The following is a 52,159-nucleotide window of genomic DNA, read 5'->3' on the forward strand; positions in this document are numbered from 1 at the left end:
CGCGACCTCGGGGTGCGCTCGGTACGGCTGATGTCCAACAACCCGCGCAAGCGGGAGGCGCTGGTCCGGCACGGCGTCCAGGTCGCCGAGCAGGTGCCCCTGCTGATCGAGCCGTGCGAGAGCAACATCACGTATCTGCGGACCAAGCGGGAGCGGATGGACCACCACCTGCCCCATCTGGACGCCGTCGCCCACGGTTCCTAGACACGCCCGGTTTCCGGTTCGACGGGCGGCGGTCCGGAAAGGATCAGGCGACGGACGTGCGGCGCGGTGAAGGAGGCGGCGGGTGAACCTTCGGGCCGAGGTGGTCATCGTCGGCGGCGGGGTGATGGGCACGAGCATCGCCTGGCACCTGGCGCGCGCCGGAGTGCGGGACGTCGTCCTCGTCGAACGGGACGAACTCGCCGTCGGCTCCACCTCGAAGGCCGCCGGGGGAGTGCGGGCGCAGTTCTCGGACGAGCTGAACATCCAGCTCGGGGCGCGCAGCCTGGAGGCGTTCGGCCGGTTCGAGGAGGAGGTCGGGCAGGACATCGGGCTGCACCGGGTCGGCTATCTGTTCCTGCTCTCCACGCCCGAGCAGGTGGCCTCCTTCGAGGCGGGCGTGCGGCTTCAGAACTCCCTCGGAGTGCCCAGCCGCCTGCTCACCCCCGAGGAGGCCCGCCGCCTCTCCCCGCTGATCAGCACCGACGGCCTGCTGGCCGCCGCGTACTCCCCGGACGACGGCCACTGCACCCCGGAGGCCGTCGTCCACGGCTACGCGACCGCCGCCCGCGCCCACGGCGCCCGCATCCTGCGCCACACCGAGGTCACCGGGATCGAGCTGCGCGGCGACACCATCACGGCGGTCAGTACGACCCTCGGCCGGATCGAGACCGGCACGGTGATCTGCGCGGCCGGGGCCTGGTCGCGGGCGGTCGGCGCCCTGGTGGGCGTGGAGCTGCCGGTACGGCCGCTGCGCCGGCAGATCGCCGTGACCGGACCGGACCGGTGCCGGGCCTGCCGCCCACACTGCCCATGACCATCGACTTCACCACCAGCCTCTACTTCCACCGCGAGGGCCCCGGCCTGCTGCTCGGCATGTCCGACCCGGACGAGCGGCCCGGCTTCGCCACCGACACCCACGACCGGTGGATCCCGCGACTGGCCGAGGCGATGCGGCAGCGGGCCCCCGCCCTGCTCGACCTGCCCCGCACCGGCGGCTGGGCGGGCCTGTACGAGAACACCCCCGACCACAACGCCCTGATCGGCGAGGCACCGAAAGTGTCCCGGTTCCTGTACGCGACCGGCTTCTCCGGACACGGCTTCCTCCAAGGGCCGGCCGTCGGCGAGGTGATCCGCGACCTGTACCTCGGCCGCGTACCCTTCCTGGACATCAGCCCCCTGAGCGCCGGCCGGTTCGCGGCCGACGCCCCGCGTCCGGAGGCCAACCTGGTATGACCGAGCTGCACCTGTGGCTGCGCCACGAGCCCCGTACGACCGAACGGCGCACGCCGGTCGTCCCCGCCGACGCCCGCCGCCTGGTCGACAGCGGGGTGACGCTGACCGTCGAGGAGTCCCCGCAGCGGATCTTCCCGATCGAGGAGTACGAGGCGGCCGGCTGCCGCCGCGCCCCGGCGGGCTCCTGGGCGGCGGCCCCCCGCGACGCCGTGATCCTCGGGCTGAAGGAACTCCCCGACGAACCAGCCGAGTTGATCCACCGTCACATCTTCTTCGGACACGCCTACAAGCAGCAGCCGGGCGCCGTCGAGCTGCTGCGCCGGTTCACGGCCGGCGGCGGGGCGCTGCTGGACCTGGAGTACCTGGTGGACGACGAGGGCCGCCGGCTCGCCGCCTTCGGCTTCTGGGCGGGCTATCTGGGCGCCGCGCTCGCCGTGCTCCAGCACCGGGGCCGGCTGACGGCACCGCTCACGCCCACGACGAAGGACGACCTGGACGCCGTCCTGCGGCCGACGGCCGGGGACGCGGAGTTCGGGGCGCTGGTGATCGGCGCCCTCGGGCGCAGCGGGCGGGGCGCGTGGACGGCCTTCCGCACGGCCGGCGTCGAGGCGACCCGCTGGGACCTGGCGGAGACCCGCGACCTGGACCGGCGGGCCCTGCTCGGGCACGACGTGATGGTGAACGCGGTCCTCGCCACCACCCTGGTGCCGCCGTTCCTGCGCGAGGAGGATCTCGACTCCCCGGCCCGCCGACTGCGCACCCTGTGCGACGTCACCTGCGACGTCGGCTCCCCGTTCAACGTCCTGCCGGTCTACGACCGCACGACGGACTGGACCGAGCCCGTGCGCCGGCTGCGCAAGGAGCCGCCGCTGGACCTGATCGCCATCGACAACCTGCCGTCGCTGCTGCCCCGGGAGTCCAGCGTCGACTTCTCGGCGGCCCTGCTGCCGCAACTGCTCGCCTTCGGCCCGGGCGGCGCCTGGGGCCGCTGTCTCGACCGGTTCCACCAGGCCTGCCGTGAACTCGGCATCGCAGGAGGGGAGTCGAACTCATGACTGACCGTGTCCCGGCGAGCGGGACCGTTCACTGGGTCGGCGCCGGACTGTCCACCGGCAGCGGGCTGGCCGCCCTGTGCCGTACGGCGGGCCGGGTCCTGCTGTGGCACCGCACCGAGGACCGCGCGGCAGGGGCGCTGGCCCGCCTGGGCCTGACGGGACGCGCCGAGCCCCGCGCCCTCACCCCGGCCGCCCTCGCCGCCGCGCTGGAGCCCGGCGATGTCGTGGTGTCGATGCTGCCGGCGCCGGAGCACGCGGAGCTGCTGGCCGTCTGTGTGCGGGCCGGGGCGCACTTCGCCTGCTCCAGCTATGTGTCGCCGGAGCTGCTGGCGCACGCGGAGGCGGCGCGGGCGGCGGGCGTGGTGGTGCTCACCGAGGCGGGCCTGGACCCGGGCATCGACCACCTCTTCGCGCACAGCCTCATCGGCCGGGCCCGGGCGCGCGTCGGCGAGCACACCCCGGCCTCCTACCGGCTCACCTCCTACTGCGGCGGTGTCCCGGCCGTGCCGAACGACTTCCGCTACCGCTTCAGCTGGGCGCCGCTCGGCGTGCTGGGCGCCCTTCGTTCGCCCGCGCGTCATCTGGAGGACGGCGTCGAGACGACGGCCGACCGGCCCTGGGAGGCGACCCGGCCGCTCGTCCTGGACGGCGAGACCTTCGAGGCCTACCCCAACCGCGACAGCATCCCCTTCATCGCCCAGTACGGCCTGCCCGCCGCCTGGACGCCGCGCACCTTCGTCCGGGGCACGCTGCGGCTGGACGGCTGGCTGAAGGCGTGGGAGCCGGTCTTCGAGGAGCTGACGACGGGCGACGACGAGCGGATCGCCGCGCTGGCGCGGCAGCTGGCGGCGACCCACCCGGCCACGGACGCCGACCGCGACCGGGTGGTGCTCTCCGTCTCCCTGGACGTCGACGCGGGGGAGGGGCGGCACTGGACCGGCGCCTACCTGCTCGACCTGACCGGTGACGCCGAGGAGTCCTCGATGGCCCGCTGCGTCTCCCGTCCGCTCGCCCTCGGCGTCCGTCACATCCTGGACGACAGCCTGCGGGCCGGCCTGCACCGGGCGGCGGAGACCGCCCAGCGCGCGGACCGGTGGCTGGCCGAACTCGCCGACGACGGCCTGGAGTTCACACTGACCCTGGATCAATAGCCGGCCGGCGGTCAGTCCCTCACCGCTTCGTGCACCAGCCGCCGCAGCTCCGGGAAGACCTTCAGCTTCTTCGGGCGCACCTGGCTCATGAACTGCACGGTCAGATCGTGGGCCGGGTCGACCCAGAACGCGGTGGTGGCCACCCCCGTCCAGCCGTACGTGCCGAGGTGGGAGGGGGCCAGGGTGCGGGCGGGGTCGGTGACGACGGAGACGTTGAAGCCGAAGCCGAGGCCGTCCATGCCGGGTTCCTGGTGGACCGGGGCGCCGAAGGAGCGGATCGTGGCCCCGCCCGGCAACTGGTTGCGGGTCATCAGGGCGAGCGTCTCCGGGGCCAGCAGCCGTACGCCGTCCAGCTCACCGCCCCGGCGGAGCAGCTCCATGAACCGGTGGAAGTCGTGCGCGGAGGAGACCAGGCCGCCGCTGCCGGACAGGAACCGCGGCCGGTCGCGCACCGGCAGACCCGGCACCGGCTCGATCCCGCCCTCGTCCGTCTCGCCGTACAACTCGGCCAGCCGGTCCGCCTGTCCGGGGGCGATGTGGAAGCCCGTGTCGGTCATGCCGAGCGGGCCGAGGATCCGCTCGGCGAAGAACGCGTCCAGCGGCTGCCCGGAGACCACCTCGATCACCCGGCCCAGCACGTTGGAGGCGACCGAGTAGTTCCACTGCGTACCCGGGTCGAACTGCAACGGCATGCGCGCGTAGAGGTCGACGGTCTCCGCGAGGTCCTTGCCCGGCGGCACGGAGTACTCCAGGCCCGCCTCGCGGTAGAGCGCGTCCACGGGGTGGCGGTAGTAGAAGCCGAAGGTCAGGCCCGCGGTGTGGGTGAGCAGATGCCGGATCAGGATCGGGCCGGCGGCCGGGCGGGTACGGACGTCGGTGCCCGAACCCTCCACATGGACCCGGGGGTCGGCGAAGGCGGGCAGATGGCGGTCGAGCGGGTCGTCCAGCGACAGCCGGCCCTCCTGCACCAGCATCAGCACCGCGACCGCGGTGACCGGCTTGGTCATCGAGTAGATCCGCCACAGCGTGTCCGGCTCGACCGGCAGCCCGGCCGCCACGTCCCGCAGGCCGTACGTGGTCAGATGCGCGACCCGGCCGCCGCGGGCCACGGCCACCAGGTAGCCGGGCAGGCGTCCCGCGTCGACGTGCTGGGCGAAGCGCCGGTCCAGGCGGTCCAGCGCCCCGGCGTCCAGCCCCGCCTCCGCCGGCTCCACATCCTGTCGCAGCTGTCCCATCGCTCTCCTCCGGTCGCGTCGTCCCGATGCGTCCCGCCTGCCGAGCGGGCCCGCAACCGCTCCTCATCGTCGCGCAGAACCGCTGGCCGGGAGGGGGTCATCCGGGGTGTGTGTGATCGATTCGACGCCGGTGGGGGGGTGGGGAGCGCGACGGGAACGGAGCGCGAAGGTGGCTGCCGCCGGTGGGGCGGGGAGCGGGGGCCGTGAGTCGCGTCGGCCATGGTGTGTCTCGGCTTGCCGTGGGGCCTTTCTCAGAGTCGCGGAGAGGCGCTGGCCGGGAGGGGGTCATCCGGGGGGTGTGTGATCGATTCGATGTCGGTGGGGGGTGGGGAGCGGGGATGTGGTCGCCGTCGGTGGGGCGGGGAGTGTGCGGCCGGGCAGGGCGCGGGTCGCCGGCAGGGCGAGGGTGGTCAGGGCCGCCAGGGCGAGCAGGGTCGGCGCGGTGCCCGTGCTCAGCAGCGCGGTCGCCCCGGCCACGCCCACGGCGGGGCCGACGTTCAGCGCGGTCTGCTGCAAGCCGCCCGCGACCCCGGCCACCGTCACCTCCGCCCGCCGCACGATCACCTGGGTGGCCGCCACCATCACCGTGCCGAACCCGGCGCCCAGCAGCGCGAACCCGCACCCGAGCGCGGGTGTGCCGGTGGCCCCGGACAGGACGAGGACGCCGAGCGCGAGCACCGCCGTCGCCCCCGCCGTCGTCACCCGCGCACCGCACCGGCGCAGCAGGGCGGGGCACAGCGACGCCGACACCACCATGAGCACGGCGAGCGGCAGGCTGCGCAGGGCGCTGTGGAACGGGTCCAGGCCCAGGTGGCGCTGGAGGACGTACGTACTGACGAACAGGGTGCCGAACAGGGACGCGGAGACGGCGACCAGGATGCCGAGCGCCGCGCCGACCGCACGCGAGCCGATCACCTCGGGCGGCAGCAGCGGGCTCGCCGTCCGCCGCTCGTGCCGGACGAGGACGACGGCCGTCACCACGGACAGGGCGAGGCCCGCACCGGAGACCGGCCGGGCCGTGACCGCGTACACCAGGCCGGCCAGTGTCACCGCGAGCAGGACGGCCCCGGGCAGGTCCAGCGGGGTCCGGGCGGGTGCCGGGCGCCGTTCGGGGCGGAGCAGGGCCGGCAGGCCGAAGGCGAGGGCGGGCAGCACGTTGACGAAGAACACCGCCCGCCAGCCGAGACCGGTCACCAGCGCCCCGCCCACCAGAGGTCCCGCTGCCGCCGCCAGCCCGATCGCGGCGGTCCGCACGGCCAGGGGCGACGCGAGCCGGTCCGGCGGGTACGCGGCCCGCAGCATGCCCAGCGTGGCCGGTTGCAACAGTGCCCCGAAAACGCCCTGCACGGCCCGCAGTGCGATCACCCATCCGACCCCGGGCGCGAGGCCGATACCGACCGAGGCGGCGCCGAAGCCCAGCATGCCGAGCCCGAACACCCGCCGCTGCCCGTACCGGTCGCCGAGCCGCCCCGCGAACACCAGCAGGCTCGCGACCGCGACGAGATAGGCGGTGCTGGTCCACTGGACCTCGGCGAACGACGCGTGCAGCTCCCTTTGCAGGCTGGGCTGCGCGACCGTGAGGACCGTACCGTCCAGCACGACGACCACCGCGCCCGCCACGCTGCTCGCCAGCGTCCAGGGCCGGTTCACCGGCCGCCCCCGGGACCGCCCAGGTGCGCTGCCAGAACCGTGTCGAGCAGCGGGCCGAAGTCCTCCTCGCCCAGCGCGAGTTGGAGGCTGCGCCAGCGCCACAGCTGGGCCGTTCCGTGCAGGTTCGCCCACAGGGCGCCCGCCACCCGGCGGGCGTCGGCCTCGGGGGCCGCGTCGCCGATCAGCTCCGTCAGCAGGGTGAACAGCGGAAGGCTGGTGTCCCGCAGGCCCAGGTGACCGCTCTCCAGCAGATCATGACGGAACATCAGCTCGTACATGCCGGGCCGCTCCAGCGCGAACTCCAGGTACGTCCGCGCCAGCGCCGCCACTTGGGCGCGCGGTCCTCCGGTCTCCTGTTCCAGTGCCGCGTGCGCCCGCTCGGCCAGCTCGGTGAAGCCGCGCCGGGCGATGGCGGAGAGCAGTTCCAGGTGGGTGGGGAAGTAGCGGCGCGGCGCCCCGTGCGAGACGCCCGCGCGCCGGGCGATCTCCCGCAGGGTCAGCGCCTGCGGGCCCTCGGCGGCCAGCAGCTCCACGCCCACGTCGACCAGCCGGGCCCGCAGGCCCACGTCGGAGTCAGTCATGGACAGTGTCTACCAGGTGCGCGTAGACAGTGTCTACCGATCGTCGTCGGCGGGGAATGTACGGCACGCCTCCACGAGTTGACCCCGATATGACTCAGGACTCCACGCAGGACGCGCTGCTCGGCCTCCTCTCCGCGGGACACGCCGGCGTACTGGTCACCCTCAGGCGCGACGGCCGCCCCCAGCTGTCCAACGTCAGCCACGCCTACTACCCCGACGAGCGGATCATCCGGATCTCGGTCACCGACGACCGCGCCAAGACCCGCAACCTCCGCCGGGACCCGCGTGCCTCGTACCACGTCACCAGCGACGACCGCTGGGCGTACACCGTCGCCGAGGGCACCGCCGAGCTGACCCCGGTCGCCGCCGACCCGCACGACGAGACCGTCGAGGAGCTGATCAGGCTCTACCGGGACGTCCTCGGTGAGCACCCGGACTGGGACGACTACCGGGCCGCGATGGTCCGCGACCGCCGCCTGGTGGTGCGGCTGCACGTCGAGCGGGCGTACGGCGTCCCGAAGAGCTGACCCCCGGCCGGCCGCCCGTTCACGGCGCCTGGAAGAGCCGACCACCGGCGGGTCGCCGGCGTCTCGAAAAACCGACGCGCGCCCGGCCGCCCGCTCACGGCGCCTCCGCGGTCCGTGCCTCGATCGCCCGCAGGACGGCGACCATGTCCTCGCCGCCGTACCCCCGTGCCACCGTCTCCTCGAACAGGGTGTGACAGACGTCGAGGAGCGGGGAGGCGAGGTGGGCCTTGCGGGCCGCCTCGGCGATCAGCCGGTTGTTCTTGAGTACGTCCAGCGCCGCCGCCTGCACCGCGAAGTCACGCTCGCGCAGCTTTGGCGCCTTCATCCGGGACACCGCGCTGGCCATCGGGCCCGCGTCCAGGACGTCCAGGAACAGCCGGCGGTCCAGGCCCTGCCGCTCGGCGAAGTGGAACGCCTCGGTCAGCCCGGTCACCTGGGTGATCAGGAAGATGTTCACCGCCAGCTTCATCAACAGTGCGCCCGGCACCGCACCGCACACGAACGCCTCCCGGCACATCGGCGCGAGCAGCGGCCGTACGGCGGCCACGGCGGCCTCCTCCCCGGCCAGCATGGCCACCAACTTCCCCTGCTCCGCCGGTACCCGGGAGCCGGAGACGGGCGCCTCGACGTACCGGCCGCCGGCGGCGCGGATCTCGGTCTCCAGGGCGTGGGAGTACTCCGGTGAGGTCGTGCCCATGTGGACGACGGTCCGGCCCGCGACCCGCGCGGCCAGTCCGGGGGTGCCCCGGCCGAGGACCGCGTCGATCGCCACCTCGTCGGCGAGCATCAGCAGCACCACCTCCGCCCGCGCGAACACCTCGCAGGCGTCCGCTGCGACCTCGGCGCCGGCGGCGCGGAGCGGCTCCGCGCGCTCCGGGGTCCGGTTCCAGACCACCAGGGGGGTGCCGGCCGCCGCCAGGCGCAGGGCCATGGGCCGTCCCATCACTCCGAGACCGATGAATCCGACGTGCATGGCAGGCCGCCTCCGCGCCACGGGTGGACTATGACACCGGTCATAGTAGCCGCCGCTATGACGGCGGTCATAGAGTGGCGGCGAAGGAACGGAGGTCGACGATGACGCAGGCGCGGCGCGGACCGCGGGAGCGGATGGTGTTCAGCGCGGCCCAGCTCATCCGGCGGCACGGGGTCACCGCGACCGGCATGCGCGAGGTCGCCGCGCACGCGGAGGCACCGCGCGGCTCCCTCCAGCACTACTTCCCGGACGGCAAGGAACAGCTGGTCAACGAGGCGGTCGCATGGGCCGGCCGGTACGCGGGCAAGCGTGTCGCCCGCTTCCTCGCGGGACTTGACCGGCCCACGCCGAGCGGCCTGTTCGCGGCGATGGCCCAGCAGTGGACCGACGAGTACGCGGCGGACGGCTTCGCGGCGGGATGCCCGGTCGCCGCCGCCACGGTCGACTGCGCCACCTCCGGCGACTCGACCCGGGAGGCGGCGGCCACCGCGTTCGCGACCTGGCGGGGCCCGGTCGCCGAGGCGCTGACAGACATGGGCGTCCCCGCGTCCCGGGCCGAGTCCCTGGCCACCCTGATGATCAGCTCCCTGGAGGGGGCGATCCTGATGGCACGCGCGGAGCGGGACATACGGCCCCTCACGACCGTCGTCCGAGAACTCGGCCCCCTGCTCGACGCCGCCACAGGCCCCTGATCACCCCGGTCTGCGACCGATGGGCCTCTGGCCACCCCGGCGTGCGGCCGTAGGTCCCTGGTCAGCCGGCCTGGCGCCGTACACGATGGCCGAGCGATCGCCGTGCTCGGTGAGGCCGAGGAGGCCCGGCGGCGGGCGGTCGCAGACCTGGTCCGCGCGCAGGTACGGGAGTACTCCGCGCGGGGCCGGGTGGCGTCGGCCCGGACGGAGCCACTGACGAGCGGCCGACCCAGGCGCGCGGGTGCGGTCGGCCGGGTGCCGTGGCCGGGCGGCACCGTCGGCTGTCGGGGTCGGGGTCGCTGTGGGGTGTCGGTGGACCGGCGCCGCTGCCCGGTTGCCGTGGACCGGTACCGCCGCCGGGCGTCGCGGCCGAGCGGGGCGCCCAGCGGCGCGGTCAGGCGGCACCCTCCGGTGTCAGGCCGCTGCCTTCCGGTGTCAGGCCGGCATCCTCGGGTGTCAGGCCGCTGCCTTCCGGTGCCAGGCCGGCAGCCACCCCGTGTCGGCCGGCAGCCACCCCGTGTCGGACGGCAGCCACCCCGTGTCGGCCGGCAGCCACCCCGTGTCGGCCGGCAGCCACCCCGTGTCGGACGGCAGCCACGCCGTGTCGGACGGCAGCCACGCCGTGTCGGACGGCAGCCACCCGTGTCAGACCGGCACCCACCCCGTGTCGGACGGCAGCCACCCCGTGTCAGACCGGCACCCACCCCGTGTCAGGCCGGCACCCGCTCCCGGCGGGATGCCTTCCGCGTGGGCCGTTCGCCGAGCAGTTCCGTCGGGACCCGGTGCGTCTCGCGGGCGGTGAGCGCGGCGAGCGTCGGCGGGACGCACAGCGCCGCCGTGAACAGGGCCACCGCCGCCCAGTCGTCGCCGCCCGGACCGGCGATCTCGGCGGCGAAGGTGACCGCGAACCCGGCCACCGCGAAACCGGTCTGCGTGCCGATCGCCAGGCCGGACAGCCGGACCCGGGTCGCGAACATCTCGCCGTAGAAGGCGGGCCACACGCCGTTCGCCGCGCTGTAGACGATGCCGAAGGCGACGACGCCGAGCAGCAGCGTCAGCGGATAGGAGCCGGTGGAGATCGCCCACAGGTAGCCGGTCATCGCCACCGCGCTGCCGACCGCGCCGATCAGGTACACCGGCCGGCGCCCGATCCGGTCCGACAGGGTCGCCCACAGCGGGATCGCGCCGAGCGCCACCAGGTTGGCCAGCGCGCCCACCCACAGCATCGCGGTACGGGACATGCCGACCGCGTCGCTCGTGGCGTACGCCAGCGCCCACACCGTGAACACCGTGCTCACCGACGCGATCAGCGCGCCCGCGATCACCCGCAGCACGTCCGCCCAGTGCTCGCGCAGCAGCACCGCGAGCGGCAGCCGGGCCACGCCCCCGTCCGCCGCCTGCCGGGCGAAGGCCGGGGTCTCGTGCAGCCGGCGCCGGATGACCCAGCCGACGACGGCGACGGCCACGCTCAGCCAGAACGGCACCCGCCAGCCCCACGACAGCAACTGGTCCTCGGGCAGCTGGGCGACCGGGATGAAGACGAGGGTGGCGATGAGCTGGCCGCCCTGGGTGCCGCTGAGCGTGAAGCTGGTGAAGAAGCCGCGCCGGTCCGGCGGCGCGTGCTCCAGGCTCATCGAGCCGGCGCTCGCCTGTTCGCCGGCCGCCGAGACGCCCTGGAGGACGCGGCACAGCACCAGCAGGACGGGCGCCAGGGTGCCGACCTGCGCGCGGGTGGGCAGACAGCCGATCAGGAACGTCGACAGGCCCATCAGCATCAGCGTGAACACCATGATCTTCTTGCGGCCGAGCCGGTCGCCGACGTGCCCGAGGACCAGCGCGCCGAGCGGCCGGGCCGCGTAGGCGACCCCGAAGGTGGCGAGCGAGAGCAGGGTCGCCGTCGCCGGGTCGGAGGCGTCGAAGAACACCTTCGGGAAGATCAGGGCGGCGGCGCTGCCGTAGAGGAAGAAGTCGTAGTACTCCAGAGCGCTGCCGATCCAGGCGGCGGTGGCCGCCTTCCACGGCTGACCGGGCGGGGCGTCGGGGTCCGGGGCGGGAGCGGGGGCGGGGACGGACACGGCGGTGCTCCTTCGGGGAGAACTCCACCCTGCGGAGGAGAGGGGGAGTGAGCGGCGGGGCGAGGGCCGGATCGCGGCTGCTAATTAACCCACTGGGTAGTTAGTAGGGGTGGGTGGGATGTTGCGCCCGCGTTTCCCCGGTGTCAAGAGCCCGTGCGCGAAGCCGTCAGCCGGCCGCCCGCTCCGCCGTCAGATAGGCGATCACCATGTCCCCGAGCATGGTCCGGTAGTGCTCCCGCTGTGCCGGGTCCACCAGGTCCCGGCCGAACAGGGCGCCGAACGTGTGCCGGTTGGCGACCCGGAAGAAGCAGAACGAGCTGATCATCGCGTGCAGGTCGACCGCGTCCACGTCGGCCGTGAACAGCCCGGACTCCTGCCCCGCGGCGAGGATGCGGCGGATCACGTCCAGCGCCGGGGAGCCGATCCGGCCCAGCTTCTCGGAGGCCGCGATGTGCTCGGCGCCGTGGATGTTCTCGATGCTGACCAGCCGGATGAAGTCCGGGTGCCGCTCGTGGTGGTCGAAGGTCAGCTCGGCCAGCCGCCGGATCGCGGCCACCGGGTCCAGGTGTTCGACGTCCAGCTCTTGCTCGGCGTCCCGGATCACCCCGTAGGCCCGCTCCAGCACGGCCGTGAACAGCTGTTCCTTGCCGCCGAAGTAGTAGTAGATCATCCGCTTCGTGGTGCGGGTGCGGGCCGCGATCTCGTCCACGCGGGCGCCGTCGTACCCGGCCCGGGCGAACTCCTGCGTGGCCACGTCGAGGATCTCGGCCTTGGTGCGGGCGGCGTCGCGCACCCGCCCGCCGGGTCGTACCGGTTCGTCGACGCTGGTCATCGCTGTCCTTCGGGCCGTGAGGCGCCGGGGCGGCGCGCTCGTTCGCGTGCCGGTGATTGTAGAAGCAGGGCTCCGGCGCGCGGCGGGGGTCTTCCCGATGATCCGCGCGGCTGATATAGCTAACGTACTGGTTCGTACATTAGCTCCGCCTCGGGAGGTCCCGCGTGGCCAAGGACTCGTATCTCGTCGGGCTGATCGGGGCCGGGATCGGCCCCTCGCTCAGCCCGGCCCTGCACCACCGGGAGGCGGACCGCCAGGGCCTGCGCTATCTGTACCGGCTGCTGGACACCGACGTCCTCGGCGTGCCGCCGGAGGCGGTCGGCGACCTGGTCCGCGCCGCCCGCGACCTCGGCTTCGACGGGCTCAACATCACCCACCCGTGCAAGCAGCTCGTCCTGCCGCACCTGGACGCGCTCGACCCGCGGGCCGAGGCGCTCGGCGCGGTCAACACCGTCGTCTTCGACGGCGGCCGGGCCGTCGGCCACAACACCGACGTCACCGGCTTCGCCGCCTCCTTCGCCCGCGGCCTCCCGGACGCCCCCATGGAACGGGTCGTCCAGCTCGGCGCGGGCGGCGCCGGCGCGGCCGTCGCGCACGCCGTCCTCACCCTCGGCGCCGGCCGGGTCACCGTCGTGGACGCCCTGCCCGACCGGGCCGCCGCCCTGGTGGGGTCCCTCCAGCGGCACTTCGGCCCTGGCCGGGCGGTGGCGGCGACGGTGGACCGGCTGGGGGCGTTGCTGGCCGAGGCCGACGGTACCGGCGGGTTGGTCCACGCCACGCCCACGGGTATGGCCGCCCATCCCGGTCTGCCGATGCCGGCGGAGCTGCTGAGGCCCGGGCTGTGGGTCGCCGAAGTGGTGTACCGGCCGCTGGAGACGGAGTTGGTACGGGCCGCCCGGGCGGTCGGCTGCGCCGTGCTGGGCGGGGGCGGGATGGCCGTTTTCCAGGCCGCGGACGCGTTTCGGCTGTTCACCGGGCGGGAGCCGGACAGTACGCGGATGCTGGCCGACATCGAGGAGCTGGGCGGGGTGGAGCGCTCGCGGAGTACCGCCGGTTGACGGCTGCGGGCCGTTCGCGGCTGGTCGCGCCCACGCGGCGGAGCCACACAGCGAACACAGCCCCGAGCCCCATGACGGGCGCATCGGCACCCTCGTTTTCAAGGAGCCCCCATGCACACCTCCATCGCCACCGTCTCCCTCAGCGGACCCCTCACCGAGAAGCTCACCGCCGCCTCCCGTGCCGGGTTCGACGGGGTGGAGATCTTCGAGAACGATCTCCTCGCCAGCCCCCTCACGCCCGAGGAGATCCGCGCCCGCTGTGCCGACCTCGGTCTGGCCGTCGATCTCTATCAGCCGATGCGGGACATCGAGGCCGTGCCCGACGAGGTCTTCGCGCGCAACCTCCGGCGCGCCCGGCACAAGTTCGAGCTGATGCGGCGGCTCGGCGCCGACACCGTGCTCGTCTGCTCCAGCGTCTCGCCGGACGCCCTGGACGACGACGCCCTCGCCGCCGAGCAGCTGAGCCGACTCGCCGACCTGGCAAGCGAGTCCGGCATCCGGGTGGCGTACGAGGCGCTCGCCTGGGGGCGGCACGTCAGTACGTACGACCACGCCTGGCGCATCGTCGAGGCCGCCGGGCACCCGGCCCTCGGCACCTGCCTGGACAGCTTCCACATCCTGTCCCGGGGCAGCGACCCCAAGGGCATCGAGGACATCCCCGGCGAGAAGATCTTCTTTCTCCAGCTGGCGGACGCCCCGCTGCTCGCCATGGACGTCCTCCAGTGGAGCCGCCACTACCGCTGCTTCCCCGGCCAGGGCGGCTTCGACCTCGCGGGCCTCCTCACCCACGTCCTGCGCACCGGCTACTCCGGCCCGCTCTCCCTGGAGGTCTTCAACGACGTCTTCCGGCAGGCCGACGCCGGCCCCACCGCCGTCGACGCCCACCGCTCCCTGCTGCTCCTCCAGGAGACGGTCGGCGTGGCCGAGTTGCCCGCACCCGTCGTCCCGACCGGTGTCGCCTTCGCCGAACTCCTCACCCCGGACGCCGAACCCGTCACCGCCCTCCTCGGCGCCCTCGGCTTCACCCGGGCCGCCCGGCACCGCGGCAAACCCGTCGACCTGTGGCAGCGCGGCGCGGCCCGCGTCCTGGTCAACACCGGCCCGGCCGCGCGCCGCGCCGGCACCCGGCTCGCCGCGATCGGCCTGGAGTCCCCGGACCCGGCCGGCGCGGCCCGCCGCGCGGAGGCCCTGCTGGCCCCGGTGCTGCCCCGGCGCCGCGCCCCCGAGGACGTCCCGCTCGACGCGGTGGCCGCGCCCGACGGCACGGAACTCTTCTTCTGCGCCACCGGTCACCCCGAACTCCCCGACTGGCGCGCCGACTTCGAGAACCTCACGGACCTCCCCGGGCCGGCCGCCCGCATCGACCATCTCGCGCTCGCCCAGCCCTGGCACCACTTCGACGAGGCGACGCTCTTCCACCGCAGCGTCCTCGGCCTGCACGCCCAGGAGAGCGTCGACCTCGCCGACCCCTACGGGCTCCTGCGCAGCCGCGCCGTCACCAACGCCGACGGCAGCGTCCGGATCGCCCTCGCGGTCGGGGCGGCACCCGGCGACGACACCGTGCACGCGGCGCACATCGCGCTCGCCGTGGACGACGTGGTGGCCGCCGCGCGCGCCTTCCGCGCGGCGGGCGGACGGCTCCTGCCGGTACCGGCCAACTACCACGACGACCTCGCCGCCCGGTACGAGTTCGCCGACGGGGAGCTGGAGACGTACCGCGACCTCGGCATCCTCTACGACCGCGAGGCGGGCGGCGTCTTCCGGCACTGCTACACCGAGACCGTCGGCCGGGTCTTCTTCGAGCTGGTCCAGCGTGACCCGGGCTACCAGGGGTACGGCGCCGTGAACGCGCCGGTGCGGCTGGCGGCCCAGCACGCGGCGCGCGGCTTCACTGGCGGCTGACCGTGCGGGTGACGCCGGCGATCACCGTCGTCGCCAGAATCCAGCCGGTGAGGACGAGGACGTAGGCGAGCACCTGATAGCCGTCGCGTGGCGCGAACGCGGAGTCCTGCCCGAACGAGATCACCGGCAGCAGCAGGTCGAGCGTGTAGAACACCGGGTGGAACGGCGGTGCCTCGCCCGCCTTCAGCGGCTGTGGGTGGTGCAGCGCGAAGGCGACGGAGCCGAGCGCGAGCAGCGACAGCAGCCAGCCGGCGGCGCGCAGCGGCCGGAAGCCGTAGCCGACGGTGACGTCCTGGACCAGGCCCCACAGCCGGCCGTACCAGGGGAGGGTGCGGCGGTGCCGGCGCTGTTTGGCGAGCTGTACCAGCCGGGCCGCGTGGTCGTCGCCGACGCGCCGGTAGGCGGCGGTCAACTGCTCGTAGCCGTGCGGGATGTAGCCGTCGCGGTCCCGCTCCAGCATGGGCAGGCGGCGCTCGGCGGGTTCGTGCGGGACCAGGGAGGTGTACGACAGGTGGTTGAGGAGCACTTCGCCGGGCGCCGACTCCGGCTCCAGGAACAGGACGTCGATCTGCGCGCGGCGCAGGTTCAGGACGCCTTCCATGGGCGGCCCCTTGCGCAGCCACAGCTCGCCGATGGTCGTGCTGCTGGCCCGCAGCGCCGAACTCCCGGGATGCGCGAGGACGGTGTACGACAGGTCGAGCCGCCCGGCGATGCGGGCGCCGCGCAGACCCAGCGAGCCGCGCACCTGCGCGTACCGGACCAGCATGTCGCCCTCGACGGCGAAGGTCTCCGCCTCGAGCGCCGCGTGCCCGGGGTTGCTCAGCCGCGCCTCGGTGAGGTTGACCGACCCGGCGACGGTCGCGCCGCTCAGCCGTGTCTGCCCGTGGGTGCGCAGCCCCGGCGCCCACAGGTCGGCGCCGACCGCGGCCTGGTTGAGCTGGAGCACCGGTTCCCCGGCGTCCGGCGCGGCCACCTCGGCGCCCTCCAGGTACAGGCTGCCGGTGATCCGGGCGCCGCCCAGCCGCACGATCCCCGTGCACCGGGCCCGGGTCAGCCGCACGATCCCGTCGACGTGCACGGCGTGGGCGACCAGTCCGGGCAGGACGGACTCGCTGAGGTTGAGTTCGCGCAGCCGGGCGGCGTGGCACCGCGGCGCCTCGTCGAAGTGGCAGTGCCGCAGCCGCACCGGGTGGTCGATCGTCGCGTACTGGAGATCCAGCCGGCCCGTGATCCGGGCGCCCGCGAGACCGAGCGCGGCTATCTCCCCGTCCTGCCGCGGCCCGTCGAGGAGCAGCGCCCGCAACACCTGGGCCCGCACGGTCCGTTCGGCGCCCCAGCTTGCCCCGTCGGCGGGGTCCTCGTCGGGTGACGCCCGGAAGTCCACGGCCTCTCCGCGCGGGAACGCCCGCCACACCCGTTCCTCGGCCGCCGTCAGATCGTCGATCTCCACCAGCGGGACTCTCACCCGAGGGGGAGGCGCCTGTCAATCCGCCCCGGCCGCCGGGGTCTTGAACGCGAACGCCCCCGGTTCGCCGCTGTCGGCGGACCGGGGGCACACGGCTGTGCGGTGCCGGCTACGGCCGGACGTTCCACTCCGCGATCACCGGGCGGTCGTGTTCCGTCGACAGACGGCTGACCGTGCCCGTGGCCAGCTGGAACAGCCGGCCCTCGGCGGGCGGCAGGCCCAGGCGGCGGGCGGTGAGGACGCGCAGGAAGTGGGCGTGGGCGACGAGGATCACGTCCCCCTCGGCCAGGGCCGGGGCCAGGCGGGCCAGGACCCGGTCGGCGCGGGCGCCGATCTCCGCCGGCGACTCGCCCGGGTGTCCCTCGGGGCCGGGCGGCACGCCGTCGGTCCACAGGTCCCAGTCGGGCCGGGCGCGGTGGATCTCGACGGTGGTGATGCCCTCGTAGCCGCCGTAGTCCCACTCGTGCAGGTCGGGGTCGGGCACGACCCCGGGTATGCCCGCCAGTTCGGCGGTGCGCAGGGCGCGGCTCAGCGGGCTGGCGAGCGCGCGGGCGTAGGTCCGGCCGGTGAGGAGCGGGGCGAGGGACTTGGCCTGTTCCTCGCCGTGCTGGGTGAGGGGCAGGTCGGTCCAGCTGGTGTGCTGTCCCGACAGGCTCCACTCCGTCTCACCGTGGCGGACCAGCAGGAGGTCCCCCACGGCCGGTCAGTCCTTCTTCTCGACCGCGTGGCCGCCGAACTGGTTGCGCAGCGCGGCGACCATCTTCATCTGCGGGGAGTCGTCCTGCCGGGAGGCGAACCGGGCGAACAGGGACGCCGTGATCGCGGGGAGCGGTACGGCGTTGTCGATGGCCGCCTCCACGGTCCAGCGGCCCTCGCCGGAGTCCTCCGCGTAGCCGCGCAGCTTGTGCAGGTGCTCGTCCTCGTCCAGGGCGTTCACCGCGAGGTCCAGCAGCCAGGAGCGGATGACCGTACCCTCCTGCCAGGAGCGGAACACCTCGCGGACGTTGTCCACCGAGTGCACCTTCTCCAGCAGCTCCCAGCCCTCGGCGTAGGCCTGCATCATGGCGTACTCGATGCCGTTGTGGACCATCTTGGAGAAGTGCCCGGCGCCGACCCGGCCCGCGTGGACGTAGCCGTACGGGCCCTCCGGCTTGAGCGCCTCGAAGATCGGCCGCAGCCGGTCCACGTTCTCCTTCTCGCCGCCGACCATGAGCGCGTAGCCGTTCTGCAAGCCCCAGACACCGCCGGAGACGCCGGCGTCCACGAAGCCGATGCCCTTGATGCCGAGGGCGGCGGCGTGCTTCTCGTCGTCCGTCCAGCGGGAGTTGCCGCCGTCGATCACCGTGTCGCCGGGCTCCAGCAGGTCGCCGAGTTCGTCGACGACCATCTGGGTGGCCGTGCCGGCCGGGACCATCACCCACACGTGGCGGGGCGCGTCGAGCTTCTCGACCAGTTCGGCGAGGCTCTTGACGTCGGAGACCTCCGGGTTGCGGTCGTAGCCGATGACGGTGTGGCCGGCGCGGCGGATCCGCTCGCGCATGTTGCCGCCCATCTTGCCGAGACCGATGAGACCGAGCTGCATGATCAGTTCTCCGATGCGTTCTTGAGAGTGCGGTAGGCGGCGACGAGGGCCGTGGTGGACGGGTCCAGACCGGGCACGTCCGCGCCTTCGGTGAGGGCCGGCTCGACGCGCTTGGCGAGGACCTTGCCCAGCTCCACGCCCCACTGGTCGAAGGAGTCGATGTTCCACACCGCGCCCTGCACGAACACCTTGTGCTCGTAGAGGGCGATCAGCTGGCCGAGCACCGACGGGGTCAGCTCGGGGCTGAGGATCGTGGTGGTGGGGTGGTCGCCGCGGAAGGTGCGGTGCGCGACCTGCTCCTCGGCCACGCCCTCCGCGCGGACCTCCTCGGCGGTCTTGCCGAAGGCGAGCGCCTGGGTCTGGGCGAAGAAGTTGGCCATCAACAGGTCGTGCTGGGCCTTCAGTTCCTCGCTCAGCTCGCCGATGGGGCGGGCGAAGCCGATGAAGTCCGCCGGGATCAGCTTGGTGCCCTGGTGGATCAACTGGTAGTAGGCGTGCTGGCCGTTGGTGCCGGGCGTGCCCCAGACGACGGGGCCGGTCTGCCACTCCACCGGGTTGCCGTCGCGCTGCACCGACTTGCCGTTGGACTCCATGTCCAACTGCTGGAGATAGGCGGTGAACTTCGACAGGTAGTGCGAGTACGGCAGCACCGCGTGGGTCTGGGCGTCGTAGAAGTTGTCGTACCAGATGCCCAGCAGGCCCAGCAGCAGCGGCGCGTTGGCCTCGGCGGGTGCGGTGCGGAAGTGGTCGTCGACGATCCGGAAGCCGTCCAGCATCTCGCGGAAGCGGTCCGGGCCGATGGCGATCATCAGGGACAGACCGATCGCGGAGTCGTACGAGTAGCGGCCGCCGACCCAGTCCCAGAACTCGAACATGTTGTCCGGGTCGATGCCGAACTCGGTGACCTTCCCGGCGTTCGTGGACAGCGCCACGAAGTGCTTGGCCACGGCCTTCTCGTCGCCGTCGAAAGCCCTCAGCAGCCACGAGCGGGCCGAGGTCGCGTTGGTGATCGTCTCGATCGTGGTGAACGTCTTGGACGCCACGATGAACAGCGTCTCGGCCGGGTCCAGGTCGCGGGTCGCCTCGTGCAGGTCGGAGCCGTCCACGTTCGACACGAACCGGAACGTCAACTCCCGTGCGGTGTACGGGCGCAGCGCCTCGTAGGCCATCGCGGGGCCGAGGTCGGAGCCGCCGATGCCGATGTTGACGACGTTGCGGATCGGCCTGCCGGTGTGACCGGTCCACTCGCCGGAGCGGACCCGCTCGGCGAAGCCGGCCATCTTGTCGAGCACGGCGTGCACCTTCGGCACGACGTTCTCGCCGTCGACCTCGATGACCGCGTCCCGGGGGGCGCGCAGCGCGGTGTGCAGCACGGCCCGCTGCTCGGTGAGGTTGATCCGCTCGCCGCGGAACATGGCGTCCCGCAGGGCGAACACGCCGGTGGCGGTGGCGAGTTCCTGGAGCAGGGCCAGAGTCTCGTCGGTGATCAGCTGCTTGCTGTAGTCGATGTGCAGGTCGCCGACCCGCACCACGTACCGCTCGGCGCGGCCGGGGTCCGCCGCGAACAGCTCGCGCAGGTGCGGCTGGCCCTGGGCGCGGTGGTCGGCGAGGGCCGTCCACTCGGGCCGGTGGGTGAGCTTCGGGTACTCGGCCATCTCAGGCGTTCTCCTCGGTGCCCTCGCCCTGGAGGGCGATGGCGTACATCTCGTCGGCGTCGAGGCGGCGCAGTTCCTCGGCGATGAGTTCGGAGGTGGCGCGGACCTTCAGGGCGAGGGTGCGCGGCGGCTGGCCCGGCAGGGTCAGCGTGGCCAGCGGGCCCGCGGGGCGGTCGACGACGATCTCGCCGTTCGCGGTGCCGAGGCGTACGGCCGTCACGAACGGGCCGGCGCTGTGCACCCGGTCCACCGGGACGCCCAGGCGGGCCTGGAGCCAGCGGGCGAGCAGCTCGGCGCTGGGGTTGTCGGCCTCGGCCTCGACGGCCGCCGAGGTCACCTTCACACGGGCCTGGTCCAGGGCGGCGGCCAGCATCGACCGCCACAGGGTCAGCCGGGTCCAGGCGAGGTCGGTGTCACCGGGGGCGTAGGTGCGGGCCCGGGTGTCCAGGACCTCCAGCGGCCGCTCGACGGCGTACAGGTCGGTGATCCGGCGCTGGGCGAGCGCGCCCAGCGGGTCCTTGGACGGCGCCTCGGGCGCGTCCACCGGCCACCACACGACGACGGGCGCGTCCGGCAGCAGCAGCGGCAGGACGACCGAGTCGGCGTGGTCGGACACCTCGCCGTAGGTGCGCAGCACGACCGTCTCGCCGGTGCCGGCCTCGGAGCCGACGCGGACCTCGGCGTCGAGCCGCGAGTGGGTGCGGTCGCGCAGGGTGCGGGCCTGCCGCCGGATGACGACCAGGGTGCGCGAGGGGTGCTCGTGCGAGGCCTCCTCGGCCGCCTTGATCGAGTCGTAGGCGTTCTCCTCGTCCGTGACGATGACCATCGTCAGGACCATGCCCACGGCGGGCGTGCCGATGGCGCGGCGGCCCTGCACCAACGCCTTGTTGATCTTGCTTGCCGTGGTGTCGGTCAGGTCGATCTTCATGGCCTGCGCCAGCTCCGTCCGTCTCGTGCGAGCATCTCGTCGGCTTCCCTCGGTCCCCAGCTGCCCGACGCGTACTGCGCCGGCCTGCCGTGCGCCGCCCAGTACTCCTCGATCGGGTCGAGGATCTTCCAGGACTCTTCCACTTCCTGGTGACGGGGGAACAGATTGGCGTCGCCGAGCAGTACGTCCAGGATGAGCCGCTCGTACGCCTCCGGGCTCGACTCGGTGAACGACTCGCCGTAGGCGAAGTCCATCGACACGTCCCGGATCTCCATCGACGTGCCCGGCACCTTCGAGCCGAACCGCACGGTCATGCCCTCGTCCGGCTGGACGCGGATGACGATCGCGTTCTGGCCCAGCTCCTCGGTGGCGGTGGAGTCGAACGGCGAGTGCGGGGCCCGCTTGAAGACGACCGCGATCTCGGTGACCCGGCGGCCGAGCCGCTTGCCGGTGCGCAGGTAGAAGGGGACGCCCGCCCAGCGGCGGTTGTCGATGCCCAGCTTGATCGCGGCGAAGGTGTCGGTCTTCGACTTGGGGTCGATCCCGTCCTCCTGGAGGTAGCCGACGACCTTCTCGCCGCCCTGCCAGCCGGCCGCGTACTGGCCGCGCACGGTGTGCCGGGCCAGGTCCTCCGGCAGCCGCACCGACTTCAGCACCTTCAGCTTCTCGGTGAGCAGCGCCTCCGCGTCGAACGCGATCGGCTCCTCCATGGCGGTCAGCGCCATCAGCTGGAGCAGGTGGTTCTGGATGACGTCCCGGGCGGCGCCGATGCCGTCGTAGTAGCCGGCCCGGCCGCCGATGCCGATGTCCTCGGCCATCGTGATCTGCACGTGGTCGACGTAGGAGCGGTTCCAGATCGGCTCGTACATCTGGTTGGCGAAGCGCAGCGCCAGGATGTTCTGGACGGTCTCCTTGCCGAGGTAGTGGTCGATGCGGAACACCTGGTCCGGCTCGAACACCTCGTGCACGATCGCGTTCAGCTCACGCGCGCTGTCCAGGTCGTGCCCGAACGGCTTCTCGATGACCGCGCGCCGCCAGGAGCCCTTCGGCGGGCTGGCCAGGCCGTGCTTCTTCAGCTGCTGCACGACCTTCGGGAAGAACTTCGGCGGCACCGAGAGATAGAAGGCGAAGTTGCCGCCGGTGCCACGGGAGCCGTCCAGCTCCTCGACGGCGTCCTTCAGCTGCTTGAAGGCGGTGTCGTCGTCGAAGTCGCCGGGGATGAACCGCATGCCCTCGGCGAGCTGCTGCCACACCTCCTCGCGGAACGGGGTGCGGGCGTGCTCCTTCACGGCGTCGTGCACGACCTCGGCGAAGTCCTGGTCGGCCCAGTCCCGGCGGGCGAACCCGACGAGGGAGAAGCCCGGCGGCAGCAGACCGCGGTTGGCCAGGTCGTACACGGCCGGCATCAGCTTCTTGCGGGACAGGTCACCGGTCACCCCGAAGATGACCAGGCCCGACGGCCCGGCGATGCGGGGGAGCCGGCGGTCGCGGGCGTCCCGCAGCGGGTTCGCCCAGTCGGTGGCCGGGGCGACCGGCACGCGCACCTCCTCGGGTGCCTGGGCGGCGGGGGCGTTCTCGGTCATCAGGCGTCAACTCCCTTGCTCTTCAGGGACGTGGCGACGGCGTCCAGCAGGTCCTGCCAGGCCGTCTCGAACTTGGCGACGCCCTCGTCCTCCAGCTGCTGGACGACCTCGTCGTAGGAGATGCCGAGCCGCTCGACGGCGGCCAGGTCGGCGCGGGCCTGCGCATAGCCGCCGGTCACGGTGTCACCGGTGATCTCGCCATGGTCGGCGACCGCGTTCAGCGTGGCCTCCGGCATGGTGTTGACGGTGCCCGGTGCGACCAGCTCGTCCACGTACAGGGTGTCCTTGTACGCGGGGTCCTTCACACCGGTGGACGCCCACAGCGGGCGCTGCTTGTTCGCCTTGTCCCCGGCGAGCGCCAGCCAGCGACCGGACGCGAAGACCTCCTCGTACGCCTCGTAGGCGAGGCGGGCGTTGGCGAGGGCCGCGCGGCCCTTGAGCGCGAGGGCCTCGTCGGTGCCGAGGGCGGTCAGCCGCTTGTCGATCTCGCTGTCCACGCGGGAGACGAAGAAGGACGCCACCGAGTGGACGGTGGCGAGGTCGACGCCCCGCTCGCGGGCCTGCTCCAGGCCGGCCAGGTAGGCGGCCATGACCTCGCGGTAGCGCTCCAGGGAGAAGATCAGGGTCACGTTGACGCTGATGCCGAGGCCGATGACCTCGGTGATCGCCGGCAGGCCCGCCTTCGTCGCCGGTATCTTGATCATCACGTTGGGCCGGTCGACCAGCCAGGCCAGCTGCTTGGCCTCGGCGACCGTGGCCTTCGTGTCGTGGGCGAGGCGGGGGTCGACCTCGATGGAGACCCGGCCGTCCCGGCCGCCCGAGGCGTCGTACACGGGACGCAGGATGTCGGCGGCGTCCCGCACGTCGGCGGTCGTCATCATCCGTACGGCCTCGTCGACCGTCACACCCCGTACGGCGAGGTCCGTCAGCTGCTCCTCGTAGCCCTCACCGGAGCCGATGGCGGCCTGGAAGATGGACGGGTTGGTGGTGACACCGACGGCGCTTCCGCTCGCCACCAGCTCGGCGAGGCTGCCCGAGGTGATCCGCTTGCGGGACAGGTCGTCCAGCCAGATCGACACGCCCTCGTCGGCGAGGCGCTTGAGGGCTCCCGGGGTCGGGATTGCTTCGGTCACTGTGCTCATCTCTCTTTTTCTGCGTCTTCTGTGCGTCGGTGTGCTTGGTGTGCGTCGGTGTCAGGCGCGCGCCGCGGCGAGCGACTCACGGGCCGCCGCGGCGACGTTCTCGGGGGTGAAGCCGAACTCGGCGAACAGGGTCTTGGCGTCGGCGGAGGCACCGAAGTGTTCGAGCGAGACGATGCGTCCGGCGTCACCGGTGAACCGGTACCAGGTCAGGCCGATGCCGGCCTCTACGGCGACCCGGGCCTTCACGGCCGGCGGCAGCACCCGCTCGCGGTACTCGCGCGGCTGCTCCTCGAACCACTCCACGGACGGCATGGACACCACCCGCGTGCCGATCCCCTCGGCCTCCAGCCGCTCCCGCGCGGCCACGGCCAGCTGCACCTCGGAGCCCGTCGCGATGATGATCACCTCCGGGACCTCCGTCGAGGACTCGCGCAGCACGTAGCCGCCCTTGGCCGCGTCCTCGTTCGGCGCGTACACCGGCACGCCCTGGCGGGTGAGCGCGAGCCCGTGCGGGGCGGGGTGCGTGGCGTGCCTCTTCAGGATCTCGGCCCAGACGATCGCGGTCTCGTTGGCGTCCGCCGGGCGGACTACGTTCAGGCCGGGGATCGCGCGCAGCGAGGCCAGGTGCTCGACCGGCTGGTGGGTGGGGCCGTCCTCGCCGAGGCCGATGGAGTCGTGCGTCCACACGTAGGTCACCGGCAGCTGCATCAGCGCCGACATGCGGACGGCGTTGCGCATGTAGTCGGAGAAGACGAGGAAGGTGCCGCCGTAGATCCGGGTGTTGCCGTGCAGGGCGATGCCGTTCATCTCCGCGGCCATGGAGAACTCGCGGATGCCGAAGTGCACGGTACGGCCGTACGGGTCGGCCTCGGGCAGCGGGTTGCCCTTCGGCAGGAAGGAGCTGTCCTTGTCGATGGTGGTGTTGTTGGAGCCGGCCAGGTCGGCGGAGCCGCCCCACAGCTCGGGGAGGACCGGGCCGAGCGCCTGGAGCACCTTGCCCGAGGCGGCGCGGGTGGCGACCGACCTGCCCTCCTCGAAGACCGGGATGCTCTCCTCCCAGCCCTGGGGCAGCTCGCCCTTGCTGACGCGGTCGAACAGCTCGGCCCGCTGGGGGTTGGCGGCACGCCATTCGGCGATCCGCTTGTCCCAGGCCGCGTGCGCCTCGGCACCCCGGTCCAGGGCCCGCCGGGTGTGCTTCAGGACCTCGTCGGCCACCTCGAAGGTCTGCTCCGGGTCGAAGCCGAGGAGGCGCTTGGTGGCGGCGATCTCCTCCTCGCCGAGCGCGGAGCCGTGCGAGGCCTCGGTGTTCCGCGCGTTCGGGGCCGGCCAGGCGATGATCGTGCGCATCGCGATGATCGAGGGCCGCTCGGTCTCGGCCTGGGCGGCCATCAGCGCGGCGTGGAGGGCGGGGACGTCGATGTCACCGTCGGCGGTGGGCTCGACGCGCTGGGTGTGCCAGCCGTAGGCCTCGTACCGCTTCAGCACGTCCTCGGAGAAGGCGGTCGCGGTGTCGCCCTCGATGGAGATGTGGTTGTCGTCGTAGAGGAAGACCAGGTTGCCGAGCTTCTGGTGACCGGCGAGCGAGGAGGCCTCGGCGGAGACGCCCTCCTCCAGGTCGCCGTCGGAGACGATGGCCCAGACGGTGTGGTCGAAGGGGGAGGTGCCCTCGGGGGCCTCGGGGTCGAACAGGCCGCGCTCGTAGCGGGCGGCCATCGCCATGCCGACGGCGTTGGCGACGCCCTGGCCGAGCGGGCCGGTGGTGGTCTCCACGCCCGCGGTGTGCCCGTACTCGGGGTGGCCCGGCGTCTTCGAGCCGTGCGTCCGGAAGGCCTTGAGGTCGTCCAGCTCCAGCTCGTAGCCGGCGAGGAACAGCTGCGTGTAGAGGGTCAGCGAGGTGTGGCCGGGGGAGAGGACGAACCGGTCACGGCCGGTCCACTCCGGGTCGGCCGGGTCGTGTCGCATCACCCTTTGAAAGATCGTGTACGCGGCAGGCGCCAGGCTCATCGCGGTGCCGGGGTGTCCGTTGCCCACCTTCTGCACCGCGTCGGCCGCCAGAAGCCGGGTGGTGTCCACGGCACGCCGGTCGAGGTCGGTCCACTCGAAGCTCTCGGAACTCTGCGTAGTCATCTTCAAGAAGTCCTCGTTCAGTGCGGGGTGGCTGGCCGGACGCGTTCAAACTTAAAAGTCTGACTTTTTCGAGGAAAGGTCGGGGTGTGTCAGCCTGTGGTGAATCTGGGACAGTGATCACGCGACAGAGATGGGACGAGCCGGGCATGACGGGCATAAGACACCAAGTAGAGGGTGACGGGATCAGAACGTTCCCCTTCCCGGCCGACCTGGCCGTAGGCGGCGTCGGCATGCAGATCGGCCCCATGGGCACCGACCACCGCTGGCACGTCGAAGCCCCCCTGCACCGCGTCCACCGTATCGACTTCCACGTCGTCATGCTCTTCACCGACGGCCCGGTACGGCACATGATCGACTTCGCCGAGTACGAGGCCACGGCCGGCGACCTCCTGTGGATCCGCCCCGGACAGGTCCACCGGTTCTCCCGCGAATCCGTGTACCGCGGAACCGTCCTGACCATGCAGCCGGGCTTCCTGCCGCGCGCCACCGTCGAGGCCGCCGGCCTGTACCGCTACGACCTGCCGCCGCTGCTGCACCCCGGCCCCGCGCCGCTCGCCGCGCTCCAGGCGGCCCTCGACCAGCTGCGCCGCGAGTACGAGGACACCGCGACGCTCCCGCTCAGCCTGCACACGGCCGTCCTGCGGCACAGCCTGACCGCGTGCCTGCTGCGCCTCGCCCATCTCGCCGCGAGTTCCGCCGAGACCTCCCGGCAGCACACCGACAGCACCTTCACCCGCTTCCGGGACGCCGTCGAGCAGGGCTTTCCCGCCAACCACAGCGTCAGCGCCTACGCCGACGCCCTCGGTTACTCCCGCCGCACCCTGGTCCGCGCCGTCCGCGCGGCCACCGGCGAGACACCCAAGGGCTTCATCGACAAACGCGTCATCCTGGAGGCCAAGCGCCTCCTCGCCCACACGGACCTGCCGATCGGCCGCGTCGGGGTGGCCGTGGGCTTCCCCGACGCGGCGAACTTCTCCAAGTTCTTCCACCTGCACACCGGCCAGACGCCGGTGGCGTTCCGGGCGGAGCTGCGCTAGGCCGTTCCGGTCCGTGCACCGGCCTGGCGCACCGCCTCGTCGGCCAGCCACGGCATCCGGCGTACGAGGGTGTCGCGCATCCGGGTCAGTGACTCGATCCGCTGCTGGAGTTCGGCCACCCGGCGCGCGCCCACCTCGTAGTTGCCCGCGCAGGACTCCGTGTACGCGAACACCTCCGGCAGGTCGCTGTCGAGGTAGCGCACGAAGGACTTCACGTCCTCCACGGTGAACCCGGAGGCCAGCAGGTCACGCACATTGCGCACCCGCGTCACCGCCTCCGGCCCGTACACCCGGTATCCGGCCGGGGACCGCTCCGACTCCAGCAGCCCCTGCTCCTCGTAGTAGCGCAGGGCCCGGGCGGTCGTGCCCGTCGCCGAGGCGAGTTCACCGATCAGCATCACAGCCGCTCTCAACGCCGAGCCGGACCACGGTCTTCCCGGTGTACCGGCCGCGCACCAGGTCGGTCAGCGCGGCCGGGGCACCCCGCAGTCCGTCGACGACCGTCTCGTCGTACACGATCGAGCCGTCCCGCAGCCAGCCACGGAACCGCTCCCCGAACTCGGCCGCCCTGTCCAGGTGTTCGCGGACCGTGAAGCCGCGCAGGGTCAGCCGCTTGGCGATGATGCTCACGGTGTCGCCGGGCCCGGGGTCGGGGCGGCCCGTGGACTGCCGGTGCAGGGCTCCGCACAGGGCGATCCGGCCGTGCTCGTTCATCACCTCGATCGCGGCCCGCAACTGCTCGCCGCCGACGTTGTCGAAGTAGACGTCGACGCCGTCGGGCGCGGCCTCGCGGAGCCGGTCCAGGACGGGCCCGTCGTGGTGGTCGAAGGCCACGTCGAAGCCGAGCCGCCCGGTCAGATGCGCCACCTTCGCCGCCGAGCCCGCGCTGCCGATCACCCGCCGCGCTCCCATCAGCCGGGCCATCTGCCCGGCCAGGCCGCCGATCGCACCGGCCGCGCTGGACACGAACACCGTGTCGCCGGGCCGCAGCCGGGCCGCCTCCATGAGGCCCACATAGGCGACGAGCCCGAAGCCCAGGTGCAGGGAAGGGGTCGGGTAGGCGTCCGGGTCGACGCGCCGGAACGCCCCGGCGTCGGCCACCGCGTACTCCCGCCAGCCCAGCCGGTGCACCACCAGGTCGCCCGGGGAGAGGGAGGGATGCGCGGAGACCAGGACCTCGCCCACCGCGTCCCCGTGCATCGGCGCACCGATCTCGTAGCGGGGGAGCGGCAGTCGGGACCCCTCCGCCATCAGCAGCAGCATGCCGGGGTCGAGGGAGAGGAACAGATTGCGGACGAGGACCTCGCCCGGCGCCGGATCGGGCACGGCCACCTCGGCGATCTCGATGTCGCCGGGCGCGGGCAGCCCCTGGGGGCGGGAGGCGAGGCGGGCCTGAAGGCCGGTACGGGGAACGTTCGGTGTGGTCGTCATGCCGGCGACGCTAGGGGTTGACGTATACGTGAAGGTCAACTCCCCGGCGCCGCCGGCCTGTCCGGTCAGTGACCGAAGTCGAACCAGTTCACGTTCACGAAGTCGGCCGGCTGGCCGCTGGTGAAGGTGAGGTAGACATCGTGCGTGCCGGACACCGCGCCGATGTTGGCCGGGACCGTCCGCCAGGACTGCCAGCCGCCCGTGTTCGCCACGGCGAAACTGCCGACGGGCGCGTTGCCACGACTGTCCAGACGCACCTCGACCAGACCGCTGACCCCGCTCGCCGCGCCGCTCGCGACCCGCGCGTAGAACTGCTTCGCCGCCGTGGAACCGAAGTTGACGCCCTTGTACAGCGCCCAGTCGCCGTTCGCGAGGGATCCGATGTCCTGCCCGCCGCCGGTGTCCGTGGTGGTCTCCGGGACGACGCCGGACTGGCTGTCGTAGGACTCGGCCTGGAGGGGGCTGTAGGCGTCCCGGTTGCCGGTCGGCGGGGGAGTGGTGCCGCCGCCGGAGGACTGGAGGACCTGTACGTAGTCGACGACCATCGGGTGGCCCGGCTCGGTCCCGCTGTCCGGGCCGCCGCCGAACGCGTCCGGGAAGCCGCCGCCCATCGCGACGTTGAGGATGAGGAAGTAGCCGTGGTTCGTGGCGTTCGCCCACGTCGTCGCGTCGACCTGGTTCGCCCTCACCGTGTGGAAGTTGACGCCGTCGAGGTAGAAGCGGATCTCCTCGGGGCTGGTCGAGCGGTCCCACTCCATCGCGTAGGTGTGGAAGCCGGCCTGGCAGGTGGTGCCGGTGCAGGAGGTGGAGTTGCCGATGCCGGAGGTCTCGTTGCAGGGGCCGCCCGGGTTGGTGCCGCAGTGCATCGTGGCCCAGTCGGTGTTCAGGCCCTGGACGTTCTCCATGATGTCCAGCTCGCCGACGCCGGGCCAGTTCCAGTAGTTGCCGCGGAACGGCGCGCCGAGCATCCAGAACGCCGGCCAGTAGCCCTTCGCGGCGGCGCCGGTGACGTTCGGCATCTGGATCCGCGCCTGGACGCGCAGCTTTCCGCCGGCCGGGGGCTGGAAGTCGGTGCGGGTGGTCTCGATCCGGCCGGAGGTCCAGTGGCCGGAGGCGTCGCGGCGCGGGGTGATGAGCAGGTTGCCGTTCCCGTCGAGCGCGACATTGCTGGTGCTCGACGTCATCGTCTCGACCTCGCCGGTGCCCCAGTTGGCGGCCCCGCCGGGGTACGACGTCCCGGTGTCGTACTGCCAGTCGGCCGTGTTGACGCCGGAGCCGGCCGCGCCGTTGAAGTCGTCCGCGAAGACCTGCGTCCAGCCCGAGGGCGGGGTGGGGGCGGAGGCGTCGGCGGGTGCGGTGGCGGCCGTGGCGAGGGCCGCGGCCAGGCCGAGGGTGGCGACGGCGGCGACGAACGCGCGCCGCAGTGGGCGGGGTCTGGGGATGCCGGAGGATGCGCTCATGGGGAGCCTCTCGGGTACGGGTGTGTGCGGGGGTTCCGTGAGAGCGCTCCCAAACGTGCTTGGGCCTGCGTGCTTGAGAGCGCTCTCACGGTGCCGCCAATGTGCTCCCCGCCCCCGTGACCGTCAAGAGTTGAAACGAAGAAAGTCCTTGCCCCGCACGGCAGTTCACGGGGTGAAGGCGCCCGTACCGACTCAGACCGCGCCCGCCCGCCGTCCGGTTCGCCCAGATTCCAGCCGTTGGTGATCCTCGCGGGGTTCAGTGGGTCATGAAGGAGGTGACGGGCAGCGCCCGGGACACGATGCGGACGTCGCCGAGCCGCCCGTGCAGGATCTGGTCGATCTTCCCGGCGTACTCGTAGCCGCCGAGCAGCCAGGGCAGTCCGGCCGAGGCGATGCCGACGGCGGTGGCGTGCGGGTTGCGGACCACCGGGCAGCCCTGGACGTACATCGTCGTGTGCCGCCCGTCGTTGACCACGGCCACGTGCCACCACTTCTCCCGGGCGGTCTCGTCGCCCCAGTTGGTGGCCAGTTGCCGCTGGCCGAGCGGATGGGCCGCCCACTGCGGGCCCGGGCCGTCGGAGATCGACAGCGTGGCCAGCGGCTCGTCCGGGTCGTCGGTGACCGGGCCGACGGAGCCGTTGCGGCCGGTGCGGCTGACCAGGCCGGACCAGGCGTGGTGGCCGGCGTCCCAGTCGGCGGGCAGACGGTAGAACGCCTCGATGGTGTAACCGCTCCTGAAGGTCGCCGAGTTGAGCGGGGCACCGTCGACCGTGCGCAGGTAGGCGCCCCGCAGCGGGGACTTGAAGCCCGTGAACTCCAGGCTGCCGTGGCCGGGCTGGTCGGGGTGGTGATCGGAGGACCAGGTCAGCGTGCCCCCGCCGACGGAGACCACGGTGAGGTCGTTGCCGCGCCCGGACAGATCACGGACGGTGCCGGTCACCGCCGTGCCCTCGGCGTGACCGTCGAACCGCCAGTAGGCGACCGTGCCCGGTATCAGCAGCTTCGACACGGGCCGCGCCGGGCGGGCCGGCACCGGGTCGAAGCCGGAGAACCGGTCGGTGAAGTCGATGCCGACGGAGAAGCGGTCGGCGTCGCCGCTCAGCTCGATCTCCTGCCGCTCCAGCTCGTTGAGGCCCTGGGCGGCCCGGCCCAGTATCCACGGGGAGACCGTCTCCACGTCGATGACGTTCCGGTCGAGGTCGAAGCGGTAGAGGCGGATCATCGCCGCACCGCCGAAGTACCGGTTCTGATAGTTCGTCAGGTGCAGATGCACCTCGTGGCCGGCCGCGTTCTCGCGGACCGCCCGGCCCGCGGGCCAGTAATGGCCGTTCAGGGTCAGGAAGATCTGGTCGTGGTCGTGGATCAGCCGGTCCCACAGCTGCTGCCCGTACGCCGACAACGTGTCGTCCGCGACGACCAGTTCGTGTGTGGTGAGGACGACCGGCGTCCTCGGGTGCCGGGCGAGGACGTCCTTCGCCCAGGCGTACCCCTGGTCCGACAGCCGCCAGTCCAGCGCGAGCACCATCCACTCGCGCCCGGCCGCCTGGAACAGGTGGTAGGTGTTGTAGCCGTCCGAAGAGGCGCCCCCGAAGGTCGGCTTGCCCTGGAAGCGCCGGGGGCCGAAGGTGTCCAGGTACGGGGTCGGGCCGCGCTGGTCGTCGGTCGAGGACCGCACGTCGTGATTGCCGGCGAGCACGCTGTAGCCGACGCCCCGCCGGTCCAGGATGCCGAACGCCTCCCCGATCGCGGCGCATTCGGCCTCGGCGCCGTTCTGTGTGAGGTCGCCGAGATGGGACAGGAAGACGATGTTCTCGTCCCGGCCGTTTTCCAGCAGGTACCGCAGGGACGCCTCGACCGGCCGCCGGTCGATGCTGGGCCCGTCGTACAGGTACTGGGTGTCGGGCATCACGGCGAGAGTGAAGCGGCGGCTGTCCGGGTCGGGCCGCCACGCCGGGGCCGCCTCGACGGTCGCGGGCAGCGCCACACCGGCCGAGGCGACCGCGCCGAGCAGCGCGGTGGCCCTCAGGAAGCCACGACGGCCGGCACCGGCCTGCGCGGCCTCGTCCTGGGCGGGGTCATGCGATGTGCACACGGGTGCTCCGTAAGGGTGACGGGGAGGAGAGGAAGGTGACGGGGAAGCGGGGCTCAGGGGAGGTGCCGGGTCGGCTCCGTGGCGGACCTGACCAGGGCGAGGTGCGAGGGCGCGGTGGCGGGACCGCGGGCAGCCGTGCGCGGAGCGGGCCGCCGCCCACGGCCCGAGTACGGTGGCGGCAGGTCGTCGGAGCGGGCTGTCGCCGGAAGGTGGCTGGTGGTGACCGCCCGCCACGGCTCGCGCACCGCCCCCCGCAGCGGGACGCACGGCGCACACACCTCCGTACCGCGCGGCGCCCCCGGCCGGTCCTCGGCCGCCACCACCCGCAGCGTCAGCCAGGCCGGACCGCCGTCCGCCGGCAGCCTCCACGGCAGGGGCACGGCCGCGGTCTCGCCCGGCCGCAGCTCCGGCAGCTCGGCGGGGGCGCTCAGCCGACGGCCGTCGGCCAGGGCCAGTTCCCAGGTGGCCGCCAGCCACCCGAGGCCCCGGAGGCGCTGCCGGTTGGCGACCACGATCCCCTCGTGCCGGTAGCACCGGATGCCGACCGGAGCCGCGCCCTCCGGGTCCGCCCGCGCGCCGGTGTCACCGCCGTACGCCCAGCGGTGGCCGGGCGCGGCCGCACCGCCGTCATCCGGCTCGGCGTCCACGGGCCCGGCCGGTCTTCCGTCGTTCACCCGCCGCACGATTCCGTGGCGCCGGGACTCCCGGGTGAAGCCCCCCTGAAGCCCCGGCGTTGACTCGATGGCCGCCCAGTGGTCCGCGGTGGTGTCACGCTGTCATCCCCCACTGTGGAGGTCTGCTGGAAGAGCGCAGGCGTGAAGAAAGGTGCGGACGTGAAGCTGACGATTCTGGGCGGTGGCGGATTCCGGATTCCCCCTCGCCGCCGCCGATTCGGGTTCCCGGGCGACCGCCGTGAAGGCCTTCGCGCTGCATCCGCTGGTCGACTCGGTCCGGTCGCCCGCAGGCTGGTCGAGCGCTGCACCGAGGTCCACCCGGGCCTGGCGTACCTCGCATGAGAACGGAGGGCCGCTCCGCCGAGCGGCCCTCCGTGTCACCTCACCCTCGCGTCACCCGGTGAAGCCGGCCGTGATCGAGGTGAACTGCCAGTTGCTCTGGCTGATCCCGGAGCAGTTCTCGGCGACACCGCCGCCCGGGCAGGGCCGGTCGCGGTTGACCGACCAGAAGGCCAGCCGCGCGATGTGGTGCGAGTTCGCCCAGTCCCGGATCTGCGTCCAGATCGCGGGAGTCGTCGTCTCCTGCTGGTCGGACAGGCCGTTCATGCCGGAGATGCCGATGTGCGCGTAGGCGGTGGCGTCGTCCCAGCCGAAGGTGGACTTCAGCTTGTTCTTCAGCCCCTCCGCCGCGTTCACCGTGTTGCCGTACATGTCCGAGCCGCCGCCGAAGTCGAACGGCATGATGGTGAACACGTCGATGTTCGCGCCCAGCGACTTGGCCTGCTCGATGAGCCGGTTGCCGTAGTACGTCGGCCCGGTGGTGGACGTGCCGAAGGTGACGATGGTCTTCAGGCCGGGGTTGTTGGCCTTGACCGTCTTCAGCGCGGTGAGGATCTTCGCCTGGACGGCCTCGTTCTCGAACTCGTCGGTGTTCTCGATGTCGAAGTCGATGGCCTTCAGGCCGTAGGCGTCGACCACCTTCTGGATCGCCCCGGCGAGCGCGCTCGCGGAGGAGCAGTTTGCGCCGAGCTTGCTGCCCGACCAGCCGCCGAAGGACGGCACGATGTCACCGCCGGCGGACCGGATCTGGTTGATCGCCGACTGGTCCACGCCGCCGGTCAGCGGGCGGCTGCCGTCCCAGGCCGGGGTGCAGCCGCCGGAGTCCAGCACGAACGCCATCGTGAACCACTTGGCCCCGGTCGCGTTCATCACCGTCGTCGGGCTCGGCGGATCGCCCCAGCCCTCGTACAGATACGGCGCCGCCTGCTTGAAACCGGTGCCGCCGCCGGTGCCCGCGTCGGTCGTCACCGTCACGGAGTTGGAGGCCGGCGAGGTGTTCCCGGCCGCGTCCCGCGCCTTCACGGTGAAGGTGTAAGTCGTGCTCGGCGACAGCCCGCTGACCGTGGCCGACGTACCGGAGACGCTCAGGAGCTGGTTGGCCCCGCTGTAGATGTCGTACGCCGTCACGCCCACGTTGTCCGTGGCGGCGTTCCACTTCAGCGACACGCTCGACGACGTCTTGCCGGTGGAGGTGAGCCCGCTCGGCGCGGTCGGCGCCTGGGTGTCACCGCCGCCCCCGCCGCCCGGGCCGTCCAGGCTGATGTCGTCGGCGTAGTAGGTGCCCTGGCCGTACCAGCCGTGCACATAGATGGTGGCGCTGGTCTGCGAGGCACCGGTGGTGAAGGAGACGCTGAGCTGGCTGTACGCCGACGGGGACGAGGTCCACGTGGACGCGCCGCCGCCCACGCCCAGGTACACGTAACTGCCGCGCACCCAGCCGCTGAGGCTGTACGTCGTGTTCGGCTGCACGGCGACCGTCTGGCTGCACTGCGCGTTGTCGCTCGACGTCACCGCGCCTTGCAGCGCCTTGGTGCCGCCGTGCACGGGGGAGGAGACGACCGAACCGAGGTTGCCGGTGCAGGTCCAGGGGGAGAGGCCGCCGGACTCGAAGCCGGGGTTGGTGAGGATGTTGGCCGCGTGGGCCGTACCGGGGAGGGCGATGGCCCCGCCGACCGCGAGAGCGGCGGAACCGAGCAGAGCGAGAAGCCGGCGTCTGGAACGCCCGAGTGTGTCGCGCACGCGATCTCCCTGTCTGGGGTGGGGTGTTCGGGAGTGCAGGGGAGTGCGGAAAGCGTTGCGCCCATGAATTTGGTATGGACCAATCGTCCTGTCAAGAAGAAGAACGGAATTGGTCCATACCGGTTGAGCACCCCCGAAGGGGCGCGGGGAACCGCGCGACGAGCCACGACGCGACGAGCCACCACCGACCCGCAGCCGGCCGACGACCTAAAGGGGCAGCACCTCACCCGCCGAAGCGGCCCGCACGGGCGCCGGCACCGCGGGCAGCAGAACCTCGGACTCCACCCGTTGCCGCGGCAGCGCCGCGGGCACCAGCGGACGCGGCCCCGACACCACCGTGTAGTCCTGCCCCAGGAACGGCGGCTCGATCACCCCCGGGTCCTCACCCAGTGCCAACCGCACGGCGGCCCAAGGGGCGTTCACCCCACAGAGGGACAGCTGGTGCAGGCCCCCGGCAGGACGCGTGTTGACGTCCAGCAGCACCGGCCGGTCGCCGAGCATCCGGAACTGGATGTTGGACAGATGATGCAGCCCGAAGCTCTCCGCGATCAGCCGGGCCGGCGCCAGCCACCGCTCGTCCAGGGTGAAGCCCCGGCGGCGGCCGTTCTTGGTGCGGCCCACCGCGAGCCGCACCCGGTTGTCCGGCCCGGTCAGGCAGTCGACGGACACCTCGGGCTGCTCCAGGCGCGGCATCACCAGCCAGTCCACGGGCTCCTCGGCCCGCCGCAGCGCCTCCACGACCAGGTCCAGCTGGACGTACGGGCCGGGGAAGCCGGTCAGGTGCGTGAGGGAGAAGGGGGACCGGGTGATCATCCGGAAGCCCACCCCGCCCGCGCCGGCGGCCGGCTTGAAGCACGGCCGGTGCCCGGCCGCCTCCAACTCCTCGACGGCGTCGACGAGTTCGTCCGCCGTCCGGACCCGCCGCCACGGCGGCACCGGGACACCCACCGAGCGGACCGCCTCGTACGCGATCGCCTTGTCCTCGAACACGGCGACCGCCTCGGGCGTCGGCGCCAGCAGCGCCGTACCGGCCGCCGCGAAATCGGCCCGGTGCGCCACGATCGCGGCCTGGTGCAGCCGGGGAATGAACACGTCGATGCCGCGCCGGGCGCACTGGTCGAGGGCGTACTCGACGTACGCGGCCGGGGACAGGCCCTCCGGCTCCAGCTCGGCGGTGTCGGCGGCGGCCAGCACGGGCGAGTCGGGGTCGCCGTGCGTGGCGTGGATCTCGACCGCGCGGTCGCTGGGATTTCTCCGCAGCTGATCCATGAAGAACACGTTCTCCGCGTACGTGCGGTTGAGCCAGACGCGTACGCGAGAGAGCATGCAGGCCGCCTTTCGGGTGTGCGGGCAGGGCGGAGCGGCCCGTGCCCGGGCAGGAGGGAGGAAGGGTCACCAAACGGCCCCGGAAAAAGGGGGAGTCAAGGGCGCTGGTGTTGGGGCGATCATACGGCTTTCCAAGGGTCCCTCGTGCAACGCGGGTGTTACGGATTCGCGGGGTCTCCGGTCACGGAAGCGGAGGCCGTTCCGCTCACGGATTTCCGGTCCCGCCCGATCACGGTTTCCGGATCCGCCCGGTCGCGGATCTCCGGAGCCGTCCCCCGCACGCATGCGCGGGACCGGTCGGTCACGGACGCGCGGGCCGGCCGGTCACGGACGCGCGTGGGACGGGCGTGGGCCGGGTCGCGACACGCGGCGAGGGAACCTCTTGTCCGGCGCCCGGGGCATGTGTTCTTGTTGTGCCATCGGATGATCGGAAGGGGTGTGCGGGGTGGAGTCGACGGCCGGGGCCGGACAGCTGCTGGCCATCAGCGACCTGCACATCGGTTACCCGGAGAACCGCGCCCTGATCGACGGCATGCGCCCCGGGAGCGACGACGACTGGCTGATCGTGGCCGGTGACGTCGCGGAGACCGTCGCCGACATCCGCTGGGCCCTCGGCACGCTCGCGAGCCGCTTCCGCAAGGTGCTGTGGGCACCCGGCAACCACGAGCTGTGGACCCACCCGAGCGACCCGGTCACGCTGCGTGGCGTCGCCCGCTACGAGCACCTGGTCGAGGTGTGCAGAGAGCTGGGCGTCGTCACCCCCGAGGATCCCTACCCGGTGTGGCACGGCCCGGGCGGCCCGGTCGTCGTGGCCCCGCTCTTCCTGCTCTACGACTACTCGTACCTGCCGGCCGGCTCCGCCACCAAGGCGGAGGGCCTGGCCTACGCGGAGGGCACGGGCATCGTCTGCAACGACGAGTTCCTGCTGCACCCCGACCCCTATCCGACCCGTGAGGCGTGGTGCCGGGCGCGGGTCGCCGAGACCGAGCGCAGGCTCGCCGAGCTGCCCGCCGACCTCCCGACCGTGCTGGCCGGGCACTGGCCGCTGGACCGGCATCCCACCGAGATCCTGTGGCACCCCGAGTTCGCCATGTGGTGCGGCACCACACTGACCGCCGACTGGCACCGCCGGTTCCGGGTGGCCACCATGGTCTACGGCCATCTGCACATCCCCCGCACCACCTGGCACGACGGAGTCCGCTTCATGGAGGTCTCCGTGGGATACCCCCGCGAGTGGCGCAAGCGTCCGGACCCGCCGGGAAGGCTGCGCCGCGTCCTGCCGATGGAGGTCGAAGCAGGTGATCGAGGAGCTGCTCCCGGAGTCGGTCGTGGCCGTGGAGGCGCGCGCTGACGACCCGCTGTGGGACTCCCCGCTCTACCCGGCGGAGGAGGCGCTCGTCGCGCGTTCGGTGGCCAAGCGGCGCCGTGAGTTCGCGGCCGTGCGCGGCTGCGCCCGGCGCGCCATGGAGAAGCTCGGCGTGCCGCCGCAGCCTGTGCTCACCGGCGAGCGGGGTGCGCCGCGCTGGCCGGACGGGCTGCTCGGCAGCATGACCCACTGCGACGGCTACTGCGCCGCCGCGCTGGTCCGCGCCACCGACCTCGCCTCCCTCGGCATCGACGCCGAACCGCACGGCCCGCTCCCGGAGGGCGTGGGTCCCTCCGTCTTCCTGCCCGCCGAGGCCGCGCGGCTCGACCAGCTGGCCGCGCGGTGGCCCGCCGTGCACTGGGACCGGCTGCTGTTCAGCGCCAAGGAGTCCGTCTACAAGGCGTGGTTCCCGCTCACCGGCCAATGGCTGGACTTCTCCGAGGCCGACATCACCGTGCGGCCGGACACCGAGGGCGAACCGTCCGGCACCCTGCGGGCCGAACTCCTCGTCCCCGGCCCGCTGGTCGGCGGCCACCGGCTACAGGTCTTCGACGGCCGGTGGACCGTACGGCACGGCGTGGTGGCCACGTCGGTGGTCATACCGCACGCCCCCACGCGTCCCTGACGACGATCCCCCCGACCGCCCACCGCCCACCGCCGCCGTCCCCCGTATCATCCGGCTGACGGCGGCGGCGCTCAGACCGCACGGCGCTCAGACGGCACGACGCTCAGACGGGCCGGCACCAGTCGCGCAGGAGCCGGAAGAACTCCGCCTCGTTGCCCGAGAGCCCCGCCCGGGCCAGTGCCTGTTCCGCCTCCGCGAGCACGGCGGGCGGGAGGACGGCGGGCCGGCCGTCGTCCGGTGGCCCGTCGAAGGCGGCGCGCACCGTGTGCAGCAGGCGCAGGTAGGCCTGTACGGCGGTACGCTCGCGGTCGGTCAGTACGGCGGTGGGCATCGGTCGGCTCTCCCCGAGTAGGCGTCACGGTCACGCGCCCTGCGGCGCCGCGCACCGCGTCGTGCGGCGCACACTCCCAGCTTGCCGCCCACCACTGACAACGCCGCCCGGCTCCGCGCCGGTTAGCCCGCTTAGCCGAGGCGGAACCGCCCCGTTCGCCCCGCCGGATGTTCCGTCCGAACCGGCGAAACGTTTCTCAACTGCCGCGCGTCACACCCCGCTCCGGTAGTGAGGTGTCGGCTCCGCGCGTACGAAGTCGAGCGCACCCCGGGAGCCCCAGGGCCGCCGGCCCCGTTCAGCCCTGCGGGCCCGGGTATCCCAGCGACGCCTCGATGCGGCCGGCCACGCCGTCCCGGTGCACCGGCACGCGCAGCGCCGAACCGGCCAGCCACGTACGGCACTTGCTGGCCAGCAGCAGCCCGAACGTCTCGGCGTCCCGCTCCTCGGCGACGTCGAAGCGGGTGCGGGCCGCGACGCGTTGCACCGCCGCCTGGAGCGCTTCCTGGTCGGTGTCGTCGCGCAGCAGCCGGGTCGCGGCGCCGACGCCGTCCATGTGGAGCCCGCAGTGGTCGGCCTGCATGTGCCACAGCTCGTGGCCCAGGATCACCAACTGGTGGTCGGGGGCGGTGCGTTCCTCCACCACGACGACGTCCCGGTCGGTCAGGTCCAGCCACAGCCCGCTGGCCGTGCCGGGCGGGAAGGCGGCCGTACGGAAGTGCACGGGACGCCCGCGCCGGCGGCTCATCGCCTCGCACAGCGCGCGGTACAGCTCATCCGGGGGCGCGGGCACGGGCAGCGTCAGCCCGCCCACCAGTTCGTTGCACAGCCGGCGCATGTCCCTGCCGATGCCCACAGTCCTCCCCCGGCTCACGACTCGGGCCGCTTGACGCTCTCCAGGAGCATGTCGAGCCACTCGGCGACCTTGTCCCGGTGCTGGTCGGTGGGCAACTGCGCGGCCCGCCAGGCGATTCCGCGCACGCCGTGGTCCTGTAGCAGCCGCTCCAGCGGATCCTCCGGGTCCTCGGCGGCGGCCCGCTCCCGGTCCGCGAGCTTCTGGAGCAACTCCTGCTCGGTGCGTTGCAGCGCACCGGCCAGTGCCTCGGGGTCCTCGGCGGTGAGGAAGCCGGCGTGCACCCGGAAGAAGCGCTGGAGGGCGTCGCAGTGCTCCATGGTGGGCCGCCGGTCGCCGTTGATGAGGGCGCCGGCCTGCTGCCGGGACATGCCCGCGCCGTCGGCGATCTCCTGCTGGGTGTACCGGCGTCCGCCCGGCTTCAGCCGGGTGCGGCGCAGCAGGTCCAGGCGTTGCAGGAAGCGGGCCTGGACGTCCGGCTCGCCCGCGGGCCGACCGCTGAGCAGAGCCCTGACCACCGGTTCGGGCACCCCGCAGGCGATGGAGAGCCGCCCGACGTCGAAGACCTCGGCGTGCGGGACGCCGAGGCGGTCGGCGAGCGCGGTGACGCGGGCGACGACGGCCGGCAGCTGGGCGGTCGCCGAGGCGCCCGGATCCTCGTAGCCATCCGTCACCGACAGAACTCCTACGTCTCTAGAGGGCTTCAGATGCGTCCGTGCTTCTCACGAGCGATCGCCGTGAACTTCCCGGAGAGTAGCGGGTGTCTCGAACTCACATCCAGGTGTCGCCACAACTGTGGCGAATTTCAGCCGTCAACCGGCATGAAATGCCACGATAGTTGACATGGCTCTTGCCTGGGCAGCAGGATCGCATGGCCGCGAGAAAGGCCGCAGAGGCAAGAGGGGTGACCTCCCGATGGCACATCAGGCAGGAGGGCAGCGGCCGGCACCGCGGCCCGTCCCCGACACCTGCGAGACCCAGGCGTACCTCCAGGACTACGGAGCGCTGCTGGAGTACCTGTCCTGCCCGTCCCTGGTCGTCGACCGCCACTGGAACGTGGTCATGACCAACAGCGCGTTCGAGACACTTTTCGGCGGTGTCCGCCCCCATCCGACGGCCATGCCGGGGGAGAACTTCCTCCGGTTCGTGCTCTTCCACCCCGACGCCGGCGAGGTCCTCGGCGAGCACGAGCCCGGCTGGTGTCTGCCGATGCTGGCCCAGCTCCGGACCGCCCTGGAGACCCACGGACACGACCACGAACTCCAGGCGGTCCGCCGCGAGATCGCCCAGGACCCGATCATGGAGGCCGCCTACCGGCAGGGCCTGCCGCACTGGATACGGGCCGTCGGCGAGGCCGCCACCCGCCTCGACGGCGCCGTACGCCTCCTGCACCATCCGGACCCGCGCCGCGGGCGCACCGAGTGCCGCATCGTCGAGGAGACGCCCCAGCCGCTGCGGGAGCTGGGCTACCGGCGTCTGACGATGGTCCTGCGCGACCCCCGCCGGCCCGCCGTGCCGGTGCGCCGGCCGCGCCGCCCGCGGGGCACGGCCTCGCACCTGACCGTCGTACCGTCCGCGGAGAACTGACCCGGCACCGCCGGCGTTCAGGTCGCCGACGGCGCCGGGCCTGCACACCGACTCCCTCCACGCGCTCCCTCCACGCGCTCCCTCCACGGGCCGAGCGGCGCGTCCGTCTCCTCCTTGGCAGGTGACGTGCGTGCGTGATTTACGAAAGCCGCTTGCGTAAATTGCGCTACGCTTGCGTCCATGACGCGACGACTTGCGGAAGTGGCGAAGAAGGTCGGGGTCAGCGAGGCCACGGTCAGCCGGGTGCTCAACGGCAAGCCCGGAGTCTCCGAAGCCACCCGGCAGTCGGTGCTGACGGCTCTCGACGTCCTCGGCTACGAGCGCCCCACCCAGCTGCGCGGTGAACGCGCCCGGCTCGTCGGTCTGGTCCTGCCCGAGCTGCAAAATCCCATCTTCCCGGCGTTCGCCGAGGTCATCGGTGGCGCGCTCGCCCAGCTGGGGCTGACCCCGGTGCTGTGCACGCAGACCAAGGGCGGCGTGTCGGAGGCGGACTACGTCGAGCTGCTGCTCCAGCAGCAGGTCTCCGGCGTCGTCTTCGCCGGCGGCCTGTACGCCCAGGCGGACGCGCCGCACGACCACTACCGGCTGCTCGCCGAGCGCAACATCCCGGTCGTGCTGGTCAACGCGGCCATCGAACACCTCGGCTTCCCGGGCGTGTCCTGCGACGACGCCGTCGCCGTCGAGCAGGCCTGGCGGCACCTGGCCTCCCTCGGTCACGAGCGCATCGGCCTGGTGCTCGGCCCCGGCGACCACGTGCCGTCGGCACGCAAACTGGCCGCCGCCCGGGCGATCGCCGGCGATCTGCCGGAGGAGTTCGTCGCGCGGGCCATCTTCTCCATCGAGGGCGGTCACGCCGCCGCCTCCCGGCTGATCGACCGGGGCGTCACCGGCATCATCTGCGCCTCCGACCCGCTGGCGCTCGGCGCCGTCCGGGCGGCGCGCCGCAAGGGGTACGACGTCCCGGGCCGGATCTCCGTCGTGGGGTACGACGACTCGGCGTTCATGAACTGCACCGAACCCCCGCTCACCACCGTCCGCCAGCCCATCGAGGCCATGGGACGCGCGGCCGTGGAGCTGCTGAACGCGCAGATCGGGGGCACTGCCGTACCCGCCGAGGAGCTGCTGTTCGAACCGGAACTGGTGGTGCGCGGCTCCACCGCGCAAGCCCCGCGCGACTGAACTCCGGAAGATCCAGCCTGCTGTCAAACAATTGCAGATTCTGCGCGACATCTTGCGGTCCGATGTCGACGGTGCTTGAGTGTGCGGCGCCCACCGCTCCTGCCATGAGTGCCATGAGGGGTCCACCGATGAGACACACCGGGTTCCGCCGTACCGTCCTCGCGATCGGCGTCTGTTCCTCCCTCGTCCTCGCCGCCACCGCCTGCGGGTCCGGTGACGACGGTTCGGCGAGCGGCAAGACCCGTATCACCGTCAACTGCGAGCCGCCCAGGAGCGCCAAGCTCGACCGCTCCTTCTTCGAGGCGGACATCGCGGCCTTCGAGGAGGCCAACCCGGACGTCGACGTCGTCGCGCACGACGCCTTCCCCTGCCAGGACCCGAAGACCTTCGACGCCAAGCTCGCCGGCGGCCAGATGGAGGACGTGTTCTACACGTACTTCACGGACGCGCGGCACGTCGTCGACGTCCGCCAGGCCGCCGACCTCACGCCGTACCTGAAAGAACTGAAGAACTACGACAGCATCCAGAAGCAGCTGCGGGACATCTACACCGTCGACGGGAAGGTCTACGGCGTCCCGCGCACCGGATACTCCATGGGGCTGATCTACAACCGCGCCCTCTTCCGGAAGGCCGGACTCGATCCCGACAAGCCCCCGGCGACCTGGGACGAGGTCCGCGCCGCCGCGAAGAGGATCGCCGCCCTCGGCGACGGCACGGTCGGTTACGCCGACTACAGCGCGCAGAACCAGGGCGGCTGGCACTTCACCGCCGAGCTGTACTCGCAAGGAGGCGACGTCGTCAGCGCGGACGGCAAGAAGGCCACCATCGACACCCCCGCGGGCCGCGCCGTGCTGCGGAACCTGCACGACATGCGGTGGACCGACGACTCGATGGGCAGCAAGCAGCTCCTCGTGATCAACGACGCGCAGCAGATGATGGGTTCGGGCAAGCTGGGCATGTATCTCGCCGCCCCCGACAACATCCCGATCCTGGTCAAGGAGAAGGGCGGCAACTACAAGGACCTCGCCCTGGCCCCCATGCCGGGCGGCAAGGGCACCCTCATCGGCGGCGACGGCTACATGTTCAACAAGAAGGCCACACCCGCCCAGATCCGGGCCGGCCTGAAGTGGCTCGACCACATGTTCCTCACCCCCGGCAAGGGCTTCCTCGGCGACTACGCGCGCGCCAAGAAGCACGACGCCCCCGTCGGGCTGCCCGAGCCGCGCCTGTTCACCGGCGCCGCCGACGCCACCGACCAGCGGGTGAAGAAGGCCAACGCCAACGTCCCGGTGGAGAACTACCAGGCGTTCCTCGACGGCAACCAGAAGCTCCGGATGAAGATCGAGCCGCCGCACGCCCAGCAGATCTACTCCGTCCTCGACGGCATCGTCTCCGCCGTCCTGACCAAGAAGGACGCCGACATCGACCAGCTCCTCAAGGAGGCGTCCGGCAAGATCGACAGCATTCTGGCCCGGAGCTGACCGCCATGACGAAAACGGCCGAGCGGCGGCCCGAGGCGAGGGCCGCCGTCCACCCGGTCCCGGCGCCGCCCCCGGCAGGGGACCGCAGGCGGCGCCGCCTGACCGACCAGGTCCGCGCCTACGGCTTCCTCCTCGGCGGCCTGCTCTGCTTCGCCCTGTTCTCCTGGTACCCGGCGATCCGCGCGGTCGTCATCGCCTTCCAGAAGTACACCCCGGGCTCCCCGCCCGAGTGGGTCGGCACCGCCAACTTCAGCCGGGTCCTGCACGACCCCGAGTTCACGGCCGCCTGGCGCAACACCCTCACCTTCACCCTGCTGGCCCTCCTGATCGGCTTCGCGATCCCCTTCGTCCTCGCCCTCGTGCTCAACGAGCTGCGGCACGCCAAGGCCTTCTTCCGGGTCGTGGTCTACCTGCCGGTGATGATCCCGCCGGTGGTCAGCGCCCTGCTGTGGAAATGGTTCTACGACCCCGGAGCCGGCCTCGCCAACGAGGCGCTGCGCTTCCTGCACCTGCCCACGTCGAACTGGTCCAACGGCACCGACACCGCGCTCGTCTCCCTGGTGATCGTGGCCACCTGGGCCAACATGGGCGGGACCGTCCTCATCTACCTGGCCGCCCTCCAGTCCATCCCCGGCGAGCTGTACGAGGCGGCCGAACTGGACGGCGCGAACCTCCTCCAGCGCGTCCGGCACGTCACGATCCCGCAGACCCGGTTCGTGATCCTGATGCTGATGCTCCTTCAGATCATCGCCACCATGCAGGTCTTCACCGAGCCGTTCGTCATCACCGGCGGCGGCCCCGAGAACGCCACCGTCACCGTCCTCTACCTCATCTACAAATACGCCTTCCTCTACAACGACTTCGGCGGCGCCTGCGCCCTCAGTGTGATGCTCCTGCTGCTGCTCGGCGCCTTCTCCGCGGTCTATCTGCGGCTCACCCGCTCCGAGGGGGACGCATGACCACCGGCACCCGCACCCTGATCTCCCCGGCCACCCTCGCCCGCCCGCGCGGAAAGGCCCTCTACTGGACGGTGTTCACGGCCGTCGTCGTCCTCTTCGCGCTCGCCTTCCTCTTCCCCGTGTACTGGATGGTGACCGGCGCCCTGAAGTCCCCAGACGAGGTGGCCCGGACCCCGCCGACGCTCCTTCCCGAGCACTGGCACCTCGGCGGCTACACCGACGCCTGGGACCTCATGGAACTCCCGCGGCACCTGGGCAACACGCTCGTCCAGGCGGCCGGTGCCTGGGCCTTCCAGCTCGTGTTCTGCACGGCCGCCGCCTACTCCCTGTCCAAGCTGAGGCCCGCCTTCGGCAAGGTGGTCCTCGGCGGCATCCTCGCCACCCTCATGGTCCCGGCGCAGGCGCTGGTCGTCCCCAAGTACCTGACCGTCGCCGACCTGCCGCTGATCCACACCAGCCTGCTCAACGACCCCCTCGCCATCTGGCTGCCGGCCGTCGCCAACGCCTTCAACCTCTACCTGCTCAAACGGTTCTTCGATCAGCTCCCGCGCGATGTCCTGGAGGCCGCCGAGATCGACGGCGCCGGCAGGCTCCGCATCCTGTGGTCCGTCGTCCTGCCCATGTCCCGGCCGGTGCTCGGCGTGGTGTCGATCTTCGCGCTGGTCGCCGTCTGGCAGGACTTCCTGTGGCCGCTGATGGTCTTCTCCGACACCGGCAAGCAGCCGATCAGCGTCGCCCTGGTCCAGCTGTCGCAGAACATCCAGCTCACCGTGCTCATCGCCGCGATGGTGATCGCCAGCATTCCGATGGTGGCGCTGTTCCTCGTCTTCCAGCGGCACATCATCGCCGGGATCAGCGCGGGCAGCACCAAGGGCTGACGCCGCCGCCCCGTCTACAGAAAGGCAAGCTCAGTGGGACAGCCCAGCCATGCCCGGAAAGACCCTGACTGGTGGCGCTCGGCCGTCATCTACCAGGTGTACGTCCGCAGCTTCGCGGACGGCGACGGCGACGGCACCGGCGACCTCGCGGGCGTCCGCGCCCGGCTGCCGTACCTCGCCGAACTCGGCGTGGACGCCCTGTGGTTCACGCCGTGGTACGTGTCTCCGCTGAAGGACGGCGGCTACGACGTCGCCGACTACCGGGCCATCGACCCGGCCTTCGGCACCCTCGCCGAGGCCGAGAAACTGATCGCCGAGGCCCGTGAGCTGGGCATCCGGACCATCGTCGACATCGTGCCCAACCACGTCTCCGACCAGCACCCCTGGTTCCGGGCCGCGCTCGCCGCCGGACCGGGCAGCCCCGAGCGCGAACTGTTCCACTTCCGGCCCGGCCGCGGCGCGCACGGCGAACTCCCGCCGAACGACTGGCCGTCCCAGTTCGTCGGCTCCACCGAACCGGTGTGGACCCGGCTGCCCGACGGCGACTGGTACCTGCACCTGTTCACCCCCGAACAGCCCGACCTCAACTGGGCGCACCCGGCGGTCCGCCAGGAGCACGAGGACATCCTGCGCTTCTGGTTCGAGCGCGGCGTCGCCGGCGTCCGCATCGACTCGGCGGCCCTCCTCGTCAAGGACCCGGACCTCCCCGACCTCGCCACGCACCCGCGGCCGCACCCGTTCGTCGACCGCGACGAACTCCACGACATCTACCGCTCCTGGCGACGGGTGGCCGACGAGTACGGCGGTGTGTTCGTCGGCGAGGTCTGGCTTCCCGACCCCGAACGCTTCGCCCGCTATCTGCGCCCCGACGAACTCCACACCGCCTTCAACTTCTCCTTCCTGTCCTGCCCCTGGGACGCCGGCCGGCTGCGCGCCTCCATCGACACCACCCTCGCCGAGCACGCCCCCGTCGGCGCCCCGGCCACCTGGGTGCTGTGCAACCACGACGTCACCCGCACGGTCACCCGGTACGGCCGCGAGGACACCGCCTTCGACTTCGCCACCAAGGCCTTCGGCACCCCGACCGACCTGGCGCTCGGCACCCGGCGGGCCCGGGCCGCCGCCCTGCTGTCGCTCGCGCTGCCCGGGTCGGTGTACCTCTACCAGGGCGAGGAACTGGGCCTGCCGGAGGCCGAGATCCCGGCCGACCGCATCCAGGACCCGATGTACTTCCGCTCGGGGGGCGTCGACCCCGGCCGCGACGGCTGCCGGGTGCCGCTGCCGTGGGCCGCCGGTCTGCCGCACGCGGGCTTCGGCTCCCGCGAGGAGCCCTGGCTGCCGCAGCCGGCCGACTGGTCCTCGTACGCGGTCGACCGGCAGCAGCGGGACCCCCACTCCCTGCTCACCCTCTACCGTGAGGCCATCGCCCTGCGCCCGGCGTTCGGCGACGGCCCCCTGACCTGGCTGCCCGCCCCCGACGGCGTGCTCGCCTTCTCCCGCGCGGACGCGGCGCTGTGCGTGGTCAACCTCGCGGCCACGCCCGCCGACCTCCCCGCGCACTCCCGGCTCCTGCTCAGCAGCGGCCCGCTGGACGACGCGGGCCGGCTGCCGCGGGACACGGCGGCCTGGCTGCGCGCCTGAGCCGCGCTCGTACGCACCTTGCTATCCCCCGCACCCCCACCACGAAGGGATCAGCACATGCACAGCAGCACCGCCAGACACCTTCGGCGCATGCCGGCCATCGGGGCGGTCGTCGCCCTCGCCGCCGGCATGCTCGTCACCGTCGCCCCGGCCGCCCACGCGGCCGCGGGCGCCACGCTCCCCTTCACCTCCGTGGAGGCCGAGTCGGCGACCGGCAACGGCACGAAGATCGGCCCGGACTACACGCAGGGCAGCCTGGCCTCGGAGGCCTCCGGCCGGCAGGCCGTCCGGCTGTCCGCCGGGCAGCGGGTGGAGTTCACCGTGCCGCGCGCGTCCAACGCGGTGAACATCGCCTACAGCGTGCCGGACGGCCAGTCCGGAGCCCTGAACGTGTACGTCAACGGCACCAAGCTGGCCAAGACCCTCCCGGTGACCTCCAAGTACTCGTACATCGACACCGGCTGGATCCCCGGCGCCAAGACGCACCACTTCTTCGACAACACCCGGCTGCTGCTCGGGCAGACCGTCCAGGCCGGCGACAAGGTCGCCGTGGAGGCGGCCGGCGTCCAGGTCACCGTCGACGTCGCCGACTTCGAACAGGTCGCCCCCGCCGCAGGCCAGCCCGCCGGTTCGGTGTCCGTCGTCTCCAGGGGCGCCGACCCCAGCGGCAACGGCGACTCCACCCAGGCCTTCCGGGACGCCATCGCCGCCGCCCAGGGCGGCACGGTGTGGATACCGCCGGGTGACTACCGCATCACGTCCTCGCTCAGCGGCGTACAGAACGTGACCCTGCAAGGCGCCGGCAGCTGGTACTCGGTCGTGCACACCTCCCGCTTCATCGACCAGTCCAGCTCGGCGGGCAACGTGCACATCAAGGACTTCGCGGTCATCGGCGAGGTCACCGAACGCGTCGACTCCAACCCGGACAACTTCGTCAACGGCTCACTGGGACCGGGCAGTTCGGTCTCCGGCATGTGGATCCAGCACCTGAAGGTGGGCCTGTGGCTCACGGGCAACAACGACAACCTGGTGGTGGAGAACAACCGCATCCTCGACACCACCGCCGACGGCCTCAACCTCAACGGCACCGCGAAGGGTGTCCGCGTCCGCAACAACTTCCTGCGCAACCAGGGCGACGACTCCCTCGCCATGTGGTCGCTGTACTCCCCGGACACCGACTCCAGCTTCGAGAACAACACGATCTCGCAGCCCAACCTCGCCAACGGCATCGCCGTCTACGGCGGCACCGACATCGCCGTACGCAACAACCTGATCTCCGACACCAACGCCCTCGGCAGCGGTATCGCCATCTCCAACCAGAAGTTCCTCGACCCGTTCCACCCCCTCGCCGGCACCATCACGGTCGACGGCAACACGCTGGTGCGCACCGGCGCGATGAACCCCAACTGGAACCACCCGATGGGCGCGTTGCGCGTCGACTCCTACGACAGCGCCATCAACGCGACCGTCAACATCACCAACACGACGATCACCGACAGCCCGTACAGCGCCTTCGAGTTCGTCTCCGGCGGCGGGCAGGGCTACCCGGTGCGGAACGTCAACGTCACCGGCGCGACCGTGAAGAACACCGGTACGGTCGTGGTCCAGGCCGAGGCGCAGGGCGCGGCCACCTTCAGGAACGTCACCGCCACCCAGGTCGGCGCGGCCGGCGTCTACAACTGCCCCTACCCGGCGAACTCCGGCTCCTTCGCCCTGACCGACGGCGGCGGCAACTCCGGCTGGTCCAGCACCTGGTCGGACTGCTCCACCTGGCCGCAGCCCGGACAGGGCAACCCGGAGCCCGACCCGAACCGCAACCTCGCCAAGGGCCGCCCGGCCACCGCGACCGGCTCCCAGGACGTCTACACCCCCGGCAAGGCGGTCGACGGCGACGCGAACTCCTACTGGGAGTCCGCCAACAACGCCTTCCCGCAGTCCCTCACGGTCGACCTCGGCTCGTCCTACGCCGTGCGCCGCCTGGTGCTGAAGCTGCCGCCGTCCTCGGCCTGGGGCGCCCGCACCCAGACCGTCACGGTGCTCGGCAGCACCGACGGCTCCGGCTACTCGACCGTGCTGGGCGCGCAGGGCTACCGCTTCGACCCGGCCACCGGCAACACCGCGACCGTGACCCTGCCGAGCGGCACGAACCTGCGCTACCTCCGGCTGACCGTCACCGGCAACACGGGCTGGCCGGCCGGCCAGTTCAGCGAGGTGGAGGCGTACCAGACCTCCTGACCCGCCCTGCCCGCCGGCCCCTGGCCCCGCGTGCGGGGCCAGGGGCTCACCGCCGTGCCCCGCACCGTCCGCCGGGTTTCACGTGGACGCCACCCCACCCTTCCCTGACGTTTGCTGCTCTTGGAACACTCGCTCCGCGCGGATTCCGTCATCTGGCGGCATCGCGTACGTCAGGATGAGAGGACCCTCACCCATGCCCGAAGTCAACCGGCGGCGCTTCCTCCAGATCGCCGGCGCCACCACGGCGTTCACGGCGCTGTCCAGCAGCATCCAGCGCGCGGCCGCCCTGCCCGCCCACCACCGCACCGGTTCGGTGGACGATGTCGAGCACATCGTCGTCCTCATGCAGGAGAACCGTTCCTTCGATCACTACTTCGGTTCGCTCCGAGGAGTCCGCGGCTTCGGCGACCCCCGTTCGGTCACCCAGAACGGCAGGTCCGTCTGGAAGCAGTCCGACGGCACGAAGGACGTCCTGCCCTTCCACCCGGACGCCGACGACCTGGGCCTGGCCTTCATCCAGGACCTCCCGCACGGCTGGAACGACGGACACACCGCCTTCGCGGGCGGTAAGTACGACAAGTGGGTGCCCGCCAAGTCCGCCACGACGATGGCGTACCTCAAGCGCGACGACATCCCCTTCCACTACGCGCTCGCGGACAGCTTCACCATCTGCGACGCCTACCACTGCTCGTTCATCGGCTCCACGGACCCGAACCGCTACTACATGTGGACGGGCTACACCGGCAACGACGGCAAGGGCGGCGGCCCGGTCCTCGGCAACGACGAGGCGGGCTACGGCTGGACGACGTACCCCGAGCGCCTGGAGCGGGCCGGGGTCTCCTGGAAGATCTACCAGGACGTCGGCGACGGCCTCGACGCGAACGGCGGCTGGGGCTGGATCGACGACGCCTACCGCGGCAACTACGGCGACAACTCGCTGCTGTACTTCAACCAGTACCGCGACGCGAAGCCCGGCGACCCGCTGTACGACAAGGCCCGCACCGGCACCGACGCCCGCAAGGGCGAGGGCTTCTTCGACCAGATGAAGGCGGACGTCCAGGCCGGCAAGCTGCCCCAGGTCTCCTGGATCGTCGCCCCCGAGGCCTTCACCGAGCACCCCAACTGGCCCGCCAACTACGGTGCCTGGTACGTCTCCCAGGTCCTGGACGCGCTCACCTCCGACCCCGACGTGTGGGGCAGGACGGCGCTGTTCATCACGTACGACGAGAACGACGGCTTCTTCGACCACGTCATCCCGCCCTACCCGCCGGCCTCCGCCGCCCAGGGCAAGTCGACGGTCGACCCCGCGCCGGACCTGTTCAAGGGCGACGCCGGCCATGTCGCAGGCCCCTACGGGCTCGGCCAGCGGGTGCCGATGCTGGTGGTCTCCCCCTGGAGCAAGGGCGGATACGTCTGCTCCGAGACCCTCGACCACACCTCGATCATCCGGTTCATCGAGCGTCGGTTCGGTGTCCAGGAGCCGAACATCTCGCCCTGGCGGCGCGCCATATGCGGCGACCTGACCAGCGCCTTCGACTTCTCGCGCAAGGACACCGCACCGGTCGCGCTGCCCTCCACGGCCGGCTACCAGCCCAAGGACCACGACCGTCACCCCGACTACGTGCCCAAGCCGCCCGCCACCGGTTCCCTCCCCAAGCAGGAGCGGGGCAGCCGGCCCGCCCGCCCGCTGAAGTACGCCCCCGTGGTGGACGGCGCGGCGGACACCGCGGCCGGCAAGTTCACGCTCACCTTCGCCTCGGGGGCGCACGCGGGCGCGGCCTTCCTCGTCACGTCCGACAGCCGTACCGACGGCCCCTGGACCTACACCACGGAGGCCGGCAAGACGCTGTCGGACATCTGGAACTCGGCGTACTCCGGCGGCGCTTACGACCTCACCGTGCACGGCCCCAACGGCTTCCTGCGCGTCTTCAAGGGCCGCAACAAGGTCGCCGGCCCCGAGGTCACCGCCCGGCACAAGGGCGACGACGTCCAGCTCACCTTCACCAACAAGGGCTCCGGCACGGCGAAGCTGAAGCTGGTCAACGGCTACGGCGGCAACCCGGTGACGGTGACGGTCCGGTCCGGCGCGACCGTGCGGCACACCGTGGCGCTCGCGGCGAGCAAGCGCTGGTACGACCTGACCGTGACCTCCGAGGCCGACCCGGCCTTCCTGCGCGGCTTCGCCGGGCATGTGGAGAACGGGCGGCCCGGCGTCAGCGACCCGGCGATCGTCACGGGGTGAACGGGCGATGAACACCGCTCCGTGCGGACTGGTCAGGTACCGGTCACATCAGGGTAGTGTGCCCCGGTGACCACGCAATCGAACACTCCTGCAGGCTGGTACCCGGATCCGCACGGAGCGGCGCAGACGCTCCGCTACTGGGACGGCACGCAGTGGACCGAGCACACCAACCCGGCCCAGCAGGGCGCCGGGCAGGTTCCGCCGCAGCAGGCCCCCGCCCAGCAGGCCGCTTTCCCGCAGCAGCAGACGGGTGACGCCAAGGTGCAGCGTCAGGTGCAGCAGCAGGCCGGTGTCGCGGCCGGCGGCCCCGGCGGCGGCACGCTGTTCACCGAGCCTGTCCTGGTCGTGAACCAGAAGGCCAAGCTGATCGAGCTGACCAACGAGTACAAGGTCATGGATCAGAGCGGCCGGGAGATCGGCTCGGTCACCCAGGTCGGGCAGGGCATGCTGCGCAAGATCCTGCGCTTCGTCTCCAGCCTCGACCAGTTCCTGACCCACAAGCTGGAGATCCGCGACGCCTACGGCCAGCCGCAGCTGCTGCTGACCCGGCCCGCGAAGATCTTCAAGTCGCGGGTGATCGTGACCCGCCCGGACGGTTCGCCGGTCGGCGAGATCGTCCAGAAGAACATGATCGGGAAGATCAACTTCGCGATGATGGCGAACGGCCAGCAGGTCGGCGCGATCAAGGCGGAGAACTGGCGCGCCTGGAACTTCGCGATCGTCGACCACGCCGACAACGAGGTCGCCCGGATCACCAAGACCTGGGAAGGCCTCGCCAAGACGCTGTTCACGACGGCGGACAACTACGTCCTCCAGATCCACTACCAGCTGCCCGAACCGCTGCTGAGCCTCGTGGTGGCCACGGCGCTGACGGTGGACACCGCGCTCAAGCAGGACGCGCGCGGCTGGGGCTGACCGGCAGCGCCGGACAGCAGGAAGCAGTACGGCGACGGCGGCCGGTGCTCGCGGAACGTTCCGCGCACAGGACCCCACCATGTTTCCCAGCGGTCCTCGCGCGGGGGGAGGCTCCCGATGG

Annotated in this window: 42 protein-coding genes and 3 pseudogenes (1 of these 45 running past the window's edge); 21 read left to right on the top strand and 24 right to left on the bottom strand. The window is 72.1% G+C overall.

Going from position 1 to position 52,159, the window contains the following annotated elements; translation table 11 throughout:
• The 4 genes and pseudogenes from ribA to ACZ4WH_RS11600 all read left to right on the top strand — a co-directional run.
• On the top strand, positions 1 to 204 hold the final stretch of the coding sequence (ribA, locus tag ACZ4WH_RS11585; RefSeq protein ID WP_468179132.1) for a GTP cyclohydrolase II. It extends 468 nt beyond the left edge of the window; the window shows 204 of its 672 coding nt (coding positions 469–672); its start codon lies beyond the left edge, outside the window; the stop codon is at positions 202 to 204.
• Between the two features lie 124 nt (positions 205 to 328).
• Positions 329 to 1,437: pseudogene (locus tag ACZ4WH_RS11590) on the top strand (NAD(P)/FAD-dependent oxidoreductase).
• The gene (locus tag ACZ4WH_RS11595; RefSeq protein WP_468179134.1) at positions 1,434 to 2,492 is read left to right on the top strand and encodes a saccharopine dehydrogenase; all 1,059 of its coding nucleotides are present in this window, start codon (positions 1,434 to 1,436) and stop codon (positions 2,490 to 2,492) included. The pseudogene ACZ4WH_RS11590 and the gene ACZ4WH_RS11595 overlap by 4 nt, the downstream one beginning before the upstream one ends.
• Positions 2,489 to 3,643, top strand: a complete 1,155-nt coding sequence (locus ACZ4WH_RS11600) for a saccharopine dehydrogenase C-terminal domain-containing protein (RefSeq protein ID WP_468179136.1) — start codon at positions 2,489 to 2,491, stop codon at positions 3,641 to 3,643. Before ACZ4WH_RS11595 ends, ACZ4WH_RS11600 begins: the two co-directional genes overlap by 4 nt.
• Before the next feature lie 11 nt (positions 3,644 to 3,654).
• On the opposite strand, the gene ACZ4WH_RS11605 is transcribed toward ACZ4WH_RS11600, so the two are convergent.
• The 3 genes from ACZ4WH_RS11605 to ACZ4WH_RS11615 all read right to left on the bottom strand — a co-directional run bounded on the left by ACZ4WH_RS11605 (position 3,655) and on the right by ACZ4WH_RS11615 (position 7,109).
• On the bottom strand, positions 3,655 to 4,878 hold the full coding sequence (locus ACZ4WH_RS11605; RefSeq protein ID WP_468179138.1) for a serine hydrolase domain-containing protein: 1,224 nt from the start codon (positions 4,876 to 4,878) through the stop codon (positions 3,655 to 3,657).
• A 285-nt stretch (positions 4,879 to 5,163) separates the two neighbouring features.
• Positions 5,164 to 6,528, bottom strand: coding sequence for an MFS transporter (locus ACZ4WH_RS11610; RefSeq protein WP_468179140.1), 1,365 nt, complete (start codon positions 6,526 to 6,528; stop codon positions 5,164 to 5,166).
• On the bottom strand, positions 6,525 to 7,109 hold the full coding sequence (locus tag ACZ4WH_RS11615) for a TetR/AcrR family transcriptional regulator (protein ID WP_468179142.1): 585 nt from the start codon (positions 7,107 to 7,109) through the stop codon (positions 6,525 to 6,527). Before ACZ4WH_RS11615 ends, ACZ4WH_RS11610 begins: the two co-directional genes overlap by 4 nt.
• Before the next feature lie 89 nt (positions 7,110 to 7,198).
• On the opposite strand from ACZ4WH_RS11615, the gene ACZ4WH_RS11620 reads away from it, so the two are divergent.
• Complete coding sequence (locus ACZ4WH_RS11620; RefSeq protein WP_468179144.1) at positions 7,199 to 7,636, top strand: PPOX class F420-dependent oxidoreductase; 438 nt, start codon at positions 7,199 to 7,201, stop codon at positions 7,634 to 7,636.
• Between the two features lie 94 nt (positions 7,637 to 7,730).
• Here ACZ4WH_RS11620 and ACZ4WH_RS11625 read toward each other — a convergent pair whose 3' ends face one another.
• Positions 7,731 to 8,630, bottom strand: coding sequence for an NAD(P)-dependent oxidoreductase (locus ACZ4WH_RS11625; protein ID WP_468179146.1), 900 nt, complete (start codon positions 8,628 to 8,630; stop codon positions 7,731 to 7,733).
• An 80-nt stretch (positions 8,631 to 8,710) separates the two neighbouring features.
• Here ACZ4WH_RS11625 and ACZ4WH_RS11630 point away from each other — a divergent pair, with 80 nt between their 5' ends.
• Positions 8,711 to 9,301 (top strand): TetR/AcrR family transcriptional regulator, encoded by a 591-nt coding sequence (locus ACZ4WH_RS11630; RefSeq protein ID WP_468179218.1) that lies wholly within the window; start codon positions 8,711 to 8,713, stop codon positions 9,299 to 9,301.
• Between the two features lie 710 nt (positions 9,302 to 10,011).
• Here the strand turns inward: ACZ4WH_RS11630 and ACZ4WH_RS11635 are convergent.
• Together ACZ4WH_RS11635 and ACZ4WH_RS11640 are read right to left on the bottom strand one after the other, a co-directional pair.
• A complete protein-coding gene (locus ACZ4WH_RS11635) occupies positions 10,012 to 11,376 on the bottom strand; it encodes an MFS transporter (protein WP_468179148.1) in 1,365 nt (454 codons plus the stop codon).
• A 166-nt stretch (positions 11,377 to 11,542) separates the two neighbouring features.
• Entirely contained in the window at positions 11,543 to 12,208 is a 666-nt protein-coding gene (locus ACZ4WH_RS11640; protein ID WP_468179150.1) for a TetR/AcrR family transcriptional regulator, read from the bottom strand.
• Between the two features lie 164 nt (positions 12,209 to 12,372).
• Between ACZ4WH_RS11640 and ACZ4WH_RS11645 the strand changes: the two genes are divergently transcribed.
• The gene (locus ACZ4WH_RS11645; protein WP_468179152.1) at positions 12,373 to 13,266 is read left to right on the top strand and encodes a shikimate dehydrogenase; all 894 of its coding nucleotides are present in this window, start codon (positions 12,373 to 12,375) and stop codon (positions 13,264 to 13,266) included.
• Between the two features lie 111 nt (positions 13,267 to 13,377).
• Positions 13,378 to 15,168: a TIM barrel protein gene (locus tag ACZ4WH_RS11650; protein ID WP_468179154.1), complete on the top strand. Its 1,791-nt coding sequence runs from the start codon at positions 13,378 to 13,380 to the stop codon at positions 15,166 to 15,168.
• Here ACZ4WH_RS11650 and ACZ4WH_RS11655 read toward each other — a convergent pair.
• The 8 genes from ACZ4WH_RS11655 to tkt form a co-directional block, all read right to left on the bottom strand.
• Positions 15,155 to 16,618 carry a membrane-associated oxidoreductase gene (locus ACZ4WH_RS11655; protein ID WP_468179156.1) on the bottom strand — a complete coding sequence of 488 codons (1,464 nt, stop codon included), beginning with the start codon at positions 16,616 to 16,618 and terminating at the stop codon, positions 15,155 to 15,157. The two genes, ACZ4WH_RS11650 and ACZ4WH_RS11655, sit on opposite strands and share 14 nt — an antisense overlap.
• A 124-nt stretch (positions 16,619 to 16,742) precedes the next feature.
• Positions 16,743 to 17,330: a histidine phosphatase family protein gene (locus ACZ4WH_RS11660; RefSeq protein WP_468179158.1), complete on the bottom strand. Its 588-nt coding sequence runs from the start codon at positions 17,328 to 17,330 to the stop codon at positions 16,743 to 16,745.
• Positions 17,331 to 17,336: 6 nt separating this feature from the next.
• A complete protein-coding gene (gnd, locus tag ACZ4WH_RS11665; protein ID WP_468179160.1) occupies positions 17,337 to 18,215 on the bottom strand; it encodes a phosphogluconate dehydrogenase (NAD(+)-dependent, decarboxylating) in 879 nt (292 codons plus the stop codon).
• Between the two features lie 2 nt (positions 18,216 to 18,217).
• A complete protein-coding gene (gene pgi / locus ACZ4WH_RS11670; protein ID WP_468179162.1) occupies positions 18,218 to 19,870 on the bottom strand; it encodes a glucose-6-phosphate isomerase in 1,653 nt (550 codons plus the stop codon).
• A 1-nt stretch (position 19,871) separates the two neighbouring features.
• Positions 19,872 to 20,798, bottom strand: coding sequence for a glucose-6-phosphate dehydrogenase assembly protein OpcA (opcA, locus tag ACZ4WH_RS11675; protein WP_468179164.1), 927 nt, complete (start codon positions 20,796 to 20,798; stop codon positions 19,872 to 19,874).
• Entirely contained in the window at positions 20,795 to 22,381 is a 1,587-nt protein-coding gene (zwf, locus tag ACZ4WH_RS11680) for a glucose-6-phosphate dehydrogenase (RefSeq protein WP_468179166.1), read from the bottom strand. Before zwf ends, opcA begins: the two co-directional genes overlap by 4 nt.
• Positions 22,381 to 23,523 carry a transaldolase gene (gene tal / locus ACZ4WH_RS11685; protein WP_468179168.1) on the bottom strand — a complete coding sequence of 381 codons (1,143 nt, stop codon included), beginning with the start codon at positions 23,521 to 23,523 and terminating at the stop codon, positions 22,381 to 22,383. Before tal ends, zwf begins: the two co-directional genes overlap by 1 nt.
• Before the next feature lie 51 nt (positions 23,524 to 23,574).
• The gene (gene tkt, locus ACZ4WH_RS11690) at positions 23,575 to 25,650 is read right to left on the bottom strand and encodes a transketolase (protein WP_468179170.1); all 2,076 of its coding nucleotides are present in this window, start codon (positions 25,648 to 25,650) and stop codon (positions 23,575 to 23,577) included.
• Positions 25,651 to 25,796: 146 nt separating this feature from the next.
• Between tkt and ACZ4WH_RS11695 the strand changes: the two genes are divergently transcribed.
• Positions 25,797 to 26,687, top strand: a complete 891-nt coding sequence (locus ACZ4WH_RS11695) for a helix-turn-helix transcriptional regulator (protein WP_468179172.1) — start codon at positions 25,797 to 25,799, stop codon at positions 26,685 to 26,687.
• Here ACZ4WH_RS11695 and ACZ4WH_RS11700 read toward each other — a convergent pair.
• The 5 genes and pseudogenes from ACZ4WH_RS11700 to ACZ4WH_RS11720 form a co-directional block, all read right to left on the bottom strand.
• On the bottom strand, positions 26,684 to 27,085 hold the full coding sequence (locus ACZ4WH_RS11700; protein WP_468179174.1) for a MerR family transcriptional regulator: 402 nt from the start codon (positions 27,083 to 27,085) through the stop codon (positions 26,684 to 26,686). The genes ACZ4WH_RS11695 and ACZ4WH_RS11700 overlap by 4 nt on opposite strands.
• Positions 27,072 to 28,118, bottom strand: a complete 1,047-nt coding sequence (locus ACZ4WH_RS11705; RefSeq protein WP_468179176.1) for an NADP-dependent oxidoreductase — start codon at positions 28,116 to 28,118, stop codon at positions 27,072 to 27,074. Before ACZ4WH_RS11705 ends, ACZ4WH_RS11700 begins: the two co-directional genes overlap by 14 nt.
• A 65-nt stretch (positions 28,119 to 28,183) precedes the next feature.
• Positions 28,184 to 29,578, bottom strand: a complete 1,395-nt coding sequence (locus tag ACZ4WH_RS11710) for a glycoside hydrolase family 16 protein (protein WP_468179178.1) — start codon at positions 29,576 to 29,578, stop codon at positions 28,184 to 28,186.
• A gap of 256 nt (positions 29,579 to 29,834) precedes the next feature.
• A complete protein-coding gene (locus tag ACZ4WH_RS11715; RefSeq protein ID WP_468179180.1) occupies positions 29,835 to 31,670 on the bottom strand; it encodes a LamG-like jellyroll fold domain-containing protein in 1,836 nt (611 codons plus the stop codon).
• A gap of 233 nt (positions 31,671 to 31,903) precedes the next feature.
• A pseudogene (locus ACZ4WH_RS11720) lies at positions 31,904 to 32,437 on the bottom strand (DUF4981 domain-containing protein); the annotation flags it as partial.
• A 109-nt stretch (positions 32,438 to 32,546) separates the two neighbouring features.
• On the opposite strand from ACZ4WH_RS11720, the pseudogene ACZ4WH_RS11725 reads away from it, so the two are divergent.
• Positions 32,547 to 32,686 (top strand): annotated as a pseudogene (locus ACZ4WH_RS11725) (6-phospho-beta-glucosidase); the annotation flags it as partial.
• Between the two features lie 51 nt (positions 32,687 to 32,737).
• On the opposite strand, the gene ACZ4WH_RS11730 reads toward ACZ4WH_RS11725, so the two are convergent.
• Both ACZ4WH_RS11730 and ACZ4WH_RS11735 read right to left on the bottom strand, forming a co-directional pair.
• Positions 32,738 to 34,423, bottom strand: coding sequence for a carbohydrate binding domain-containing protein (locus ACZ4WH_RS11730; RefSeq protein WP_468179182.1), 1,686 nt, complete (start codon positions 34,421 to 34,423; stop codon positions 32,738 to 32,740).
• Between the two features lie 207 nt (positions 34,424 to 34,630).
• A complete protein-coding gene (locus tag ACZ4WH_RS11735) occupies positions 34,631 to 35,749 on the bottom strand; it encodes an ATP-grasp domain-containing protein (RefSeq protein ID WP_468179184.1) in 1,119 nt (372 codons plus the stop codon).
• A gap of 445 nt (positions 35,750 to 36,194) precedes the next feature.
• On the opposite strand from ACZ4WH_RS11735, the gene ACZ4WH_RS11740 reads away from it, so the two are divergent.
• Together ACZ4WH_RS11740 and ACZ4WH_RS11745 are read left to right on the top strand one after the other, a co-directional pair.
• Positions 36,195 to 37,100 carry a metallophosphoesterase family protein gene (locus tag ACZ4WH_RS11740; RefSeq protein WP_468179186.1) on the top strand — a complete coding sequence of 302 codons (906 nt, stop codon included), beginning with the start codon at positions 36,195 to 36,197 and terminating at the stop codon, positions 37,098 to 37,100.
• The gene (locus ACZ4WH_RS11745; protein WP_468179188.1) at positions 37,048 to 37,740 is read left to right on the top strand and encodes a 4'-phosphopantetheinyl transferase family protein; all 693 of its coding nucleotides are present in this window, start codon (positions 37,048 to 37,050) and stop codon (positions 37,738 to 37,740) included. The genes ACZ4WH_RS11740 and ACZ4WH_RS11745 overlap by 53 nt, the downstream gene beginning before the upstream one ends.
• A gap of 103 nt (positions 37,741 to 37,843) precedes the next feature.
• On the opposite strand, the gene ACZ4WH_RS11750 is transcribed toward ACZ4WH_RS11745, so the two are convergent.
• The 3 genes from ACZ4WH_RS11750 to ACZ4WH_RS11760 all read right to left on the bottom strand — a co-directional run bounded on the left by ACZ4WH_RS11750 (position 37,844) and on the right by ACZ4WH_RS11760 (position 39,595).
• Complete coding sequence (locus ACZ4WH_RS11750; protein WP_468179190.1) at positions 37,844 to 38,071, bottom strand: hypothetical protein; 228 nt, start codon at positions 38,069 to 38,071, stop codon at positions 37,844 to 37,846.
• Between the two features lie 295 nt (positions 38,072 to 38,366).
• Positions 38,367 to 38,924, bottom strand: coding sequence for a toxin-antitoxin system, toxin component (locus tag ACZ4WH_RS11755; protein WP_468179193.1), 558 nt, complete (start codon positions 38,922 to 38,924; stop codon positions 38,367 to 38,369).
• 14 nt (positions 38,925 to 38,938) lie between these two features.
• Positions 38,939 to 39,595: a helix-turn-helix domain-containing protein gene (locus ACZ4WH_RS11760; protein ID WP_468179195.1), complete on the bottom strand. Its 657-nt coding sequence runs from the start codon at positions 39,593 to 39,595 to the stop codon at positions 38,939 to 38,941.
• Between the two features lie 241 nt (positions 39,596 to 39,836).
• On the opposite strand from ACZ4WH_RS11760, the gene ACZ4WH_RS11765 reads away from it, so the two are divergent.
• The 9 genes from ACZ4WH_RS11765 to ACZ4WH_RS11805 all read left to right on the top strand — a co-directional run bounded on the left by ACZ4WH_RS11765 (position 39,837) and on the right by ACZ4WH_RS11805 (position 52,038).
• Positions 39,837 to 40,508 carry an MmyB family transcriptional regulator gene (locus ACZ4WH_RS11765; RefSeq protein WP_468179197.1) on the top strand — a complete coding sequence of 224 codons (672 nt, stop codon included), beginning with the start codon at positions 39,837 to 39,839 and terminating at the stop codon, positions 40,506 to 40,508.
• A gap of 180 nt (positions 40,509 to 40,688) precedes the next feature.
• On the top strand, positions 40,689 to 41,687 hold the full coding sequence (locus ACZ4WH_RS11770) for a LacI family DNA-binding transcriptional regulator (RefSeq protein ID WP_468179198.1): 999 nt from the start codon (positions 40,689 to 40,691) through the stop codon (positions 41,685 to 41,687).
• 128 nt (positions 41,688 to 41,815) lie between these two features.
• The gene (locus ACZ4WH_RS11775) at positions 41,816 to 43,168 is read left to right on the top strand and encodes an ABC transporter substrate-binding protein (RefSeq protein ID WP_468179200.1); all 1,353 of its coding nucleotides are present in this window, start codon (positions 41,816 to 41,818) and stop codon (positions 43,166 to 43,168) included.
• Positions 43,169 to 43,173: 5 nt separating this feature from the next.
• Positions 43,174 to 44,127, top strand: a complete 954-nt coding sequence (locus tag ACZ4WH_RS11780) for a carbohydrate ABC transporter permease (protein ID WP_468179202.1) — start codon at positions 43,174 to 43,176, stop codon at positions 44,125 to 44,127.
• Positions 44,124 to 45,005: a carbohydrate ABC transporter permease gene (locus ACZ4WH_RS11785; RefSeq protein WP_468179204.1), complete on the top strand. Its 882-nt coding sequence runs from the start codon at positions 44,124 to 44,126 to the stop codon at positions 45,003 to 45,005. The genes ACZ4WH_RS11780 and ACZ4WH_RS11785 overlap by 4 nt, the downstream gene beginning before the upstream one ends.
• Positions 45,006 to 45,038: 33 nt before the next feature.
• A complete protein-coding gene (locus ACZ4WH_RS11790) occupies positions 45,039 to 46,646 on the top strand; it encodes a glycoside hydrolase family 13 protein (RefSeq protein WP_468179206.1) in 1,608 nt (535 codons plus the stop codon).
• A gap of 57 nt (positions 46,647 to 46,703) precedes the next feature.
• A complete protein-coding gene (locus ACZ4WH_RS11795; protein ID WP_468179208.1) occupies positions 46,704 to 48,881 on the top strand; it encodes a discoidin domain-containing protein in 2,178 nt (725 codons plus the stop codon).
• A gap of 193 nt (positions 48,882 to 49,074) precedes the next feature.
• Positions 49,075 to 51,123, top strand: coding sequence for a phosphocholine-specific phospholipase C (locus ACZ4WH_RS11800; RefSeq protein WP_468179210.1), 2,049 nt, complete (start codon positions 49,075 to 49,077; stop codon positions 51,121 to 51,123).
• Between the two features lie 66 nt (positions 51,124 to 51,189).
• On the top strand, positions 51,190 to 52,038 hold the full coding sequence (locus ACZ4WH_RS11805) for an LURP-one-related family protein (protein ID WP_468179212.1): 849 nt from the start codon (positions 51,190 to 51,192) through the stop codon (positions 52,036 to 52,038).
• Positions 52,039 to 52,159 lie beyond the last annotated feature (121 nt).

The organism is Streptomyces sp. NPDC029138, assembly GCF_055564375.1.

What these genes read in the sequence shown, in the direction of transcription:
- ACZ4WH_RS11595 (WP_468179134.1), top strand. Translation starts at nt 1,434, where the DNA reads ATGACCGAGCTGCACCTGTGGCTGCGCCACGAGCCCCGTACGACCGAA.
- ACZ4WH_RS11600 (WP_468179136.1), top strand. Translation starts at nt 2,489, where the DNA reads ATGACTGACCGTGTCCCGGCGAGCGGGACCGTTCACTGGGTCGGCGCC.
- ACZ4WH_RS11605 (WP_468179138.1), bottom strand. Translation starts at nt 4,878, where the DNA reads ATGGGACAGCTGCGACAGGATGTGGAGCCGGCGGAGGCGGGGCTGGAC.
- ACZ4WH_RS11615 (WP_468179142.1), bottom strand. Translation starts at nt 7,109, where the DNA reads ATGACTGACTCCGACGTGGGCCTGCGGGCCCGGCTGGTCGACGTGGGC.
- ACZ4WH_RS11620 (WP_468179144.1), top strand. Translation starts at nt 7,199, where the DNA reads ATGACTCAGGACTCCACGCAGGACGCGCTGCTCGGCCTCCTCTCCGCG.
- ACZ4WH_RS11630 (WP_468179218.1), top strand. Translation starts at nt 8,711, where the DNA reads ATGACGCAGGCGCGGCGCGGACCGCGGGAGCGGATGGTGTTCAGCGCG.
- ACZ4WH_RS11640 (WP_468179150.1), bottom strand. Translation starts at nt 12,208, where the DNA reads ATGACCAGCGTCGACGAACCGGTACGACCCGGCGGGCGGGTGCGCGAC.
- ACZ4WH_RS11650 (WP_468179154.1), top strand. Translation starts at nt 13,378, where the DNA reads ATGCACACCTCCATCGCCACCGTCTCCCTCAGCGGACCCCTCACCGAG.
- gnd (WP_468179160.1), bottom strand. Translation starts at nt 18,215, where the DNA reads ATGCAGCTCGGTCTCATCGGTCTCGGCAAGATGGGCGGCAACATGCGC.
- pgi (WP_468179162.1), bottom strand. Translation starts at nt 19,870, where the DNA reads ATGGCCGAGTACCCGAAGCTCACCCACCGGCCCGAGTGGACGGCCCTC.
- opcA (WP_468179164.1), bottom strand. Translation starts at nt 20,798, where the DNA reads ATGAAGATCGACCTGACCGACACCACGGCAAGCAAGATCAACAAGGCG.
- zwf (WP_468179166.1), bottom strand. Translation starts at nt 22,381, where the DNA reads ATGACCGAGAACGCCCCCGCCGCCCAGGCACCCGAGGAGGTGCGCGTG.
- tal (WP_468179168.1), bottom strand. Translation starts at nt 23,523, where the DNA reads ATGAGCACAGTGACCGAAGCAATCCCGACCCCGGGAGCCCTCAAGCGC.
- tkt (WP_468179170.1), bottom strand. Translation starts at nt 25,650, where the DNA reads ATGACTACGCAGAGTTCCGAGAGCTTCGAGTGGACCGACCTCGACCGG.
- ACZ4WH_RS11695 (WP_468179172.1), top strand. Translation starts at nt 25,797, where the DNA reads ATGACGGGCATAAGACACCAAGTAGAGGGTGACGGGATCAGAACGTTC.
- ACZ4WH_RS11700 (WP_468179174.1), bottom strand. Translation starts at nt 27,085, where the DNA reads ATGCTGATCGGTGAACTCGCCTCGGCGACGGGCACGACCGCCCGGGCC.
- ACZ4WH_RS11705 (WP_468179176.1), bottom strand. Translation starts at nt 28,118, where the DNA reads ATGACGACCACACCGAACGTTCCCCGTACCGGCCTTCAGGCCCGCCTC.
- ACZ4WH_RS11710 (WP_468179178.1), bottom strand. Translation starts at nt 29,578, where the DNA reads ATGAGCGCATCCTCCGGCATCCCCAGACCCCGCCCACTGCGGCGCGCG.
- ACZ4WH_RS11735 (WP_468179184.1), bottom strand. Translation starts at nt 35,749, where the DNA reads ATGCTCTCTCGCGTACGCGTCTGGCTCAACCGCACGTACGCGGAGAAC.
- ACZ4WH_RS11750 (WP_468179190.1), bottom strand. Translation starts at nt 38,071, where the DNA reads ATGCCCACCGCCGTACTGACCGACCGCGAGCGTACCGCCGTACAGGCC.
- ACZ4WH_RS11765 (WP_468179197.1), top strand. Translation starts at nt 39,837, where the DNA reads ATGGCACATCAGGCAGGAGGGCAGCGGCCGGCACCGCGGCCCGTCCCC.
- ACZ4WH_RS11770 (WP_468179198.1), top strand. Translation starts at nt 40,689, where the DNA reads ATGACGCGACGACTTGCGGAAGTGGCGAAGAAGGTCGGGGTCAGCGAG.
- ACZ4WH_RS11775 (WP_468179200.1), top strand. Translation starts at nt 41,816, where the DNA reads ATGAGACACACCGGGTTCCGCCGTACCGTCCTCGCGATCGGCGTCTGT.
- ACZ4WH_RS11780 (WP_468179202.1), top strand. Translation starts at nt 43,174, where the DNA reads ATGACGAAAACGGCCGAGCGGCGGCCCGAGGCGAGGGCCGCCGTCCAC.
- ACZ4WH_RS11785 (WP_468179204.1), top strand. Translation starts at nt 44,124, where the DNA reads ATGACCACCGGCACCCGCACCCTGATCTCCCCGGCCACCCTCGCCCGC.
- ACZ4WH_RS11795 (WP_468179208.1), top strand. Translation starts at nt 46,704, where the DNA reads ATGCACAGCAGCACCGCCAGACACCTTCGGCGCATGCCGGCCATCGGG.
- ACZ4WH_RS11800 (WP_468179210.1), top strand. Translation starts at nt 49,075, where the DNA reads ATGCCCGAAGTCAACCGGCGGCGCTTCCTCCAGATCGCCGGCGCCACC.